Annotated in this window: 51 protein-coding genes and 1 tRNA gene (1 of these 52 running past the window's edge); 15 read left to right on the forward strand and 37 right to left on the reverse strand. The window is 67.8% G+C overall.

Annotation, left to right across the window (positions count from 1 at the left end):
* The 16 genes from hflC to ACS5PN_RS08465 all read right to left on the reverse strand — a co-directional run.
* Window positions 1-685 carry the 5' portion of a protease modulator HflC gene (gene hflC, locus ACS5PN_RS08390; protein WP_439463470.1) on the reverse strand. It extends 212 nt beyond the left edge of the window, so 685 of the gene's 897 nt are visible here — the first part of the coding sequence; its start codon is at window positions 683-685; its stop codon lies off the left edge, out of view.
* A 14-nt stretch (window positions 686-699) separates the two neighbouring features.
* Window positions 700-1,947: an FtsH protease activity modulator HflK gene (gene hflK / locus ACS5PN_RS08395; protein WP_439463471.1), complete on the reverse strand. Its 1,248-nt coding sequence runs from the start codon at window positions 1,945-1,947 to the stop codon at window positions 700-702.
* Complete coding sequence (gene hflX, locus ACS5PN_RS08400) at window positions 1,944-3,197, reverse strand: GTPase HflX (RefSeq protein WP_439463472.1); 1,254 nt, start codon at window positions 3,195-3,197, stop codon at window positions 1,944-1,946. The genes hflK and hflX overlap by 4 nt, the downstream gene beginning before the upstream one ends.
* A gap of 10 nt (window positions 3,198-3,207) precedes the next feature.
* The gene (hfq, locus tag ACS5PN_RS08405; RefSeq protein WP_056198163.1) at window positions 3,208-3,450 is read right to left on the reverse strand and encodes an RNA chaperone Hfq; all 243 of its coding nucleotides are present in this window, start codon (window positions 3,448-3,450) and stop codon (window positions 3,208-3,210) included.
* Window positions 3,451-3,530: 80 nt separating this feature from the next.
* A complete protein-coding gene (der, locus tag ACS5PN_RS08410; RefSeq protein WP_310324662.1) occupies window positions 3,531-4,868 on the reverse strand; it encodes a ribosome biogenesis GTPase Der in 1,338 nt (445 codons plus the stop codon).
* 10 nt (window positions 4,869-4,878) lie between these two features.
* Window positions 4,879-6,015, reverse strand: coding sequence for an outer membrane protein assembly factor BamB (gene bamB, locus ACS5PN_RS08415; protein ID WP_439463473.1), 1,137 nt, complete (start codon window positions 6,013-6,015; stop codon window positions 4,879-4,881).
* The gene (locus ACS5PN_RS08420; protein ID WP_439463474.1) at window positions 6,012-6,683 is read right to left on the reverse strand and encodes a YfgM family protein; all 672 of its coding nucleotides are present in this window, start codon (window positions 6,681-6,683) and stop codon (window positions 6,012-6,014) included. The genes bamB and ACS5PN_RS08420 overlap by 4 nt, the downstream gene beginning before the upstream one ends.
* Before the next feature lie 48 nt (window positions 6,684-6,731).
* Window positions 6,732-8,039: a histidine--tRNA ligase gene (gene hisS, locus ACS5PN_RS08425; RefSeq protein ID WP_439463475.1), complete on the reverse strand. Its 1,308-nt coding sequence runs from the start codon at window positions 8,037-8,039 to the stop codon at window positions 6,732-6,734.
* The gene (gene ispG / locus ACS5PN_RS08430; protein ID WP_439463476.1) at window positions 8,036-9,310 is read right to left on the reverse strand and encodes a flavodoxin-dependent (E)-4-hydroxy-3-methylbut-2-enyl-diphosphate synthase; all 1,275 of its coding nucleotides are present in this window, start codon (window positions 9,308-9,310) and stop codon (window positions 8,036-8,038) included. The genes hisS and ispG overlap by 4 nt, the downstream gene beginning before the upstream one ends.
* On the reverse strand, window positions 9,307-10,245 hold the full coding sequence (locus ACS5PN_RS08435) for a helix-turn-helix domain-containing protein (protein ID WP_439463477.1): 939 nt from the start codon (window positions 10,243-10,245) through the stop codon (window positions 9,307-9,309). Before ACS5PN_RS08435 ends, ispG begins: the two co-directional genes overlap by 4 nt.
* Window positions 10,246-10,254: 9 nt before the next feature.
* Window positions 10,255-11,040 (reverse strand): type IV pilus biogenesis/stability protein PilW, encoded by a 786-nt coding sequence (pilW, locus tag ACS5PN_RS08440; RefSeq protein ID WP_439463478.1) that lies wholly within the window; start codon window positions 11,038-11,040, stop codon window positions 10,255-10,257.
* A gap of 28 nt (window positions 11,041-11,068) precedes the next feature.
* On the reverse strand, window positions 11,069-12,178 hold the full coding sequence (rlmN, locus tag ACS5PN_RS08445) for a 23S rRNA (adenine(2503)-C(2))-methyltransferase RlmN (protein ID WP_439463479.1): 1,110 nt from the start codon (window positions 12,176-12,178) through the stop codon (window positions 11,069-11,071).
* Window positions 12,179-12,218: 40 nt separating this feature from the next.
* Window positions 12,219-12,647 carry a nucleoside-diphosphate kinase gene (gene ndk / locus ACS5PN_RS08450; protein WP_119045420.1) on the reverse strand — a complete coding sequence of 143 codons (429 nt, stop codon included), beginning with the start codon at window positions 12,645-12,647 and terminating at the stop codon, window positions 12,219-12,221.
* Window positions 12,648-12,728: 81 nt separating this feature from the next.
* Window positions 12,729-14,714 carry a pseudouridine synthase gene (locus tag ACS5PN_RS08455; protein WP_439463480.1) on the reverse strand — a complete coding sequence of 662 codons (1,986 nt, stop codon included), beginning with the start codon at window positions 14,712-14,714 and terminating at the stop codon, window positions 12,729-12,731.
* The gene (scpB, locus tag ACS5PN_RS08460; protein ID WP_439463481.1) at window positions 14,711-15,472 is read right to left on the reverse strand and encodes an SMC-Scp complex subunit ScpB; all 762 of its coding nucleotides are present in this window, start codon (window positions 15,470-15,472) and stop codon (window positions 14,711-14,713) included. The genes ACS5PN_RS08455 and scpB overlap by 4 nt, the downstream gene beginning before the upstream one ends.
* A gap of 249 nt (window positions 15,473-15,721) precedes the next feature.
* Window positions 15,722-16,720, reverse strand: a complete 999-nt coding sequence (locus tag ACS5PN_RS08465; protein ID WP_439463708.1) for an RluA family pseudouridine synthase — start codon at window positions 16,718-16,720, stop codon at window positions 15,722-15,724.
* A gap of 43 nt (window positions 16,721-16,763) precedes the next feature.
* Here ACS5PN_RS08465 and ACS5PN_RS08470 point away from each other — a divergent pair, with 43 nt between their 5' ends.
* On the forward strand, window positions 16,764-17,579 hold the full coding sequence (locus ACS5PN_RS08470; protein ID WP_439463482.1) for an outer membrane protein assembly factor BamD: 816 nt from the start codon (window positions 16,764-16,766) through the stop codon (window positions 17,577-17,579).
* Between the two features lie 181 nt (window positions 17,580-17,760).
* On the opposite strand, the gene ACS5PN_RS08475 is transcribed toward ACS5PN_RS08470, so the two are convergent.
* Window positions 17,761-19,812 (reverse strand): ATP-dependent DNA helicase, encoded by a 2,052-nt coding sequence (locus tag ACS5PN_RS08475; RefSeq protein ID WP_439463483.1) that lies wholly within the window; start codon window positions 19,810-19,812, stop codon window positions 17,761-17,763.
* On the reverse strand, window positions 19,799-20,002 hold the full coding sequence (locus ACS5PN_RS08480; protein ID WP_439463484.1) for a YdcH family protein: 204 nt from the start codon (window positions 20,000-20,002) through the stop codon (window positions 19,799-19,801). Before ACS5PN_RS08480 ends, ACS5PN_RS08475 begins: the two co-directional genes overlap by 14 nt.
* Before the next feature lie 61 nt (window positions 20,003-20,063).
* Between ACS5PN_RS08480 and ACS5PN_RS08485 the strand changes: the two genes are divergently transcribed.
* Entirely contained in the window at window positions 20,064-20,837 is a 774-nt protein-coding gene (locus ACS5PN_RS08485) for a PP2C family protein-serine/threonine phosphatase (RefSeq protein ID WP_439463485.1), read from the forward strand.
* A 36-nt stretch (window positions 20,838-20,873) separates the two neighbouring features.
* Here the strand turns inward: ACS5PN_RS08485 and ACS5PN_RS08490 are convergent, their stop codons facing one another.
* The 5 genes from ACS5PN_RS08490 to ACS5PN_RS08510 all read right to left on the reverse strand — a co-directional run bounded on the left by ACS5PN_RS08490 (window position 20,874) and on the right by ACS5PN_RS08510 (window position 28,268).
* Window positions 20,874-21,467: a hypothetical protein gene (locus ACS5PN_RS08490; RefSeq protein ID WP_439463486.1), complete on the reverse strand. Its 594-nt coding sequence runs from the start codon at window positions 21,465-21,467 to the stop codon at window positions 20,874-20,876.
* Window positions 21,464-22,564, reverse strand: a complete 1,101-nt coding sequence (gene zapE / locus ACS5PN_RS08495) for a cell division protein ZapE (protein ID WP_439463487.1) — start codon at window positions 22,562-22,564, stop codon at window positions 21,464-21,466. The genes ACS5PN_RS08490 and zapE overlap by 4 nt, the downstream gene beginning before the upstream one ends.
* Before the next feature lie 52 nt (window positions 22,565-22,616).
* On the reverse strand, window positions 22,617-24,038 hold the full coding sequence (gene lpdA, locus ACS5PN_RS08500; protein WP_439463488.1) for a dihydrolipoyl dehydrogenase: 1,422 nt from the start codon (window positions 24,036-24,038) through the stop codon (window positions 22,617-22,619).
* A gap of 18 nt (window positions 24,039-24,056) precedes the next feature.
* On the reverse strand, window positions 24,057-25,322 hold the full coding sequence (gene odhB / locus ACS5PN_RS08505) for a 2-oxoglutarate dehydrogenase complex dihydrolipoyllysine-residue succinyltransferase (protein ID WP_439463489.1): 1,266 nt from the start codon (window positions 25,320-25,322) through the stop codon (window positions 24,057-24,059).
* Between the two features lie 90 nt (window positions 25,323-25,412).
* Window positions 25,413-28,268, reverse strand: coding sequence for a 2-oxoglutarate dehydrogenase E1 component (locus ACS5PN_RS08510; RefSeq protein ID WP_439463490.1), 2,856 nt, complete (start codon window positions 28,266-28,268; stop codon window positions 25,413-25,415).
* A 370-nt stretch (window positions 28,269-28,638) separates the two neighbouring features.
* Here ACS5PN_RS08510 and ACS5PN_RS08515 point away from each other — a divergent pair, with 370 nt between their 5' ends.
* The gene (locus ACS5PN_RS08515; RefSeq protein ID WP_439463491.1) at window positions 28,639-29,481 is read left to right on the forward strand and encodes an isopenicillin N synthase family dioxygenase; all 843 of its coding nucleotides are present in this window, start codon (window positions 28,639-28,641) and stop codon (window positions 29,479-29,481) included.
* A 45-nt stretch (window positions 29,482-29,526) separates the two neighbouring features.
* Here the strand turns inward: ACS5PN_RS08515 and ACS5PN_RS08520 are convergent, their stop codons facing one another.
* From ACS5PN_RS08520 to ACS5PN_RS08530, 3 genes are all read right to left on the reverse strand, one after another.
* A complete protein-coding gene (locus ACS5PN_RS08520) occupies window positions 29,527-30,111 on the reverse strand; it encodes a 3'-5' exonuclease (protein ID WP_439463492.1) in 585 nt (194 codons plus the stop codon).
* 139 nt (window positions 30,112-30,250) lie between these two features.
* Window positions 30,251-30,481, reverse strand: a complete 231-nt coding sequence (locus ACS5PN_RS08525; protein WP_439463493.1) for a DUF4148 domain-containing protein — start codon at window positions 30,479-30,481, stop codon at window positions 30,251-30,253.
* 84 nt (window positions 30,482-30,565) lie between these two features.
* Window positions 30,566-31,066, reverse strand: a complete 501-nt coding sequence (locus tag ACS5PN_RS08530) for a DUF1579 domain-containing protein (protein WP_439463494.1) — start codon at window positions 31,064-31,066, stop codon at window positions 30,566-30,568.
* Window positions 31,067-31,177: 111 nt separating this feature from the next.
* On the opposite strand from ACS5PN_RS08530, the gene ACS5PN_RS08535 reads away from it, so the two are divergent.
* Window positions 31,178-31,585 (forward strand): winged helix-turn-helix transcriptional regulator, encoded by a 408-nt coding sequence (locus ACS5PN_RS08535; RefSeq protein WP_439463495.1) that lies wholly within the window; start codon window positions 31,178-31,180, stop codon window positions 31,583-31,585.
* Window positions 31,586-31,591: 6 nt separating this feature from the next.
* Here the strand turns inward: ACS5PN_RS08535 and ACS5PN_RS08540 are convergent, their stop codons facing one another.
* Window positions 31,592-33,049 carry a PLP-dependent aminotransferase family protein gene (locus ACS5PN_RS08540; RefSeq protein ID WP_439463496.1) on the reverse strand — a complete coding sequence of 486 codons (1,458 nt, stop codon included), beginning with the start codon at window positions 33,047-33,049 and terminating at the stop codon, window positions 31,592-31,594.
* A 98-nt stretch (window positions 33,050-33,147) separates the two neighbouring features.
* Between ACS5PN_RS08540 and ACS5PN_RS08545 the strand changes: the two genes are divergently transcribed.
* Window positions 33,148-33,786, forward strand: a complete 639-nt coding sequence (locus ACS5PN_RS08545) for an FMN-binding negative transcriptional regulator (RefSeq protein ID WP_439463497.1) — start codon at window positions 33,148-33,150, stop codon at window positions 33,784-33,786.
* 13 nt (window positions 33,787-33,799) lie between these two features.
* On the opposite strand, the gene ACS5PN_RS08550 is transcribed toward ACS5PN_RS08545, so the two are convergent.
* Window positions 33,800-34,264: a hypothetical protein gene (locus tag ACS5PN_RS08550; protein WP_439463498.1), complete on the reverse strand. Its 465-nt coding sequence runs from the start codon at window positions 34,262-34,264 to the stop codon at window positions 33,800-33,802.
* Window positions 34,265-34,431: 167 nt separating this feature from the next.
* On the opposite strand from ACS5PN_RS08550, the gene ACS5PN_RS08555 reads away from it, so the two are divergent.
* The 6 genes from ACS5PN_RS08555 (at window position 34,432) to ACS5PN_RS08580 (ending at window position 41,681) form a co-directional block, all read left to right on the forward strand.
* Window positions 34,432-36,063 (forward strand): FAD-dependent oxidoreductase, encoded by a 1,632-nt coding sequence (locus ACS5PN_RS08555; RefSeq protein ID WP_439463499.1) that lies wholly within the window; start codon window positions 34,432-34,434, stop codon window positions 36,061-36,063.
* A gap of 160 nt (window positions 36,064-36,223) precedes the next feature.
* Entirely contained in the window at window positions 36,224-36,592 is a 369-nt protein-coding gene (locus tag ACS5PN_RS08560) for a YciI family protein (protein WP_439463500.1), read from the forward strand.
* Between the two features lie 26 nt (window positions 36,593-36,618).
* Complete coding sequence (locus tag ACS5PN_RS08565) at window positions 36,619-36,912, forward strand: hypothetical protein (protein WP_439463501.1); 294 nt, start codon at window positions 36,619-36,621, stop codon at window positions 36,910-36,912.
* A 58-nt stretch (window positions 36,913-36,970) separates the two neighbouring features.
* Complete coding sequence (locus ACS5PN_RS08570; RefSeq protein ID WP_439463502.1) at window positions 36,971-38,551, forward strand: ABC transporter substrate-binding protein; 1,581 nt, start codon at window positions 36,971-36,973, stop codon at window positions 38,549-38,551.
* Entirely contained in the window at window positions 38,548-40,110 is a 1,563-nt protein-coding gene (locus ACS5PN_RS08575; protein ID WP_439463503.1) for an ABC transporter substrate-binding protein, read from the forward strand. Before ACS5PN_RS08570 ends, ACS5PN_RS08575 begins: the two co-directional genes overlap by 4 nt.
* 5 nt (window positions 40,111-40,115) lie before the next feature.
* Window positions 40,116-41,681, forward strand: a complete 1,566-nt coding sequence (locus tag ACS5PN_RS08580; RefSeq protein WP_439463504.1) for an ABC transporter substrate-binding protein — start codon at window positions 40,116-40,118, stop codon at window positions 41,679-41,681.
* A gap of 10 nt (window positions 41,682-41,691) precedes the next feature.
* Here ACS5PN_RS08580 and ACS5PN_RS08585 read toward each other — a convergent pair whose 3' ends face one another.
* Window positions 41,692-42,516: an SRPBCC family protein gene (locus tag ACS5PN_RS08585; protein ID WP_439463505.1), complete on the reverse strand. Its 825-nt coding sequence runs from the start codon at window positions 42,514-42,516 to the stop codon at window positions 41,692-41,694.
* Window positions 42,513-43,115: a helix-turn-helix domain-containing protein gene (locus ACS5PN_RS08590; protein WP_439463506.1), complete on the reverse strand. Its 603-nt coding sequence runs from the start codon at window positions 43,113-43,115 to the stop codon at window positions 42,513-42,515. Before ACS5PN_RS08590 ends, ACS5PN_RS08585 begins: the two co-directional genes overlap by 4 nt.
* Before the next feature lie 64 nt (window positions 43,116-43,179).
* Here ACS5PN_RS08590 and ACS5PN_RS08595 point away from each other — a divergent pair, with 64 nt between their 5' ends.
* Together ACS5PN_RS08595 and ACS5PN_RS08600 are read left to right on the forward strand one after the other, a co-directional pair.
* The gene (locus ACS5PN_RS08595; protein WP_439463507.1) at window positions 43,180-43,830 is read left to right on the forward strand and encodes a trimeric intracellular cation channel family protein; all 651 of its coding nucleotides are present in this window, start codon (window positions 43,180-43,182) and stop codon (window positions 43,828-43,830) included.
* A 23-nt stretch (window positions 43,831-43,853) separates the two neighbouring features.
* Complete coding sequence (locus ACS5PN_RS08600) at window positions 43,854-44,168, forward strand: hypothetical protein (protein ID WP_439463508.1); 315 nt, start codon at window positions 43,854-43,856, stop codon at window positions 44,166-44,168.
* A 69-nt stretch (window positions 44,169-44,237) separates the two neighbouring features.
* On the opposite strand, the gene ACS5PN_RS08605 is transcribed toward ACS5PN_RS08600, so the two are convergent.
* Complete coding sequence (locus tag ACS5PN_RS08605) at window positions 44,238-46,016, reverse strand: beta-1,3-glucanase family protein (RefSeq protein WP_439463509.1); 1,779 nt, start codon at window positions 46,014-46,016, stop codon at window positions 44,238-44,240.
* Between the two features lie 299 nt (window positions 46,017-46,315).
* On the reverse strand, window positions 46,316-48,031 hold the full coding sequence (locus ACS5PN_RS08610; protein ID WP_439463510.1) for an ABC transporter substrate-binding protein: 1,716 nt from the start codon (window positions 48,029-48,031) through the stop codon (window positions 46,316-46,318).
* A gap of 100 nt (window positions 48,032-48,131) precedes the next feature.
* On the opposite strand from ACS5PN_RS08610, the gene ACS5PN_RS08615 reads away from it, so the two are divergent.
* Window positions 48,132-49,322 (forward strand): MFS transporter, encoded by a 1,191-nt coding sequence (locus tag ACS5PN_RS08615; RefSeq protein ID WP_439463511.1) that lies wholly within the window; start codon window positions 48,132-48,134, stop codon window positions 49,320-49,322.
* A gap of 46 nt (window positions 49,323-49,368) precedes the next feature.
* Here ACS5PN_RS08615 and ACS5PN_RS08620 read toward each other — a convergent pair whose 3' ends face one another.
* The 4 genes from ACS5PN_RS08620 to ACS5PN_RS08635 form a co-directional block, all read right to left on the reverse strand.
* Entirely contained in the window at window positions 49,369-50,319 is a 951-nt protein-coding gene (locus tag ACS5PN_RS08620) for an NAD(P)H-dependent flavin oxidoreductase (RefSeq protein WP_439463512.1), read from the reverse strand.
* Window positions 50,320-50,389: 70 nt separating this feature from the next.
* Complete coding sequence (locus ACS5PN_RS08625; protein ID WP_439463513.1) at window positions 50,390-52,177, reverse strand: acyl-CoA dehydrogenase; 1,788 nt, start codon at window positions 52,175-52,177, stop codon at window positions 50,390-50,392.
* Window positions 52,178-52,255: 78 nt separating this feature from the next.
* Window positions 52,256-53,188, reverse strand: a complete 933-nt coding sequence (locus tag ACS5PN_RS08630) for an electron transfer flavoprotein subunit alpha/FixB family protein (RefSeq protein WP_439463514.1) — start codon at window positions 53,186-53,188, stop codon at window positions 52,256-52,258.
* Window positions 53,189-53,266: 78 nt separating this feature from the next.
* Window positions 53,267-54,022: an electron transfer flavoprotein subunit beta/FixA family protein gene (locus tag ACS5PN_RS08635; protein ID WP_439463515.1), complete on the reverse strand. Its 756-nt coding sequence runs from the start codon at window positions 54,020-54,022 to the stop codon at window positions 53,267-53,269.
* Between the two features lie 174 nt (window positions 54,023-54,196).
* Between ACS5PN_RS08635 and murI the strand changes: the two genes are divergently transcribed.
* The gene (gene murI, locus ACS5PN_RS08640) at window positions 54,197-55,030 is read left to right on the forward strand and encodes a glutamate racemase (protein WP_439463516.1); all 834 of its coding nucleotides are present in this window, start codon (window positions 54,197-54,199) and stop codon (window positions 55,028-55,030) included.
* Window positions 55,031-55,043: 13 nt separating this feature from the next.
* Here the strand turns inward: murI and ACS5PN_RS08645 are convergent.
* Window positions 55,044-55,132: transfer RNA gene (locus tag ACS5PN_RS08645), tRNA-Leu, on the reverse strand.
* Window positions 55,133-55,181 lie beyond the last annotated feature (49 nt).

Raw genomic sequence — 55,181 nt, forward strand, 5'->3', positions numbered from 1 at the left:
TCTTCTGGGCATCACGGAAGGCCTCGGCGACGATGATTTCGCGCTGGCGGTCGGCATCGGCCTTGATCTTCTCGCCCTCGGCGGTGCCGGTGGAACGCGCCTCGGCGGCCACGCGCTTGCGCTCTGAGTCCATGCGCTTGTAGACCGAGTCCGTGATGCTGGAGGCAAAGTCCACGCGCTTGATGCGCACGTCAACGACCTCGATGCCGAACTGCTTGGCCTCGTCGGCCAGGCGCTTGCGCACGTCCTGCATGATCTTCTCGCGCTCGGTGGCCAGCACGGCGATGACGGTGCGCTTGGTCACTTCCTCGTTGAAGGCGGCCTGCACGACCGGCGCGAGGCGGTTCTCGACATTGCGCACGTCGGCGCCGCTGTTGCGGATGAACTGGCGCGGCTCGGCGATGCGCCACTTGATCAGCCAGTCGATGACCAGGCTCTTCTTCTCGGCCGTGAAGATGGGGCGCGACTCGCTGCTGTCCAGGGTCTGCACGCGGCGGTCCAGCAGCACGACGTTCTGCAGCGGCGGCGGCAGCTTGAACTTCAGGCCCGGCTCGGTGATGACTTCCTTGATCTCGCCCAGCGCGTAGACGGCAGCGAACTGGCGCTGATCGACGATGAAGAGCATCGACGACAGCAGCATCAGGACGACGATGGCGCCGGCGAGGATGGCGGCAATACGGTTCATGAGAGGGTCCTCAATCAGCGGCCGTCGCGGCTGCGCTGGTTGTCACGGCTGCGCAGGTCATTGCTGCTTGGCAATGTCGTGGGCTCGGGCAGGGTCGTGGGCTGCGGCGGCGACACGGTCACCGTGCCGCTGCTGCCCTGCTGGATCAGCTTGTCCAGCGGCAGGTAGAGCAGGTTGGAGCCGGTCCGGCTGTCCACCATGACCTTGCTGACATTGCTGTAGATCTGCTGCATCGTGTCGATGTAGATGCGGTCGCGCGTGACCTGGGGCGCCTTCTGGTACTCGGCCAGCACGCTCTTGAAACGCTCCGCATCACCCTCGGCGCGCGCGATGACGCTGGCCTTGTAGCCCTCGGCCTGCTCGCGCAGCTTGGCGGCGTCGCCGCGGGCACCTGGGATCTTGTCGTTGGCGTAGGCCTGCGCGTCGTTCTTCAACTGCTCGCGGTTGGCATTGGCCTTCTGCACGTCGTCGAAGGCGGCCTGCACCTGCTCGGGCGGCTGCACGCTCTGCACGTTGACGCTCTTGACCTGGATGCCGGCCTTGAGGCGGTCGAGCTGGGCCTGGATGGACTTGACCAGATCGGCAGCGATGGCGTCGCGCTGCTCGTAAAGCACAGAATCCATCGTGCTCTTGCCGACGATCTCGCGCACGGCCGACTCGGCGGCCAGCAACACAGCTTGCTCGGGGTCGCGGTTCTCGAACAGAAAGTCCTTCAGGTCACGGATGGTGAACTGCACCGAGAAACGGATGTCGACGATGTTCTCGTCCTGGGTCAGCATGGACGAGTCGCGCAGGCCCGTGGCCGCGACGACCGAACTGCGGCCCACCTCGACCTGGCGCAGCTGCGAGACCGGCTGGATCTCGTGGGCCTGGAAGGGATAAGGCGCGCGCCACTGGAAGCCCGCCTCGACGGTCTTCTGGTACTTGCCGAAGGACGTGATGACGCCCTGCTGGCCTTCCTGCACGATGAAGAAGCCGCTGGCCAGCCAGCCCAGGGCCACGACGCCGGCGATGAGGCCCACGCCGATGCCTGCGCCCTTCATGTCGGGCGAACCGCCGGAGCCATTCGGACCCGAAGGCCCGCCGGACTTGCCACCGAACATGCCCGACAGCTTGCGATTGAAATCGCGCCAGAGCTCGTCCAGATCGGGCGGGCCGTCATTGCGGCCGTTGTTCAGCAGCCGGCCTGCGGCGCGTGCCACGGGCGTCATCAGACGCTGGGCCCAGCTGCTGCGGGGCGGGGTGTGGGGAGTGCTGCTCATGCCTTGGAAGGGTCTGAGGAAGAGGGGTCGCCGTCATCGGATGACGGCGACGGATCAGCGTCGAAACGTGGGTCCCGCTCGTCGGGAATCAAGGGCTGGGTCTGCATGGCCGTCGCAATCAGCTGGCGCAACTCGGCCAGGCCGCTGCCGTCCAGCGCGCTGACGAAGACGCGTGGCGTCGGCTCGGTGCTGCCGTTGGGGCGCAGCATGGCGTCGACGATCTCGCGCGGGCGCTGGTCGTCGGGCAGCAGGTCCTGCTTGTTGTAGACCAGGATCTGCGGCACGCCGCTGGCGCCGATTTCTTCCAGCACGCGCTCGACCTCGACCATCTGCTCATCCAGCACGGGGCTGGCCGCGTCGATGACATGCAGCAGCAGGTCGGCATCGGCCGCCTCCTGCAGCGTCGCGCGGAAGGCCTCGACGAGCTTGTGCGGCAGGTCGCGGATGAAACCCACCGTGTCGGACAGCGACACGCTGGCTGCCGCCTGCTCGAGGTAGAGGGAGCGGGTCGTCGTGTCCAGGGTCGCGAACAGCTGGTTGGCCGCATAGGCGCGCGCCTTGGTCAGCGCGTTGAACAGCGTGCTCTTGCCCGCGTTCGTGTAGCCGACCAGGGAGACCTTGAAGACGCCATTGCGCGAGCGGGACTTGCGCTGGGTGCTGCGCTGGCGCTGCACCTGCTTCAGCCGCTCCTTGGTCTTCTTAATGCGGTCGTCGATCATGCGACGGTCCAGCTCGATCTGGGCCTCGCCGGGACCGCCGCGCATGCCGATGCCGCCGCTCTGGCGCTCCAGGTGGCTCCAGCGCCGCACCAGGCGCGTGGCCAGGTATTGCAGCCGCGCCAGCTCGACCTGCAACTTGCCCTCGTGGCTTTGCGCGCGGGCGGCAAAGATCTCGAGGATCAGTGCCGTGCGGTCGGCCACGGGCACGCCGAGGACGCGCTCCAGGTTGCGTTGCTGGGCCGGCGAGATGGCCTGATCGAACAGCACCGTGTGAGCTTGGTGGGCCTGCACGAGGAGCTTGATCTCGTCGGCCTTGCCGGAGCCCACGAACAGGGCCGCATCGGGCGCCGGGCGGCGCGCGATGATCTTGGCCACCGGCGTGTCGCCGGCGGATTCGGCCAGCAAGGCCAGTTCGTCCAGGCTCTCGTCGAACCCTTGGGCGGAGCGGTGGCGACCGAAATCGACACCCACAAGAATGGCGCGCGCCGCCTCGGAGGGCGGCGTCGCGTCGTGGGCAGAGGTCGAGGACAAGGGGTGGGGATCAGGCGTCCGCGGGGGCGTCGCCGGCGTGGAAGTTGACGGCGCGGCCCGGCACGACGGTCGAGATCGCGTGCTTGTAGACCATCTGCGTCACGGTGTTGCGCAGCAGGACGACGTACTGGTCAAACGATTCGATGTGGCCTTGGAGCTTGATGCCGTTCACGAGGTAGATCGAAACGGGCACATGCTCTTTGCGAAGCAGGTTCAAAAAGGGGTCCTGCAAAAGTTGGCCTTTGTTGCTCATCGGTATGCTCCGAGTTATCGGGGGGGTGGGGACTACGGGTAAGACCTTAACACACGGTCCCACGGGTGCCGGGCGTCAGCCTAGGTCTTTTCGTCGAAGGGATTCTTCGAAGAACGTAGCTCGATCTTCAGCGGCGTTCCGACCAGCTTGTAGTGGGCGCGGATGCGGCCTTCCAGGTAGCGCTTGTAGACCTCGGTGACGCCGTCCAGCGCATTGCCGTGGATGACGACGATGGGCGGGTTCTGGCCGCCCTGGTGGGCATAGCGCATCTTGGGGCGCGAAACACCCGAGCGCTTGGGCTGCTGGTGCTCCACGGCCTCCTGGATCAGGCGGGTCAGCACCGGCGTGGTCATCTTGCGGTAGGCCGAGGCATAGGCGTCGGCCATCGCGTTCCACAGCGCCGACAGACCCTGGCGCTTCAGCGCAGAGATGTTGTGCATGGGCGCGAACTTCAGGAAGGCCAGGCGCTGCTCGATCTGGCGCTTCAGCGTCTCGCGCTGGTAGCTGTCGACGGCGTCCCACTTGTTGCAGGCCAGCACGACGGCGCGGCCGCTGTCCAGGATGTAGCCGGCGATGTGGGCATCCTGGTCGGTCACGCCTTGCGTGGCATCCAGCAGCAGCAGCACGACGTGGGCGTCGGCAATCGCCTGCAGGGTCTTGACGACCGAGAACTTCTCGATGGCCTCGAAGACCTTGCCCTTGCGGCGCAGACCGGCCGTATCGATGAGCTTGAACTTCTGGCCGTTGCGCTCGAAGTCCACGGCAATCGCGTCGCGCGTCGTGCCCGGCATGTCGAAGGCGACCAGCCGCTCCTCGCCCAGCCAGGTGTTGATCAGCGTGCTCTTGCCGACATTCGGGCGGCCGGCCACGGCCAGGCGGATGACGCCATCCTGCTGCGGGCCGGCGCCGAACTCCTCGCTGGTGTCCTCGAAGGGCTCCAGCACGGCGTCCAGCAGGCTGCGGATGCCCTGGCCGTGGGCTGACGAGATCGGGTGGGGCTCGCCCATGCCCAGCTCGTGGAACTCGGCCAGCAGCGGCGACTCGCTCATGCCCTCGGCCTTGTTGACGGCCAGGTGCACGCGCTTGTTGACGCTGCGCAGGTAGCGGGCGATGTCGCTGTCGTGGGCCGACAGACCCAGGCGGATGTCGACGACGAAGATGACCGCGTCGGCCTCGGCGACGGCCTGCTTGGTCTGCTTGGCCATCTCCTTGACGATGCCGGTGCTGCTGTCGGGTTCGAAGCCGCCGGTGTCGATGCAGATGAACTCGCGATCGCCGAGGCGGCCGTCACCGTAGTGGCGGTCGCGCGTCAGGCCGGCGAAGTCGGCCACGATGGCGTCGCGCGACTTCGTCAGGCGGTTGAACAGCGTCGACTTGCCCACATTGGGGCGGCCGACCAGGGCAATGACCGGTTTCATTTCGCGGGTTTCATTCAGCCTTGATGGCGAACAGGCCACCATTCTTTGTGGCGACCAGGGCCGTCTCGCCCAGCACGGTGATGGTGACCACGGCCGAGCCATCGGTCGCCAGGCGCGAGCGGGTCTTGCCGGTGTCGCGGTCGATCAGATGCAACTGGCCCTCGAAGTCGCCGACGAGGATCTGCTTGCCGATGACGACGGGCTCGGAGAGCTTGCGGCGCTGGAACTGGTCGGCCGACCAAGCCAGGTCGCCGTTGGCCAGCTTCCAGGCCGACAGGCGATCCGAGGCATCGCCAGCGACGACGATTTGCGAGTCGGCGCCGATGCCGTTGGTGCCGCCGACAACGCGGTTCCACAGCGCGCTGCCGCGCTCGGCGTTGATGCAGCCGACCGAGGACTGAAAGGCGCGGGCGCAGATCAGCTCGCCCTGGCGCTGGGCCGGGCCCACCAGGTCGGCCAGGCGCTCGACTTCATTGGTGCCGCGCGGCGTGGCCACGCTGGCCTCCCAGCGCAGCTGGCCCTTGACCGGGTCGATGCCCGCCAGACGCGGCCCCTGGCCAACGACCAGGGTGTCCTTGTAGGCCAGCAGCACGCCGGCCTTGGCCAGCGTCAGCGGCTCGCCGGGACGCTTCAGTTCCCAGATCTTGCGGCCGTCCAGCGCGTCGAAGGCCAGCACCTGGCGGTCCAGGGTCAGCGCGAAGACGCGCTCACCGGCGACCAGCGGGGCCGCGACGACGGGCGTCGGCAGGGCCTTTTTCCAGGTCACCTTGCCGGCGTCCAGCACGACGAGCTCGTTGTCGCGGTTGACGACGGCGGCGAAGCGGCCGTCGCTGCCCACGCCGGCCAACAGCTTGTTGCCCACGTCGCCACGCCACAGCTCACTGCCGTCGGCAGCCGACAGGGCACGCACCTGGCCGTCGATGCTGGCGACGACGAAGCGGTCGGCCGGCGTCGCGATGCTCAGCGGGAAGGTGATGTCACCGCCCTTGGCGCTCCAGACGATGCGGCCCGTGGCGGGGCCCGACAGGGCCTCCAGCGGCGCCGGCTTGCTCTTCTCATCGCCGAACCAGTTGTTCCAGGTCGAGCTGATCGACGAGCAGCCACTCAGCGAGGCTGCGAGCAGCGAAATCAGGACGACGCGCCTCATTGCGCGGCTCCGGCAGCCTCGACGGCGGTGGGCACGCCCAGCGTGGCCAGCTTGGCCTCGACGATGCGGCGGTAGTCCTGGGTCTTTTCCAGCCCGGCCAGGGCCTTCTGGTATTCGGCCTTGGCGGCGTCGCGCTTGTCCTGCAGCAGCAGCAGGTCGCCACGGCGGTCGGCCACCAGGGCGGCAAATTCGGTCGACTTGACCGCGTCCAGGGTCTTGGCGGCCTCGTCGTAGGCCTTGGCGTCGAGCTGCAGGCCAGCCAGGCGCAGACGGGCGACGTCGCGGTAGGCACCGCCCTCGGCACCCTGCTCGGCCACCCAGTTCAGGCTCTGCTTGGCGTCGTCGAGCTTGCCCTTGTCCTGCTGCAGCTTGGCAACCTGCAGACCGGCCTGGGCCGCATAACCGGTACCGGCATAGCGGGCCTTCAGGTCGCCCGCGGCGATGGCGGCCTTGTCGAGGTCCTGGGCGGTCAGGGCGCGGTCGAACTCGTCGTACATCGCGGAAGCCTTGGCGGCCTGGTCACGCTGATACCAGTTCCAACCCTGCCAGGCAGCGAAGGCGGCCAGCACGGCGGTCAGCACCCAGGTGATGAGGTTGCCCCAGCGCTTCCAGAACGCTTTGAGTTGTTCAAGTTGTTCTTGTTCTTCGAGGTCGAGATGGGCAGCCATGGGGAAAACTTCGAGAAAAGGGGAAAAACGGGCGCGGGAGGCCCGGGATTATGCGGGGAGCAGATCGGCGGCCCAGGCGGCCACGTCGGCAAGTGGCCGGCTGACCTGTTCGCCGCCTTCACGCAGGGGTTTGACAGCCACTTCGCCGCGCGCCAGTTCGTCGGCACCGAAGACGAGGGCGAAACGCGCACCGGAGCCATCGGCCTTCTTGAACTGCGACTTGAAGGAGCCTCCACCGGCGTGCATCTGCACGCGGACGCCGGCTTCGCGCAGGGCCTCCAGCGCCAGCATGGCCTGGGGCAGCGCGGTCGCGTCGGGCAGGATGGCGTAGGCGTGCGGCGCGGCGGACGGCACCGGCAGGCCAAGTTCGTCGATCAGCAGCAGCAGGCGCTCGATGCCCAGGCCGAAGCCCACGGCCGGCGTCGGCTTGCCGCCGAGTTGCTCGAACAGGCCGTCATAACGGCCACCGCCGCAGACCGTGCCCTGGGAGCCGAGCTGATCGGTCACCCATTCGAAGACGGTCAGGTTGTAGTAGTCCATGCCCCGCACCAGGCGGGTGTTGACGCGGTACTCCAGGCCGGCGGCGTCGAGGATGGCACGCACGGCATTGAAGTGGGCCAGCGTGTCTGTGCCGAGGAAGTCCATCAGCTTGGGAGCCGCCTCGATGACGGGCTGCATCGCCGGGTTCTTGCTGTCCAGGATGCGCAGCGGGTTGCTGTGCAGGCGCTTCTTGCCGTCCTCGTCCAGCTTGTCGGCGTGGGCCTCGAAGTGGGCGATCAACGCGGCGCGGTGGGCGTTGCGCTCGGCCGGCTGGCCCAGGGAGTTCAGCTCCAGGCGCACATGCTGGCCGACGACCAGTCCCAGGGCCTGCAGCAGGCGGCGCGCCATCAGGATGACTTCGGCGTCCACATCCGGGCCGTTGAATCCCAGGGCCTCGACGTCAAGCTGGTTGAACTGGCGGTAGCGGCCCTTCTGCGGGCGCTCGTGGCGGAACATCGGGCCCATGGTCCACAGTCGCAGCGGACCGTTGTAGAGGGCGTTGTGCTCGACCATGGCGCGCACGATGCCGGCCGTCGCCTCGGGGCGCAGCGTCAGCTGGTCGCCGTTCATGCTGTCGGTGAAGGAATACATCTCCTTCTCGACAATGTCGGTCACCTCGCCCAGGCCGCGCACGAAGAGCGCCGTGGGCTCGACGATGGGCGTCAGCATGTACTGATAGCCGTAGCTCGACAGCACCTTGCGCAGCGTGGTCTCGAACCAGCTCCACAGTTCGCTGCTCGGCAGCTTGTCCTTGCGGGTGACGCTGGCCGGGAGGATGTCGTTCATCCCCTTCACGGCCTGGATGGTTTTGCTCATGCAGTAGCTGACTCGGTAGCGGTCGCGCCGAAGCGCTTGTCGATGTAGTTCTCGACCAGGGCGTGGAACTCGGCCGCGATGTTGTCGCCGCGCAGGGTCACGGCCTTTTCGCCGTCGATGAAGACGGGGGCGGCCGGCGCCTCGCCGGTGCCGGGCAGGCTGATGCCGATGTCGGCATGCTTGCTCTCGCCGGGGCCGTTGACGATGCAGCCCATGACGGCCACTTTCATCTCTTCGACGCCGGGGTACTTGTTGCGCCAGACCGGCATCTGCAGGCGCAGGAAGTCGTCGATCTGCTTGGCCAGCTCCTGGAAGGTGGTGCTGGTGGTGCGACCGCAACCCGGGCAGGCCGTCACGCTGGGGTTGAAGTGACGCAGACCCAGGGCCTGCAGGATCTCGAGGGCCACGACGACCTCTTGCGTGCGCGACTCGCCCGGCTGGGGTGTCAGGCTGACACGGATGGTGTCGCCGATGCCTTCCTGGGCCAGGATGCCCAGGGCCACCGACGAGGCCACCGTGCCCTTGGTGCCCATGCCGGCTTCGGTCAGGCCCAGGTGCAGCGCATAGTCGCAGCGACGGGCCAGCTCGCGGTAGACCGAGATCAGGTCCTGCACGCCGCTGACCTTGCAGCTGATGATGATGTTGTCGGGGTTGAGGCCCAGCTCGGCGGCATAGGTGGCGGAGGTCAGCGCCGACTCGACCAGGGCCTGGTACATGACGGGCTTGGCGTCCCAGGGCTGGGCGCGACGGGCGTTCTCGTCCATGAACTGGGCGAGCAGCTCCTGGTCGAGGCTGCCCCAGTTGACGCCGATGCGCACGACCTTGTCGTACCTGGCCGCGGCCTCGACCATCATCGCGAACTGCTTGTCCTTCTTGTCGCCCTTGCCGACGTTGCCGGGGTTGATGCGGTACTTGGACAGGGCCTGGGCCATGGCCGGGTATTCGGTCAACAGGCGGTGACCGTTGTAGTGGAAGTCGCCCACCAGGGGCACGTCGATGCCCATGCGATCCAGCTGCTCGCGGATATAGGGCACCTGTTCGGCGGCCTCGGGCGTGTTGACGGTGATGCGCACCAGCTCCGAGCCGGCGATGGCCAGTTCCTTGATCTGGATGGCCGTGCCGATGGCGTCCACCGTGTCGGTGTTGGTCATGGACTGCACGCGCACCGGCGCGTCACCGCCGATGGTGACGACGCGCTGGCCCCAGACGACGCGGGCCTGGCGGCTCCTGCGCGGCGCCGGCTTGGCTTCGGGAATGATCCATTCGCTCATTTCAACTCCAGTCGAGCGACGTTGTCCTTGGCGAGCGCCGCGAGATCAATGGCGCCACCGCGCCATTCGATCCGGGTGCCGCGCACATTGCCGACGCGCACCTTGTAGGGCGCTGCGCCGGTGAATTCCTGCTGTTCGCCCGAGCGCAGCACGCGCGACAGCAGCATCTGGCCCTGGGCGTCGGTGACCTCGACCCAGGTGTCGGCCGTGGCCGTCAGGCGCAGCGCACTGCCCGTCGCCGCGGTGACCGTGGCCTTCACGGCCGGCGCAGAGGCCGGCAAGGCGGCCGGCGGCGGCGCGACGTCGCGCACCTGCAAAGGCGCGGAGGCGACAGGCAAAGAGACGGGCGCCACTGCTGGCACCGTCACCACGGGCTCCGAGGCCGCGGGCGCCGGCACGAACTCGACGACAGGCGCGCTGGCCGCGGCAGCGACGACGGTACCGGACGAGGCCGACGACGACGCCGTGCTGTCACGCTCGGGCAGCCAGCCGGCCGGAATCCAGTAGACGGCGGCGGCGGCGACCAGCAGCAGCACCGGGCCCCAGACGACGGGCTTGAGCAGCAGGGCCAGAACGCCACCGTCGATGGGACCGGCGCTGCGCTCGCGAAAGGGCTGGTTGAGCCCGGGGCGAACATCGAACTCGCGGTCGCGCGTGCGCGGCAGCAGGGCCAGCACGGGCGCCGGATCGACCTTGAGGGCACGGCACATGGCCGTGGCCAGGGCCCGTGCAAAGGTGGCGTCGGGCAACTGGTCGAAGCGGTCGGCCTCCAGGGCCTCCAGCTTGGCCTGTGGCACCTTGAGCATGACGGCCAAGGCGGCGATGTGCAGGCCGCGCTGCTGGCGCGCGCTCCTGAGCCAGGCACCCGCAGTGGTGGCCTGGCTGGCGGGTCCCTCGGAGATGGGTTCCATCGTCTCGTTCTTGTTGTGGGCCACGATCACGGCTTATTCGTCGTAGCGGCCAGCGTCCAGGGCCTGGGTCTCGGGGGCCTGGGGGTATTTGCGGCGCAGCTGCATGGCCAGATCGTCGACCGTGCCGCTGTTGTTCATCTTGCGTTCGATGCGCAGTTGCAGCCACAGGCTCTGCGCATTGGTCTGCTCGGGCTGGGCATTGACGCGCTTGGCATAGAAGCGGGCCCGCTCCAGCTCACGGTTGCGGTAGAGCACCTCGGCCAGGTTGACGGCGATGGCCGGATTGCCGGGGTCGAGCTCGAAGGCGCGCTGCAGCGTCTTCTCGGCCACCAGCATGCGGCCGGCGCGCGCCTCGCAGACACCCTTGGCCAGCAGGGTGCGGGCCGGCGCGCGGTAGGTGGACACCGCCAGCGCCTGGTCGAACAGCGAATCCGCCGTGGGCCAGCGCTGTTGCTGGCACATGAACCAGCCGTAGTTGTGCAGGGTGTCGGGGTCGTTGGGGTAGACGGCCAGCGCACGACGGAAAGTGTCTTCAGCCAGTTGAGTCTCACCCATGGCGCCGTAGATCAGGGCACGCAGATTGACGGCCTCGCGCATGTCCGGCTTGGCCTGCAGGGCCAGCTTGAGCTCGTCCAGGGCGGTGTTGAACTGGCCCCGCGAGAAATAGCCCTGAGCCAGCTCGAGCCGGATGCCGGCGCGGCGATCGGCGTCGGTCTGGTCGGAGTCGGTCTTGATCTCGCGGTCGCCGCTGGGGGCGGTACCGGTGCCGGCGCAGGCGGCAAGCAAGGCAGTGGTCAGAACGATCAGCAGTCGCTTCATCGAATCCTCTAAGGTGGGCACCAGGGCATCAGGTGGATTTGGCCACCGTGACGGGTGCCCTGACCATGCGGATATGCGCGCGGGTGCGGTCCTGGACCTCACCGGCCAGCTGACCGCAGGCGGCGTCGATGTCGTCACCGCGCGTCTTGCGCACGGTCGTGACGATGCCGGCCTGGATCAGCACCTCGGCAAAGGCCTGCACGCGCGCATTCGTGCTGCGCGTCAGGCCCGAAGCCGGGAAGGGATTGAAGGGGATCAGGTTGATCTTGCAGCCGATCTTGTTCTTCAGCAGCCTGACCAGTTCGCGGGCCTGCTCGGGCGAGTCGTTCACCTCCTGCAACATGCAGTACTCGAAGGTGATGAAGTCGCGCGGCGCCTTCTCGAGGTAGCGGTTGCAGGCGTCCAGCAGCTCGGCGATGGGGTATTTCTTGTTCAGCGGCACGAGCTGGTCGCGCAGCGGATCGGTCGGCGCATGCAGGCTGACGGCCAGGGCGACCGGGCAATCCTCGCGCAGGCGGTCGATCATGGGCACGACGCCCGAGGTCGACACCGTCACGCGGCGACGGCTCAGGCCATAGCCATGGTCGTCCAGCATGGTCTTGAGCGAAGGCACCAGCTGGTCATAGTTCTGCAGCGGCTCGCCCATGCCCATCATCACCACGTTGGAGATGACGCGTTCATCGGTGTTCTGGCGCTTGCGCAGGCTGTGCTCGGCGAACCAGAGCTGGGCCGTGATCTCGGCCGTCGTCAGGTTGCGGCTGAAACCCTGGTGGCCCGTCGAACAGAAACGGCAGCCCACGGCGCAGCCGGCCTGGCTGGAGATGCACAGGGTGCCGCGGTCGTCTTCAGGGATGAACACTGCCTCGACGGCATTGCCGGCACCGACGTCGAACAGCCATTTGATGGTGCCGTCGGCCGATACATGTTCGGAGATCACCGGCAAGGCGGTGATGTGGGCACGGCCCTTGAGCTTGTCGCGCAGGGATTTGGCGAGATCGGACATCTGGTCGAAGTCCGACGCGCCCTTCTGGTGGACCCAGCGGAACAGCTGGGTCGCACGGAATTTCTTTTCGCCCAGTTGCTCGCAGTAGGCGGCCAGGCCTGGCAGATCAAAACCGAGCAGGTTGACCGCGTCCATACGAACTTTCTGGGCCGGGGTCACCGACCCCGTTGGGGGTTTAACGACCCGAGTAGACGTTCATGCCGGGGAAGAAGAAGGCCACTTCGACGGCGGCCGTTTCGGCGGCGTCGGAACCGTGCACGGCGTTGGCGTCGATGCTGTCGGCGAAGTCGGCACGGATGGTGCCCTTTTCGGCCTTCTTGGGATCGGTGGCGCCCATCAGGTCACGGTTCTTCAGGATGGCGCCTTCGCCTTGCAGGGCCTGGATCATCACGGGGCCGCTGATCATGAAGTTGACCAGGTCGTTGAAGAAGGGGCGGGCCTTGTGGACGGCGTAGAACTGTTCGGCCTCAACGCGCGACAGGTGCACCATCTTGGCGGCCACGACCTTCAGGCCGGCGCCTTCGAAGCGGGCGTAGATCTGGCCGATGACGTTCTTTGCCACGGCATCGGGCTTGATGATGGACAGGGTGGTTTCGATCGCCATGGGGTTCTCCTGATGGGGCGTATTGGACAAAGCCTGTGATTGTAGCGGGCAGGGATGACCCTAGTCAGGTCATCCCAGGTTTCAGCGCCGGCCGCCGTAGCCGCCGCCGGAGCGTCCACCGCCACCACCACCACCACCGCCGCCACCCTTGCCGCCACGGCCACCACCGCCGCCACGACGCAGGAAAGCGTCGCCGCCGATATAGCCCACCGAGGTCTGCATCGGATCGGGTTCACGCGGGCCGTTGCCTTTGTTACCACCGCCCTTGGGCCTGTCGTGCTGCTGGCTGCCGCCGGCGCCGAAGCCCTGCGGCAGGCCACGCTTGCCACTGGTCGCGTGACGGCGGTCGAAGGTCTGCTCCAGCGGATTGACGTGGTGAGGGATGAAGCCATCGTCTTCATCGTCGTCGTCACGGCGCTGGGCGCGCTCCTCGCGGGGCGGGCGCGGCTGCTGCGGCTCGGGCGGACGGCTGGGGCGCGGACCGACGCCGGCATGGCGGTCATCGTTGCGGCGCTTGTTGCGGTCGTTCTTGTTGCCTTGCGGCTGCTGCTGGCCCTTGCCCTGGCCTTGTTGATGACCCTGGCCATGGCCCTGCTGCTGCTGGCCCTGGCCGCTGTTGTTCGTGTGGCCCGCCAGGCGGCGGATGACGCGCACGTCATCGTCGCCCAGCTCCACCCAGACACCACGCTTGAGGCCGCGCGGCAGCACGACGGTGCCATAGCGGATGCGGATCAGGCGGCTGACCACCATGCCGACCGCCTCGAAGAGCTTGCGCACCTCGCGGTTGCGGCCTTCGGTGATCGTGACGCGGTACCAGCGGTTGGCGCCTTCGCCGCCGCCGTCCTCGATGTTCATGAAAGCTGCCGTCTGGCCATCGACATTGACGCCTTCCAGCAGCTTGGCGCGCTGCTCGTCGCTCAGCGAGCCCAGCACGCGGGCCGCGTACTCGCGCTCCACGCCAAAGCGCGGGTGCATCAGCTGGTTGGCCAGTTCACCGGAGTTGGTGAACAGCAGCAGGCCTTCGGTGTTGATGTCCAGGCGGCCGACGGACTGCCACTTCTGGCCCTGCACACGCGGCAGGGAGCGGAACACGGTGGGTCGGCCTTCGGGATCGTTGAAGGTCGAGACCTCGCCGGTGGGCTTGTGATAGGCCAGGATGCGCGGGTTCGGCGGCGAGATGCGCACGCGCACGTCCTTGCCGTTGACGCGCACGCGGTCGCCGAAGGAGATGCGCTGGCCGACATGGGCCACTTCGCCGTTCACCTCGATCTTGCCTTCGGAGATCCAGTCCTCGATGTCGCGACGCGAACCGATGCCGGCCTGGGCCAGCACCTTCTGCAGCTTGGGCGCGTCGGCATCGGGCGCCAGCACGCGCTTGGTCTCGCCCTCGCCGCCCTCCTCGGCCGCCTCTTCAGGCTCGGGGCGCAACTGCGGCGGCTCGCCGATCGGGCCCTCCGATTCCGCGTCCAGATTGCCCGACAGCACATCGGCGAAGCGCGCCCCCGCGGCCTCGACGAGCTCAGGCGCTAGGACGACGCCTGCCGGTTCACCGCCTGCCGCCGCCTGCGCGGCCTGGCGCTCGGCGCGCTCCTTGCGGTTGCGGCGACGGTTGCGGCTGCGTCCACCCCGCTCGCCGTCCTCACCGCCCTCGCCTTCGCCATCGCCTTCTTCGTCCGCATCGTCATCGCCTTGCGGCGCAGCGGTCGACGGTTGATCGGCCAGCGTGAAGACGGGCGCGGGCGCAGGCGCCTCGACGACCGGCGCGGGCGCTTCAACGACCGCCTCAGCGGCGGCTGCCGTCTTGCGCGGCGCGCGCTTGCGGGCCGGGGCCGGCGCCTCCTCGGCGGGTGCGGCCTCAGGAGCCGGCGCGGCCTCTTCCGCCACCGTCTCGGCAGCCTTGCGGCGCGTTCGCTTCACCGGCACGGGCGTTTCGGCGACCTCGGCAGCAGCTTCGGGAGCGGCCTCGGCGGCCGCCTTGGCCGTCGTGCGGCGGCGCTTGGGCGCGGCAGGCGCCTCGGCATCAGCGGCGGGGGACAGGGGCTTGTCTTGATCGGCAGCGTCGTTCATGCGGATTCGGGCTGGGTTTGCGGGGGCGGATCTTCGGGATCGGGATTGGGGAGGGCCGGCGTGCCGTCGTCGCCAAACAGGCTCAGGGACGGCGCGGGCGCCTCGGCGGGGGCTGGTTCGTCAGCGGCGGGTTCTTCAGCAACCGGCTCGTCAGCAGCCGGCTCTTCTGCAGCAGGTGATTCGGGCGGCGCCTCTTCGGCGGCGTCCAGCAACTGGCCCTGCAAGGCCTCGAAGGCCGGCGGCTCGCTGCCGACGTCCAGGGCCGGCAGTTGTTCCAGGCTGGCCAGGCCCAGGTCGTCGAGGAAGGCCTTGGTCGTCGCGTACAGCGCCGGGCGACCCGGCGTCTCGCGGTGGCCGATGGCCTCGATCCAGCCACGGTCCTCGAGCTGCTTGACGATCTGGCTCGCGACGACGACGCCGCGGATGTCCTCGATGTCGCCGCGCGTGACCGGCTGGCGGTAGGCAATGATGGCCAGCGTCTCGAGCACCGCGCGCGAGTAGCGCGGCGGCTTCTCGGGGTGCAGCCGGTCGAGATATTCGCGCAGCTCGGGGCGGCTTTGGAAGCGCCAGCCCGAGGCCAGCGCCACCAATTCGACGCCCTTGCCCTCCCAGTCGCGGCTCAGCTCGTCGAGCAGGCTGCGCACGGTATCGGCGCCGAGTTCGTCGGCGAACAGGCTGCGCATCTCGCGCAGCGTCAGCGGCTGCGAGGCACAGATCAGCGCGGTCTCGAGGACGCGCTTGGCATCCTGGGTATTCATGAACGCAAATGCGCCCTCAATCAGGCCAAGTCTGGCAATCCGTCCGGGCCTGCGCGCTCTCAGCGTTCGTCAGGCGAAGCGGACGGGGTCTGTCCGGGCGTCAGCTTGGGGCTCAGCAGCCTTCCAGCGGGACGCGATCGGGGTGGTTGACCGGCGGGCGGATGGACTGCAAACCGCGCGGGCCGCGCCCCGTGTGTCGAATTCGGGGCGCGCTGGCTGCCACGACAACCGGAGTGCATTGTAGCGGTCTCAGGCCGGCAGGTCGGCGGCACCGATTTCGGACCAGGCCGCGGCCATGTCGGCGGGCAGCGGCGCGGTCAGCACCAGGGCCTCACCGGTGATCGGATGCGTGAAGGACAGGCGCGCGGCATGCAGGGCCTGCCGCGCCAGGCCCAGGGCCGGCGTACCGCCGTAAAGGATGTCGGCCAGCATGGGGTGGCCACTGTGCATCAGATGCACGCGGATCTGGTGGGTGCGCCCGGTATGGAGCACGCAGTGCACCGCGCTGATCGGCCGACCATGGACCTCCCCCACGCCCAGCGGGAAGAAATCCGTGTGCGCCGGCTTGCCCAGATTGGCGGGGGCGATGGCCATCTTCACGCGCGACACCGGGTCGCGGCGCATGGCCTGGTTGACGACGAAAGCCTCTTCGATGCGCCCCCAGGCCAGGGCCAGGTACTCGCGATGCACCTCCCGTGCCGCAATCATGCGGCTCAGTGCGGTCACACCTTCCAGGGTCTTGCCCACCACCATCAGGCCGCTGGTGTCCTTGTCCAGCCGGTGCACGATGCCGCCACGCGGCAGACCGGCCGCGGCGGAATGGTGGGCCAGCAGGCCGTTCATCAAGGTGCCCGACCAGTTGCCGGCAGCCGGGTGCACGACCAGGCCGGCCGGCTTGTTGACGACCGCCAGGTGCTCGTCCTCGTGGATGAAGTCCAGCGCCATCGCCTCGGCGCGGAAGGCGCGGCTCTCATCGGTGGGCTGCAGTTCGACCTCGACGCGCTGGCCGGCGCGCAGCTTGTGGGCGGCCTTGGTCAGCACCTTGCCGTCCAGCGTCACGCAGCCGCGCTCGATGAGGGACTGCAGATGGTTGCGAGAGAACTCCGGGGCCTGCGTCGTCAACCAGCGGTCCAGGCGCTCGCCATGGCCCGCGGCATCGACTTCCGCGGCGCGCCGCTCCGCCTCGCCTGCATCCTCGGCGTCCTGCTCGAAGTCCTGTTGACCCCCCACCCTATACTCCGCGTCCATCGTTCTCCGTGACCAGCCGGCAGCACCGCCGTCGACTTCAGACATGTTTGTTGAGAAATTCAAGGCCGGCCGCTTCGCCGCCGGCGCTGTGCTGATGGCCCTTGCGCTGGGCCTGAGCGGTTGCAGCTCCACGCCCAAGGAGGATCCGAACTCCCAGGCGGCACTGGACAAATTGTATGCAGACGCCAAGGACGACCTGAACGCCGGCAGCTACGACCGCGCCATCAAGTCGCTGGAGAAGATCGAAGGCCGCGCCGCCGGCACGACCATGGGCCAGCAAGCCACGCTGGACCTGGCCTGGGCCTACTACCGCACGGCCGAACGCGCCCAGGCCATCACGACGCTGGACCGCTTCATCAAGCTCAACCCCTCCAGCCCGGCGATGGACTATGCCCTGTACATGAAGGGCATCGTCAACTTCAACGAGGACTTGGGCCTGTTTGGCCGCCTGGCCAACCAGGACGTGGCCGAGCGCGACCAGCAGGCCTCGCGCGAGGCCCTGCTGGCTTTCCGCCAGCTCGTCGAGCAGTTCCCCGACTCCAAGTACTCGGCCGAAGCGACGACGCGCATCAACTTCATCACCAACACGCTGGCGGCCTACGAAATCCACGTCGCCCGCTACTACTTCAACCGCAAGGCCTATGTGGCCGCGGCGAATCGCGCCCAGGCCGCCGTGGCCGAGTTCCAGTACGCGCCCGGCATCGAGGAAGGCCTGTTCATCATGGGCGAGAGCTACGACAAGCTCGGCCTGACCCAGCTGCGCGACGACGCCCGCCGCGTGCTGGACAAGAACTTCCCCGACAGCCAGTACGCCAGCAATGGCGCCAACCGCAAGAAGCCCTGGTGGCAGTTGTGGTGACGTGAATTAACGGGCCGCTCAGGCCCGTTTTCTTTTCCGGGCCGAGCGCCGGGCCGCTCCCTAGCCGGCCCGCGCTGGCGATGTGCTCGCGGCTCGATGCAGCGAGCATCGCCGTCCCCTCGGGGGACCGACCGGACTCGCTCGCGTTCAGCGATGCGAGACTGGGCGAGGGGCAGCCACTTCAGGCCCGTTCTTCATTGAGCAGCTGCAGCCAGGCGATGGCCTCGGCCTCATTGGCCACCGGCGTCATCGGCGGCAGGGCCGCGCGCAGGCGGCGGCCGTAGTTCATGCCGGCCATGCGCGGGTCGCACACCACCAGCAGGCCGCGGTCGCTTTCGGTGCGGATCAGTCGGCCGGCGCCCTGCTTCAACGCGATCGCGGCTTCAGCGACGAAATAGTCCGAGAAGGCATTGCGCCCCTGGGCCTCCAGGCGCTGCACCCGCGCCTCGACCAAAGGATCGTTGGGCGGCGGGAAGGGCAGCTTGTCGATGACCACGCATTGCAGTGCATCGCCGGGCACATCGATGCCTTCCCAGAAGCTGGCCGAGCCCACCAGCACGGCGGCCGGGTTGTCCAGGAAGCGCTGCAGCAGCATGCGTTTGGGCATGGCGCCCTGCTGCAGCACGGCGATGGCGTCGCCCGCGGCCTCGAAGCGCTCGCGCAGGGCGTCAGCCACGGTCTGCAGATTGCGCAGCGTCGTCGTCAGCACAAAGGTGCGCCCGCCCAGCGCCCGCGCCAGCCGGGAGGCCAGCAGGGCGACGCTGGGCGGATGGCTGGGCTCGCTGGGCTTGGGAAAGCCGCGCGGCACATACAGACGCGCATGGGCCGGGTAGTCGAAGGGGCTGCCGACACGCAGCACCTCGGCATCGGTGAGGCCAGCCGGCTCCGTGAACCAGGTCAGGCCTTCGTCGTCCCCCAGCGTGGCCGAGGTGAAGACCCAGGCCTTGGGCGGACCCTCAAGCTGCTGTTGCATCGCATCGCGGATGTCCAGCGGCGACTCGACCAGGCGGGCCGAATGCGGGCTGATGTCGATCCAGCGCACATCGCCGGGGTCGGGCTCGGCCGCGAAAGCCTTGGCCAGGTCGCGCAACTCCTGGGCGCGCTCGCAAAGACGTGCAAAGTCGGGCGCCGCCTCGCGCACGGCGGTCAGGGCCTCGAGGGCGGCCGCCGTGGCCTGCTCGACGCCTGCCAGGGCCGCGGCAAAGCCCGGCTGCGCCGCCCTCTCCTTCCAGCCCAGCTTCAGCGTGCCGCGCAGCTCGCGGCCGGCCGTGGCCAGCGGCCCGGCTGCGGCCAGGCGCAGCTCGCGCGCCGCCTTCTCGACGCCGGCATGCAGGGCCTGCCAGTCGTGCACGCCGCGGGCGTGGGCCAGGCCCTGGGCCAGGGTGTCACGGGCGAAGTCGATCAGCGAGGCCGTGCCCAGCAGCGTGCCGAGGAATTGCACGCCCGCCTCGGCGAGCTGGTGGGCCTCGTCGAAGATGGCGATCTCGACGCTGGGCAGCAACTCGGCCACGCCGGTGTCGCGCAGCGTCATGTCGGCGAAGAAGAGGTGATGGTTGACGACGACGACGTCGGCGTCCATGGCCTCGCGCCGCGCCTTGACGACGTAGCAGGCCTTCCAGTCGGGGCATTCCTGGCCCAGGCAGTTCTCGCGGCTGGAGCTGACGATAGGGATGATGGGCGAGCGCTCGTCCAGGCCGTCGATCTCGGCGAAGTCGCCGGTCGTTGTGCCCAGGGCCCAGCGTTCGATGCGGGCCAGCGACAAGGCCGTGCGGCGGTCCGGGAATTCACCCGAGACGCGCGCCTCCTTCATGCGATGCAGGCAGAGATAGCTGCTGCGGCCCTTCAGCAGGGCCAGGCGCACCGGCGTGTTCAGCGCCTTCGTCAGCCGCGGCAGGTCGCGCATGAAGAGCTGGTCCTGCAGGCTCTTGGTGGCGGTGCTGATCAGCGCGCGGCTGCCGGCCAGCAGGGCGGGCACGAGGTAGGCAAAGGTTTTGCCCACGCCGGTGCCGGCCTCGACCACCAGGGCCTGGCGGCGGCTGAGGGCCCGGGACACCGCCCGGGTCATCTCAAGCTGGGGCTGGCGCGGCTTGTAGCCCTTGTCCAGGCGTGCCAGCGGGCCATCCACGTCGAAGGCGGCCAGCACGGCCTGTTCGAGTTCGTCGGCGGCGGGCGGAGCAGGAGGGGTGGCCTGGTCGAGCTGATCCAGCCATTCGTCCAGGTCAGGCGAGGTCATCGGGCTCGGTCGTGGCCTCAAGCCGGGCAATCATGTCCTTCAGGGCCAGCCGGCGCTTTTTCAGCCGCTGCAACGCCAATTCGTCCACGGGTGGTTGTTCGACCAGACGGTCGATCATGGCATCCAGGTCGGCGTGCTCGATCCGCAACTCGATGAGCCGCCGCGACAACGAGTGAAGTTCTTCATCCATCCGGGGTTTACGAGGGCAGGCTGCAGCGGGGCGGGAGCGGTCATCCCAGTATAGTTTTCGCATGCCGTCCTCCCCCACCGCCGTCGGATTCCGACTCACCGCCGCCACCGGCACCCACCGCGGGGACCGCGCCTATCAGCAGGATCAGGTGGCCGTCATCGCTCACCCGCGCATCGCGGGCTGCGTGATGGGCATCGTGGCCGACGGCATGGGCGGCAAGAGCGGCGGACGCAAGGCCGCCGACCAGGTCATCCTGACGGCGCGCCAGCTGTTCGAGCGCTTCTCCCCGGAGGACGAGCTGCCGACGGAGCTGCTGAACCAGATCCTGGCCGAGGCGCATCTGATGATCAAGCTGACGGCCATCTCCGCCGAGGAGGAGCCGCACAGCACCATCGCCGGTTTCGTCGTCACCGCCGACCGTTGCGCGCACTGGATCCACTCCGGCGACTCGCGCATCTACTGGTTCCGCGGCGCCCGCCTCGTCAAGCGCTCCATGGACCACTCCTATGTGCAGCGCCTCGTCGACGAGGGCCAGTTGACCGAGGCCGAGGCCAGTTCGCACCCACAAAGCAATCTGCTGACGGCCTGCCTCGGCACGGTACAGGACCCGACGTCGACGTCCGAGCGCTTCGAGGCCCTGGAAGTCGGCGACACCCTGATGTGCTGCAGCGACGGCCTGTGGCACTACTTCACCGCCCAGGAGCTGGGCAGCGTGCTCTACAGCCTGCCGCCGCGCGAAGCAGCCGAACTGCTGGTGAGCAAGGCGCGCCAACGCGCCCGCGGCGGCGGCGACAACCTGTCCCTCGCCATCGTCAAGCTCGAGAACCTGGACTAGGGCCTGTTAACGCTACGGCAATGGGCCGCGCAGGCCCTAATTCGCCGCCTTTGATGCTGCGGACGCGCCCGGCAGGGGCAGCGGCGCGGCCGCCGGCTTGGTGCGGCTCTTCTGGCGAGCCTCATGCTCGGCCTGCACCCGCTGCTGATGCAGCTGGCGCGCCTCGGCCTGCTCGCGGCGCTTCGCGGCCTCGGCATCGGCCTTCTGGGCGGCCTTCAGCCGGTTGTGCTCGGCAGCCTCCGGGCTGAGGGCCTTGGGCGTACGCGCAGCCGGTGACACCGACGACGCAGGTGGCGATGCCGTCAGCAGCCGCTCGCGTTTCTGGCCTTCGTCCTGGGCCGCGGCGAGCTCGCGTTCGCGCACGCGCTGGGTCTGGGCCGAGGCCCGCTCGCTGCGCTCCTCGGCGGCCAGTTCGTGTTCACGCTTGACGAGGGGCGCCATAGCGTCGTGGCGGCGCTGGCGCACGTCGTCGAGGCAACTCGCCACCGAAAAGCGCGACTGGCAGTCGAGCTTCTCCTGCGCGAAGCGCTGCTCGATGGCGGCGCGCTGGGCGGCGACTTCGGCACGGGTGGCGGGCTGGGCTGCCGCGGCAGTGGCAACCAGGGCAAGGATCAGGGGGCGCAGGCTCATGTCAGCGAAGTATCGACTTCGCGGCGCGCCAGGGCCAGGTATTCGGCCGAGCGCATCTCCTGCAGACGTGACACGGTGCGCGGGAACTCGTGGGCCAGCGGGCCTTCGGTGTAGAGCTGCTCCGCCGGCACGGCGGCCGAGATGATGAGCTTGACGCGGCGGTCGTAGAGCACGTCCACCAGCCAGGTGAAGCGGCGCGCCTCGCTGGCCAGGCGCACCGGCATCTCCGGCACCTCGGACAGGATGACGGTGTGGAACTGGCTGGCCAGCTCCAGGTAGTCGTTCTGCGAGCGCGGGCCGCCACAAAGGGTTGCGAAATCGAACCAGACGACACCGCCGGCACGGCGCCGCGCGTAAAGGGCGCGGTGCTCGATCATCAGCTTGCGGTCCTCGTCCTTGGCCTCGGCGAGGGCCTCGAAGGCGTTGGTCAGCGCGGCCTCGGTGCCCTCGTTCAGCGGGGTCAGATAGAGGTTCATGTCCTCCAGCGAACGGCGACGGTAGTCGGTACCGGCGTCGACGTTGATGACCTCGAGGTTGGCCTTCAGCAGCTCGATGGCCGGCAGGATGCGGTCGCGGTGCAGGCCGTTGGGGTAGAGCTCGTCGGGGTGGAAGTTGGACGTCGTGACGATGGACACGCGGTTGCGGAACAGTGCGTCCAGCAGGCGGTGCAGGATCATCGCGTCGGTCACGTCGGCGACGTGGAATTCGTCGAAGCAGATCAGGCGGAAGCGCCGCGAGATGCGCTTGCCGAGCTCCTCCAGCGGGTCGGCGATGCCCTTGAGCTCCTGCAGCTCGCGGTGCACCTCACGCATGAACTCGTGGAAGTGCAGCCGTGTCTTGCGCTGCAGCGGCACGGCCTGGAAAAAGCAGTCCATCAGGAAGCTCTTGCCCCGGCCCACGCCGCCGTACATGTAGACGCCGCGCGGAATGGGCGGGCGCACCAGCAGCTTGGTCACCGCATTGGCACGGCGGGCCTTGTAGCTGGCCCATTCGTCCTGGCAGCGCTGCAGCGAGCGAACAGCGCGCAGCTGCGCCTCGTCGGCGCTGAAGCCGCGCTCGGCGAGGGTTTGCTGGTAAAGCTCGGTGACAGAGGTCATGGCAAAAAAAGGGGCGACTGAATGGCCGCCCCTTGCTGCTTTCGCTTCTCGATCAGAAGTTCAGCGTGCGCTTGTCGACCGCCAGGGCGGCTTCCTTGGTCGCCTCGCTCAACGACGGATGCGCGTGGCAGATGCGCGCGATGTCCTCGGCCGAGGCCTTGAACTCCATCGCCACCACGGCCTCGGAGATCAGCTCCGAAGCGAACGGGCCGATGATGTGCACGCCCAGGATCTCGTCGGTCTTGGCGTCGGCCAGGAACTTGACGAAGCCGGTGGTGTCGCCCAGGGCCCGCGCGCGGCCGTTGGCCAGGAAGGGGAACTGGCCGGCCTTGTAGGCCACGCCTTCAGCCTTGAGCTGCTGCTCGGTCTTGCCGACCCAGGCGATCTCTGGGCTGGTGTAGATGACCCAGGGGATGGTGTTGAAGTTGACGTGGCCGTGTTGGCCGGCCATGCGTTCGGCCACCGCCACGCCCTCTTCCTCGGCCTTGTGCGCCAGCATGGGGCCGCGCACGACATCGCCGATGGCCCAGACACCGGGCAGATTGGTCTTGCACTCGTCGTCGACGACGATGGCGCCGCGTTCGTCGAGCTTCAGACCCACCACGTCGGCGCCCAGGCCGATGGTGTTGGGCACGCGTCCGATGGAGACGATGAGCTTGTCGACTTCCAGCGTATTGGCCTCGCCCTTGGCATCGGTATAGGCCACGCTGACGCCCTTCTTGGAGCTCTTCACCTCGCCGACCTTCACGCCGAGCTGGATGTCCAGGCCCTGCTTCTTGAAGACCTTGGCGGCTTCCTTGGCCACGCTCTCGTCCACCGCGCCGAGGAAGGCCGGCAGGCCTTCCAGCACGGTGACTTCGGCACCCAGGCGGCGCCAGACCGAGCCCATCTCCAGGCCGATGACGCCGGCGCCGATCAGGCCCAGCTTCTTGGGCGTCGTGCCGACGCGCAGCGCACCGTCGTTGGACAGGATGTTCTCTTCGTCGAAGGGCACCCCGGGCAGCGCGCGGGCGTTGGAGCCGGTGGCGACGATGACCTGCTTGGCGGCGATGGCTTCCTCGCCGACCTTGAGTTCATAACCGCCATCCTTGGCGGCCGCGAAGGAACCGCGGCCGTGGAAGAACGTGACCTTGTTCTTCTTGAACAGGTAGACGATGCCGTCGTTGTTCTGCTTCACGACCTGGTCCTTGCGGGCCAGCATCTTGGCGACATCGATCTTGACGTTGTCGGCCGTGATGCCATGGTCGGCGAAGTGATGGTTCAGCTGCTCGTAGTGCTCGCTGGACTGCAGCAGGGCCTTGGACGGGATGCAGCCGACATTGGTGCAGGTGCCGCCGAGGGCGGGGCCGCCCTTGTCGTTCTTCCACTCGTCGATGCAGGCCACGTTCATGCCCAGCTGGGCCGCGCGGATGGCCGCGATGTAGCCGCCGGGGCCGCCGCCGATGACGACGACGTCGAATTGCTTGGTGCTCATGCTGATCTTGTCCTTGGCTTAGATGTCGAACAGCAGGCGGGCCGGGTCTTCCAGCGCTTCCTTCATGGTCACCAGACCCAGCACGGCTTCGCGGCCGTCGATGATGCGGTGGTCATAGGACATGGCGAGGTAGTTGATGGGGCGCACCACGACCTGGCCGTTCTCCACGACGGCGCGATCCTTGGTGGCGTGAACGCCCAGGATGGCCGACTGGGGCGGGTTGATGATGGGCGTGGACAGCATGGAGCCGAAGGTACCGCCGTTGGAGATGGAGAAGGTGCCGCCGGTCAGCTCGTCGATGGACAGCTTGCCGTCCTTGGCCTTGGCGCCGAACTCGGCGATCTTCTTCTCGATGTCGGCGAAGCTCATCTGGTCGACATTGCGCAGCACCGGCACGACGAGGCCGCGCGGCGAGCCGACGGCGATGCCGATGTCGAAGTAGCCGTGGTAGACGATGTCATTGCCATCGACCGAGGCGTTGATGATGGGGTACTTCTTCAGCGCCGCGACGGCCGCCTTGACGAAGAAGCTCATGAAGCCGAGCTTGACGCCATGTTCCTTCTCGAACTTCTCCTGGAACTTCTTGCGCATCTCCATGACCGGGGCCATGTTGACTTCGTTGAAGGTGGTCAGGATGGCGTTGGTCGACTGCGACTGCACCAGGCGCTCGGCGATGCGGGCGCGCAGGCGGGTCATGGGCACGCGCTGCTCGGGGCGGTCGCCGAGGTTGGGCTGCACAGGTGCTGCCACGGCGGGCAGCAGCTTGGCGGCGGGCGCGGCCACGGCCATCGGCGTCACGGCCGGTGCTGCGGGCTTGGCGCCGGCGGCCAGGGCGTCGCCCTTGGTCACGCGGCCGTCCTTGCCGGAGCCGGCGACGTCGGTCGCGGCCAGGCCCTTCTCGGCCAGGATCTTCGCGGCGGCGGGCATGGCCACGTCGCCCTTGTTGCCGCCGGTGGCGGCGGGAGCAGCGGCGGGCGCTGCAGCGGCAGCAGCCGGCGCGGCAACCGAAGCCGTCGTGGCGGGCGCAGCGACGCCGGCCTTGCCTTCGGTGTCGATCTTGGCCAGCAGCTGCTGGCTGGTGACGGTGCTGCCGTCGGCGACGCCGATCTCGGCCAGCACGCCGGAGGCGGGTGCGGGCACTTCGAGCACGACCTTGTCGGTCTCGATCTCGACGAGGGTCTCGTCGATGGTGACGGCTTCACCGGGCTTCTTCTTCCAGGTCAGCAGCGTGCCCTCGGAAACGGATTCGGAAAACTGGGGAACTTGGACGTCAACGATGGCCATGGTGTGAGGCTCCGTGTTCTTTATTCGGTGTGATGCGGTACAGGCGCAAGCGAGCGCAGCGCCGTTGATGTGGCGCTGCGCGGTGCGGTCTTATTTGGTCAGGATGAAGCCCTTGAGCTTGGCGAAGGCCTGATCCAGCAGCGCCTTCTGCTGCTCCTGGTGCAGGTGGGCATAGCCGCAGGCGGGGCTGGCGCTGGCCGGACGGCCGGCGTAGCCGAGCTTCTGGCCTTCCGTCATGTTCTCGTGCACATAGTGCTGCACGAAGAACCAGGCGCCCTGGTTCTGCGGCTCGTCCTGGCACCAAACGATGTCGGTGGCGTTCGGATACTTCTTGAGCTCGGCCGCGAAAGCCTTGTGCGGGAAGGGGTAGAGCTGTTCGACGCGCACGATGGCCACGTCGTTGGACTTCTTCTCGGCACGCGCCTTGACGAGGTCGTAATAGACCTTGCCCGAGCAGACGATGACGCGCTTGACCTTGTCGCCCACGATGGCGGCGTCCTGCTCACCGATGACGGTCTTGAACTCGCCCTTGGTGAAGTCGGACAGCGGCGAGGTCGCATCCTTGGCGCGCAGCAGGCTCTTGGGGGTCATGATGACCAGCGGCTTGCGGAACATGCGCAGCATCTGGCGGCGCAGCACGTGGAAGATCTGCGCGGCGTTGGTCGGCTGCACGATCTGCATGTTGTTGTCGGCAGCCAGCTGCATGAAGCGCTCCAGGCGGGCCGAGCTGTGCTCGGGGCCTTGGCCTTCGTAGCCGTGCGGCAGCATCATGGTCAGGCCGTTGGAACGGCCCCACTTCACTTCGCCGGAGGCGATGAACTGGTCGATGACGACCTGGGCGCCGTTGACGAAGTCGCCAAACTGGGCTTCCCAGATGGTCAGCGTGTTGGGTTCGGCGGCGGCGTAGCCGTACTCGAAGCCCAGCACCGCCTCTTCCGACAGGATGGAGTCGATGACGGTGAACGGGGCCTGGCCGTCGGCGACGTTCTGCAGCGGGATGTAGGTGCCGTCGTCCCAGTTGGCGCGGTTCTGGTCGTGCAGCACCGCGTGGCGGTGGGTGAAGGTGCCGCGGCCGCTGTCCTCGCCGGACAGGCGCACGGGATAGCCCGAGGCCACCAGCGATGCGAAGGCCATGGACTCACCCATGCCCCAGTCGATATTGGTCTCGCCCCGACCCATGGTGGCGCGGTCGGCGTAGAGCTTGGCGACGAGATTGTGCGGCGCGAAGTCCTTGGGGATGGTCGTCAGCTTCTCAGCCAGGCGCTTCCACTCGGCCACGGGAATGGCGGTGTCGCAGTTGTCCGTCCACTTCTTGCCGAGGAAGGGCGACCAGTCGGTGGCGAACTTGCTCTTGAAGTTGGTCAGCACCGGGTCGACGGTGTGGCGGCCCTCGTCCATGGCGGCGCGGTAGGCCTTGACCATGTCGTCCGGACCTTCGGCCGGCAGCACGTTCTGCGCCACCAGCTTGTCGCCGTAGACCTTGCGCGTGCCGGGGTGCTGGGCAATCTTCTTGTACATCATCGGCTGGGTCAGCGCCGGCGTGTCCTGCTCGTTGTGGCCCAGCTTGCGGAAGCAGACGATGTCCAGGACGACGTCTTTCTTGAACTCGACGCGGTAGTCCATGCACAGCTGCGTGGCCCACACGACGGCTTCGGGGTCGTCGCCGTTCACGTGCAGCACCGGTGCCTCGATCATCTTGACGACGTCGGAGCAGTACCAGGTCGAGCGCAGGTCGCGCGGGTCGCTGGTGGTAAAGCCGATCTGGTTGTTGATGACGATGTGGACCGTGCCGCCCGTGCGATAGCCACGGGTCTGGGCCATGGCCAGGGTTTCCTGCACGACGCCCTGGCCACCGAAGGCCGCGTCTCCGTGCACCAGCACCGGCAGCACCTGGGCGCCGACGGTGTCGCCACGGCGGTCCTGGCGGGCGCGCACGCTGCCTTCGACGACCGGGTTGACGATTTCCAGGTGGGAGGGGTTGAAGGCCAGCGACAGGTGGACCGGGCCGCCCTGCGTCGACACGTCGGAGCTGAAGCCCTGGTGGTACTTCACGTCACCGGCGGGCAGGTCTTCCGCAGCCTTGTGCTCGAACTCGGCGAACAGGTCGGCGGGCATCTTGCCCAGGGTGTTGACGAGCACGTTCAGGCGGCCACGGTGGGCCATGCCGATGACGATTTCCTGCACACCGCGTTCGCCGGCGCGCTGGATGACTTCGTCCATGGCGGCGATGAAGCTTTCGCCACCTTCCAGCGAGAAGCGCTTCTGGCCGACGTACTTGGTGTGGAGGAAGCGCTCCAGGCCTTCGGCTGCCGTCAGGCGGTCGAGGATGTGCTTCTTCTCTTCAGCGGTGAAGGTAGGCTTGCCGCGCGCCTTCTCCAGGCGCTCCTGCCACCAGCGCTTCTCGGCCGGGTCGGAGCCGTGCATGAACTCGGAACCGATGCTGCCGCAGTAGGTCTCGCGCAGGGCCTGCACGATCTGGCGCAGCGTCATCGTCTCGCCGCCGAAATAGCTGTTCACGGCGCTGAACGAGATGTCCATGTCGGACTCGGTCAGGTCGTAGAACGCGGGGTCGAGTTCGGGAATCTTGGGGCGCTCGGCGCGCTTGAGGGGGTCCAGCTCCGCCCAGCGATTGCCGAGGAAGCGGTAGGCCGCGATCAGCGACTGCACGTGCACCTGCTTGCGGGCGACGGCCAGATCGGCGCTGGAGGCCTTGGCGGCGAAGGCATTGGCCTTGGCGCGCTGGGCGAATGATTCGACCACCGGGGCGTGGGCCACGTCGCGGGCCTCGCTGCCGTCAACCGCCGGCACATGCTGGAGGGCGTCGAAATACGCGCGCCAGTTGTCGGGGACGGAGCCCGGGTTGTCGAGGTAAGCCTCGTACATCTCCTCGACGTACGGGGCATTGCCGCCGAACAGATAAGAGTTCGACTGGTATTGCTGCATCATCTTTCGCTCACCTCATGCCCCGGTTTCCAGGGAGTTGGCTGGTTGAAGAACCTTCCGCGACACGGCTCGACCGGTTGGCGGATTGCGACCCACCTTTGCCGTTGCCAGTGACAACGGTAAAAGGGACGGGAAGGACCAGGAATCCATCCACTGCTCGAAAGGCCAGCTCATTTCGGTGCAGGCCTTCTGAGTAACAGACGGGTTCCATCAGGGGCCGAACTCTAGCACTCCGGGTTTGCCCGACAAGGTGGGTGGGTTGCGACAAAGTTCACGCACCGGCATGCGGCAAAGTTGACTGCCCCGTAAACTTGCAGTCGCTTCAGCCCCGAGATTGAATGGCTGTTCGCAAGGGACATTCAGGAGATCCCAGATGCAAGTCCAGGTCGTTGACTACCGCGCGCCCGACGCCGCCGAGAAGTTCACCCGCTCCCTGCACGAAACCGGCTTCGGCGTGCTGACCAACCACCCCATCCGCCAGGCCCTGGTCGAGAAGATCTACGCCGACTGGCTGGCCTTCTTCAACGGCGATGGCAAGGACGCCTTCGCTTTCTCCAAGGAAACGCAGGACGGCTGGTTCTCCACCGCCATCTCCGAGACCGCCAAGGGCTCGACGCAGAAGGATCTGAAGGAGTACTTCCACATCTACCCCTGGGGCCGCATCCCGCCCCAGCTGAAGGAAGACGCCCTCACCTACTACCGCGAGGCCAATGCCCTGGCCGAGGAGCTGCTGGGCTGGGTTGAGAAGTACACGCCGCCCGACATCGCGGCCCGCTACCGCGAGCCCCTGTCCAACATGATCAAGGGCAGCACCAAGACCCTGCTGCGCGTGCTGCGCTACCCACCGCTGAGAGGCGACGAGCCGCTGGGCTCCATCCGCGCCGCGGCCCATGGCGACATCAACCTGCTGACCATCCTGCCCGCCGCCAACGAACCGGGCCTGCAGGTGCTGGGCACCGACGGCGCCTGGCACGACGTGCCCTGCGACTTCGGCACCCTGACCATCAACATCGGCGACATGCTGCAGGAAGCCTCCGAGGGCTATTACCCGTCGACCCAGCACCGCGTGGTGAACCCGACCGGTGAAGGCGCCAAGAAGAGCCGCGTGTCCCTGCCGCTGTTCCTGCATCCGCGCGACAACGTGGTGCTGAGCGACCGCTACACGGCGGACAGCTATCTGAACGAGAGGCTGCGCGAGCTGGGTGTGAAGACCTGAGGCGAAGCCTGGCTTCACAGCGAAAGGGCGCCGCGGGCGCCCTTTTCATTGCGCGTTGAGCTTCAGATAGACCAGCAGCGACGCATGCGCATCATTGGCCGCGTACTGCAGCTGCTGGGGACTGAGCCTGGGCGCCGCCCAGTTCGAGGTGGTGACCTTCTTGGACTTGGGCATGCGCTGCCCCAGCACGATGGCCACCGCGGTCTTGAGGCCCACGGCCTGCTTGAAACCCAGCCGCCTCACCATGAATGACACGTCGATGCCGCCGGCCAGCTTCACGCCGAGCTTGCGGTGCAGAGGCGCCTTGTCGGAGGCGATGCCGAAGCCGACCTTGTGGAGGGTTTCCGACTCCAGCATGGCGCGCAGAAAGGCCTCGGTCTCCGGCAGCTCCGTGTGCACGATGAAGGCCCGCTCGACAGTCGCGAACTGCACGATGTGCGGCCCGGTGGGCACGCCGCCAGCTACAAACATCGGCTTGCTCTCGGTGTCGAAGCCCACCTCCCCCGCCAGGCGCAGCTCGCGTTCTGCGAACTCGCACTGCGCCACGTCGCGCAGCACGTGGATGCGGTCCGGCGGCAGCGCGGGGTAAAGGGGCAATGCCGCGATCTGCTCGCTGGTGGGTCTCTCCATCGCCCCAGTATGCATGCGCCTATCGCGCCAACGCGGCATCCCCCGAGCGGGCCGTCGCCTGCACCTCGCCACGCTCGCGGGCGATACGCGCCACCAACTGCGCGAAGTCGGGCGAGGCGCGCAGCGCCTGGTAGCGCGCCTAGGCCTCGGCATAGGCCTTGCTGAACACGTCGAGCGACTCGCTGGTATCCAACGCGGCCAGGCCCGAGCGCCGGTAGATCTCGAGATCCGCAATGACCTCGGCGCGGCTGCGCGGCATGGGCAGGTAGGCGCGGACCTCCACGTCCGCGGGCATGCCGTTCGAAGGCGCCGCGCAGGCGGCGAGAGAGCAGGAAGCGACGAGGGTGGCGATGAGAAGCTTGAAAGGCATGGCAGTACTCCGGTGTTGCGAGGGACAACAGGCGTTCAAGCCGCCTGCCCCTGGGAATACAAGCCCGGCCCCGGCTTTATTCCCTCACGCGGCCCGGGTGTCGGTCGCAATCCAATTGACCTCCCAGGTGCCGCCGCCGTCGGCCGAGAACGCCTGCTCGAAGCGGCAACGCGCGGCACTCTCGGATTCGATGACGAAGCGCACCCAGATGGGCCGGCCGTTGAAGTCTTCGGCGCTGTAGAACAGGCCGCGCGGGCTGCCGGCAAAGCCCCCTGCCATGGGCGCCGCCAGCGTGCCTGAAGCCGCGTTGGAGAAGTTCAGCGTCCAGCGCTGCGCTGCGGTTTCGAAGAGCCGCAGCGACAGCGCCTGGATGCGGCCCTGCGGACCGGTGACGTCGAGCTCGACCAGATTGGCAAGGCCGCCCAGCAGAGGCCGCACGAGCGTGGTCCCGGTGTACTCGACCCAGGTGTCGGAGCCGCTCGAAGGGCGCAGGCGGCGCCGCAGCGAGGTGTGCCAACTGCCATGCTCGAAGTCGAAGTCCCGCGGCGTGCCCACCGGTGCAGTGGGCAACGAGGGCGAAGCCATGGCGCTCGAAGCGGCGGCAGCGAGTGCGGCAACGGCAGTGCGGCGGGTGGGTCTGGAGGGCATGGGCTTGGACAGATGACTAGACTGGTCCGATCCACTCTAAGCAGACCCATGTCGACCGCCAAGAAGGCACCTGCAGGTAACCGCCCTCGCACGGCCCGCAACAACGCCATCCCGGGCTGCGCGCTGACGGCCGCGCTGGCAGCCATCGGCGGGCGCTGGAAGCTCTTCATCGTCTACCGCCTGGCCGACGGCCCGCTGCATTTCGCCGCGCTGCGGCGCAGCCTGCCCGACATGTCGGCCAAGGTGCTGGCCGAGCAGTTGCGCGAGCTGCAGGCCGATGGCCTGGTGAGCCGCGAAAGCAGCGGGCCCGTGCCTGCCACTGTCCACTACGCGCTGACGCCGCATGGGCTGTCAGTGCTGCCGGTGGCCGAGACCATCCGGCGCTGGGGCCTGGCCCATCAGGGGGCGCTGGAAGCCCCGGTTGACCCTCGTGCGACCTGCGTCACGGCCTGCTGAACCTCGTCACCGAACCAGGCCGGGCATGGCATCCAGCACGGCCACCAGCTTGCGTACCCCCCGCGTGATCTCGTCGACGCCCAGCAGCGCATACCCCATGACCAGCCCCGCCACGCGTTCCCGCTCGGCCGGGGCTGGCGCCAGATAGAGCGGCCCGAGCGGATAGACCCAAACCCCGGCCCGCTTAGCGGCCTCGACCAGCGCTGCCTCATGCGCCGCCGGCACCTCGTCCAGCCATGCGACGACATGCAGACCGCTGGCGCTGCCCTGCACCCTCACCCGCCCGGGCAGATGGCGCGCCAGCGCGTCCAGCAGCGCCACGCGCCGGGTCTGTTGCGCCCTGCGGATGCGGCGCACATGGCGCTCGTAGCCCCCGTCGGCAATGAGGCGCGCGAGGGCTCGCTGCGGGCCGGTCGGGGCATGGCGGTCGGCCAGTTGGCGGACCTGGGCGAACGGCCCGGCCAGGCCGGCCGGCAGCACGGCATAGCCCAGGCGCAACTCGGGTGACAAGGTCTTGGAAAAGGTGCCCACGTAGATGACGCGGTCGTGCGGGTCCAGCGAGCGCAGCGTCAGCTCCGGGCGCAGGGCGTGGCGGTATTCCGCGTCGTAGTCATCCTCGATGACCCAGGCGCCCTGGGCATGGGCCCAGGCCAGCAGCGCGTGGCGGCGCGCCATGGGCAGAAAGCCGCCGAGCGGGAACTGGTGGGTCGGCGTCACATAGGCCAGGCGAGTCGCCGCGCGCGGCAAGGCATCGGTGACGAGACCATGGTCATCCACCGGCACGCCCACGAGGCGCGCACCGGCGGCCTCGAAGGCGCGATTGGCCATGCCGTAGCCGGGGTCCTCCACGGCGACCGCATCGCCCGGGTCCAGCAGCAGCCGTGCGCACAGGTCCAGCACCTGCTGCGAGCCGTTCGCCACCACCAGCTGCTCCACGCTGCAGGCGATGCCGCGCGAGCGCGCCAGATAGCCCTGCAGGGCACGGCGCAGGCTCAGGTCGCCCAGGGGCTCGCGGTAGGTCAGACTCGCGTCGGGCGCTTTCTCGGTCGCACGCACCGCCTTGCGCCACGCCAACGCGGGAAAGTCGCCAGCCGAGAGCGGCCCGTAGGCAAAGTCGATGGCGCGAGCCGGAGGGTTGCCGAAGTCGAACACCGGGCGTTGCTGCAAGCGTTCGCCCAGTGCCGACAGTCGGGGTGCGGTCGCCTTGCTGGATGCCAGCGACGCTGCCCTGGCCGGGCTGCCCGCACCGGCAGCCACCCGGCTCGCGGCGCCTGGCCGCGTTTCGATGAATCCCTCGGCCGCCAGTTGCTCGTAGACGGCACTGACCGTCGTGCGCGACAGGCCGCGCTCTGCCGCGCAGGCGCGTGTGGACGGCAGCACCTGCCCCGGCGCGTGCGTGCCGTCGCGGATGCGGGCCTTCAGTTCCTCGTAGAGCGCCCGGGACCGGCTCTCGGCTGCAAGCATCAACTGGCCCAGTGAATTTGACGAAAACTGGAGCTTCTCACAAGGCCAGGCGCCGCGCATAGTGAGGCCACCCAGCAACCCGCCAGCCGCCGCCCGTCATGTACATCCCCGAGCACTTCGCCGAGACCCGCCCCGACGTCCTTCACGCCCTGATGCGCGCCCACCCGCTGGGCACGCTGGTGACGCACACGGCCGAGGGCGGGCTGGACGCCAACCACATTCCCTTCGAGCTGGCCGCGGACGAGGGAGCGCACGGCGTGCTGCGCGCCCACGTGGCCCGCAACAACCCGGTGTGGCGCGAGGTGGCCAACGGCTCCCCCGTGATGGTCGTCTTCCGCGGTCCCGAGGCCTATATCTCGCCGAGCTGGTACCCCAGCAAGCACGAGGCGCACAAGCAGGTGCCGACGTGGAACTACGAGGTCGTGCACGCCCACGGGCGGCTGCAGGTGATGGACGACGAACGCTTCGTGCGCGGCCTGGTGGCCCGCCTCACCCGCGAGCACGAGGCCGGCGAGCCCCTGCCCTGGAAGATGGGCAACGCGCCGCAGGACTTCATCGCCCATCTGCTGACCCTCATTGTCGGCATCGAGGTGCCCATCGACCGCCTGGAGGGCAAACGCAAGCTCAGTCAGAACCGGGAGGCGCGCGATATCCAGGGCGCCGCCGACGCCCTGCGTGAACGCCATGGCGCGGGCGGCGTGTCAGCTGCGATGGCGGGAGTCCTGCAGGCACGCTGAAGCGCGTCGGCCCTCAGCCGCACTGCACCGGCAGCGGCGCCGTGTAGCGGACGAACTCGTCCAGCTTGCCCGTGGCGTTCACGAACTGCATGCGCTCGCCGTTCATGCGCACGGGAATGCTCTCGTCGAAGTTCTGGTTGCCGATGGTGGTCTGCAGGCGCAAGCGGCCGTCCTTGCCGAGGCTCCAGCTGCCCGGGATGAACAGGGACTCTCCCCGCGACTGCAGCTCATCCCGCCTGGATCCGCAGGGGGCGTGCAGCCTGAGCGTGTGATCGCCCTGGAATTCGAGGATGGAGTCGTTGGGCTTGGGCTCCACGGCCTCCCTGCCCCCCAGGCCTTTGGGGATGACGGCAACGGCCTGCCAGGCGCCCATCAGCTTGAGCTCGCTGGGTGCAGACCCCACCGGGTCGGCGGCGAGGCAGGACAGGGAAGAAACAGCCAGCAGGCCGGCGGCGGCGAGGCGATGGATGGGCTTCATCATGGGCAGCGAGAGGGGGTTTCGAGTCTATGCCGCCAGAGCTGCGCCCCTGCGGCCGGCCAAGGTAAGGCTGAGGTAAAACAGCGACGCCCACGGTGGGCGACTGGGGTTGGCAAGGCATGGGTGAGACGCGCGTAGACACATTGCCGCCAGACCAGCGCAGCCGCATGCTGCCACCGCCCCTGTCGGCCGATGACATGGCCCGCATCGCGCGCTTCGCCCGGCCGCGCCTGTACCGCCGTGGCGAGCTGCTGAAGACGGCAGGCCAGCCGTCCGAAGGCGTCTTCGTGCTGCTGGGCGGCCGCGTGGTCATCCGCCGGCGCGTCGGCGTGGTGCCCGGGGAGCGCCTGGCGGAGTACGGCGCGGGCGAATACCTGGGCGAGCTGGGCCAGCTGGCCAACACCGCATCGCTGATCGACGCCGAGGCCCTGGAAGACACCGAGGTGCTGCTCGTGCCCACCGAGGGCCTGCGCGCCCTCATCATCGGCGAGGCCGACCTGGGCGCGCGCATCATGCAGACGCTGATGCACCGCCGCGCGCTGCTGGTGGAGGCCGGCCTGATCGGGCCGCTGCTGGTGGGGCGGCCCGGCGCGCCGCAGCTGGTGAGGCTGCAGGGCTTTCTGCGCCGCAATGCCCAGCCCCACCAGCACATGGCCCCGGGCGACTGCGACGCCACCTGGACGCTGGTGGAGCAATACGGCGGCGGCGATGACGACGCCCTCGTCGTCTGCCCCGACGGCTGCGTGCTGCTCAATCCTTCGGAGACGGAGCTGGCGCGCGCCATGGGCATGCTGGACACGCGCGACCGCAGCGAGGTGTTCGACGCCCTCATCGTCGGCGCCGGCCCCTCGGGCCTGGCCGCGGCCGTCTATGCGGCGTCCGAAGGCCTCAAGGTCGTCGTGCTGGACAGCCGCCACCTTGGCGGCCAGGCCGGCGCCAGCGCCCGCATCGAGAACTACCTGGGCTTCCCGGCCGGCATCTCGGGCGAGCAGCTCGCCAGCCTGGCCTGCGCCCAGGCGCAGAAGTTCGGCGCCGAGGTGCTGGTGCCCGTCGAGGCCCGCGCGCTGGACTGCACCCGCGCCAACCCGCAACAGGCCCTGCGCGTGCAGCTTGCCGACAGCCGGTGGCTGCAGGGCCGCGCCATCATCATCGCCAGCGGCGCCCGCTACCGCCGCCCGCCCCTGGCCGGCCTGCGCGAGCTGGAGGGCCGCAGCGTCTGGTACTGGGCCTCGGCCAGCGAGGCCGCGCTGTGTACAGGCCAAGAGGTGGCCTTGGTCGGCGGCGGCAATTCAGCCGGCCAGGCCGCCGTGTATCTCTCGCAGTTCGCCTCGCGCGTGCGCATGCTGGTGCGCGGCGAGGGTCTGGCCGCCACCATGTCGCAATACCTCATCACCCGCATCGCCAACCAGCCCAACATCGAGGTGCTGGCGCACACCGAACTCACCGAGCTGCACACCGACGACAGCGGCTGCCTCGCCGCAGGCAGCCTGCGCGACCGCCGCACCGGTCAAATCAATACCACTGGGCGCAACTGCCCGATGCGTCACATCTTTCTCTTCGTCGGCGCCGACCCGGAGACCGCCTGGCTGGAAGGCTGCGGCGTGCGGCTGGACGACAAGGGCTTTGTACTGACCGGCACCGAGGCCGGCGGCGAAGCGCTCGCGATGGAAACCAGCGTGCCGGGTGTGTTTGCCGTGGGCGACGTGCGCTCGGGGTCGGTCAAACGGGTGGGCGGCGCGATTGGCGAAGGCGCAGCGGTCGTCGCCACGCTGCATCGCTACCTGACGAAGGACGTCTGATCCGCCTGACGTGAAGGCACTCGGCCAGCGCCTGCCGACGCCGGCTGTCGATGTGTGCGGCACGGATTGAATCCTGCAAGCTCACGGCACCCTGGCTGACGGCGGTCGCGGCAGGTGCCGCTGAGGATCGACCCATACGTGCAAAGCCTGGAGATCCGCCATGAAGTTCATGATCCTGGTCAAGTCCAATCCCGGCCTGGAGCGCCGCTTGGCTGAGATGAGCGATGCTGACATGAAGGCTTCGATGACCGAGATGGAGGCCTTCAACGACGAGCTGCGCAAGGCCGGCGTCATGAAGGATTGCGACGGCCTGCGCCCCAGCCGCGATGGCAAGCGCGTGCGCTTCGCCGGTGCTCAGCGCAGCGCCGTGGACGGCCCCTTCGAGGGCGACCTGGTCGCGGGCTACTGGATCTGGGAGCTGCCGAACATGGCGGACGCCGTCGCCTGGGTGAAGCGTTGCCCCAATCCCATGCCCGAGCCGTCGGAGATCGAGATCCGGCCGTTCTGGGTCATGGACGCCGGAGGCTGACGGGCAAGGCATCATCGTGGGGACGCATGACCAAGCCCCCACGGATCATCGAAATCCACCTCGACGCCCCGCCGAAGCCGGCCGTCGGCGAGCCCTGCAACGGCTGCGGCGTCTGTTGCCTGGCCGAGCCCTGCCCGTTGGGCGTGCTGCTGAGCCGGCGCCTGAAAGGTGCATGCGTCGCCCTGCGCCGGGACGGCGCACGCTATGTGTGCGGCGCGCTAGCGGCACAGCCGAGCGGGCTGCGTGGCTGGCTGGTGAAACGCTGGATCGCCGCCGGCGTCGGTTGCGATTGCTCACTCGAACCCGCGGGCAAGCCCTAGACGACACCTCGGAGGGCGCCGCTACATTTTTCGGCTTCTGACGTACCGAGGAAGCCGCATGAAATCCGCCGTCCTTTCCAGCCTTCGCCTCCTGCCTCTGCTGGCCGCGCTGACCCTGGGCGCCGCCACCGCCGCGCCGCTGCGCTGGGCCGCCCAGAACGACATCCTGACGCTGGACCCGCATTCGCAGGACCACAACACTTCCAACGCCATCGGCACCCACATCTACGAGGGCCTGACGCGGCTGGGCCAGAACTACCGACCCGAGCCGTCGCTGGCCACCAAGTGGACCTACATCTCCCAGACCCAGGTGCGCTTCGACCTGCGCAAGGGCGTCAAGTTCCATGACGGCTCGCCCTTCACGGCCGATGACGTGGTCTTCAGCTTCGGCCGCATCACCCAGCCGCAGGGCACCAAGCAGACCTATGTGTCGGGCATCAAGGAGGTCAAGAAGATCGACGACAACACCGTCGACTTCATCCTCGAGGCACCGACGCCGATGCTGCTGCAGAACATCATCAGCTTCCCCATCATGAGCAAGGTCTGGTCGACCAAGAACAACACGACCAACACCCAGGACTACAAGGCCAAGGAAGAGAACTACGCCTCGCGCAACGCCAACGGCACCGGGCCCTACAAGCTGGTCAGCTGGCAGCCCGACCAGGCCGTCAAGATGGTGGCCAACACGGGCTGGTGGGACAAGAACCCGGGCAACGTGACCGAGCTGAGCTATCTGCCGATCAAGAGCGCGCCCACGCGCGTTGCGGCGCTGCTGTCGGGTGACGTCGACATCGTCACCGACCTGCCGCCCCAGGACTTCTTCAAGCTCAAGGAGGAAGGCAAGGTCAGGCTGCTGGAAGGCTCGGAGATCCGCACCGTCTTCTTCGTCATGGACCAGGGCAGCGAGGAACTGCGCGAATCGAATGTGAAGGGCAAGAACCCCTTCAAGGACAAGCGCGTGCGCGAGGCGCTGAACCTGGCCCTGGACCGCGAGGCCATCAAGCGCAGCATCATGCGCGGCCTGTCGGTGCCGGCGGCCTTGATGATCGCGCCGGGCGTCAACGGCTATGACGCGGCCCTGGACGCCCCGCTCAAGCCCGACCTCGACAAGGCCCGCAAGCTGCTGGCCGAGGCCGGCTACCCGCAGGGCTTCGAGGTGCCGCTGAACTGCCCCAACAACCGCTATGTCAACGACGAGCAGGTCTGCCAGGCGGCGGTGTCGATGTGGGCCAAGATCGGCGTCAAGGTGCGCCTCATCGCCCAGCCTTTCTCCACGCACAGCCAGACCTTCCAGCGCGGCGAGTCGCCCTTCTACATGCTGGGCTGGGGCGTCTCCACCTACGACGCCCTCTACGGCATGCAGGCCTGGGGCCACACGCGCACCAATGGCGCCGACGGCAACTTCAACTTCGGCAAGGTCAGCGATGCACCGCTGGACGCGCTGATCCAGAAGATCAAGTTCGAGCCCGACGTGCCCAAGCGCAACGCCCTCATCAAGGAGGCCCTGCTGCGCATCCGCGACGAATACCTCTTCGTGCCCATCCACCACCAGATCCGGCCCTGGGCCATGAAGCCGACGGTCGAGACCATCCACCGCTCGAACGACTATTTCGAGGCGCGCTACACCAGCATCAAGTGAAGCTGCTCGCCGCCCTGGCCTTCGGGCTGTTCGCAGCCCTGTCCGCCAGCGCGGCCCCTTTGCGATGGGCCGCGCAGAACGACATCCTGACGCTGGATCCCCATTCGCAGAACCACACCACCTCGCTGACCATCGCTGCCCAGGTCTACGAAGGCCTGGTGCGGCGCGGCGAGAACTATCAGCCCGAGCCGTCGCTGGCGACGAAATGGACCTATGTCTCGCCGACCCAGGTGCGTTTCGAACTGCGCCGCGGCGTGAAGTTTCACGACGGCAGCCCCTTCACGGCCGACGACGTGCTGTTCAGCTTCGCGCGCATCCGCGAACCCCAGGGCGCCATGCAGGCCTATGTCTCGGGCATCCGCGAGATCCGCAAGGTCAGCGACTACAGCGTCGACCTGATGCTGGAGGCGCCGACGCCGCTGCTGCTGCAGAACCTCGTCAGCTTCTGCATCATGAGCCGCGGCTGGGCGCTGAAGAACAAGGCCGACCATGTCGAGGACTTCAAGGCCAAGGAAGAGAACTATGCCTCGCGCAATGCCAACGGCACCGGGCCCTACAAGCTGGTCAGCTGGCAACCCGACCAGGCCGTGCAGATGGTCATCAACAAGGACTGGTGGGACAGCAACAAGGGCAACATCACCGAGCTGAGCTATCTGCCCATCAAATCGGCACCCACGCGCGTGGCCGCCCTGCTGTCGGGCGACGTCGACCTCGTCACCGATGTACCGCCGGCAGACTACCAGCGCCTGAAGGCCGATGCCCGGCTCAAGCTGATGGAAGGCACCGAGGTGCGCACCGTGTTCTTCGCGATGGACCAGACCAGCGACGAACTGCGCGACGCCAGCGTCAAGGGCAAGAACCCCTTCAAGGACAAGCGCGTGCGCGAGGCGCTCAATCTGGCCCTGGACCGCGAGGCCATCAAGCGCAGCATCATGCGCGGGCTGTCAGTACCGGCGGCGCTGATGGTGTCGCCTGGTGTCAGTGGCTACGACGCAGCCCTGGATGCGCCCTTGAAGGCCGATCCCGACAAGGCCCGCAAGCTGCTCGCCGAGGCGGGCTACCCCCAGGGCTTCGACGTGCCATTGCGCTGCCCCAACAACCGCTACGTCAACGACGAGCAGATCTGCCAGGCGGCCGTGGCCATGTGGGCGCGCATCGGCGTGCGCGCGCGTCTCAACGCCCAACCGATGACCCTGCATGTCCAGGCCCTGGAGCGCTACGAGTCACCCTTCTATCTGATCGGCATCTCCATGCCCACCTACGACGCCCACCAGGGCCTGCAGGGCTGGGGCCACAGCCGCGATGCGCGCGGCAACGGCGGCCAGAACTTCAGCCGCCTGGCCGACCCGACGCTGGACGCCCTGGTCGAGCGCATCCAGTTCGAACCCGACGTCACGGCGCGCAACGCGCTGATCCGCGAGGCGCTGCTGCGCGTGCGTGATGAAGCCTTCTTCATTCCCGTGCATCATCAGATCCGGCCCTGGGCCATGAAACCCGGCGTCCAGACCCTGCACCGCTCGAACGACACGTTTGAGGCCCGCTTCACCTCCATCCACTGAGGCTTATGAAACTGACCACCCTTTGGGCCGCCGCCTGGCTGGCCACCGCGCTGACCGCCACGGCCAACCCGCTGCGCTGGGCGGCCCAGAACGACATCCAGACCCTGGACCCGCATTCGCAGAACCACTCGGCCACGTCCACCATCACCGGCTACGCCTACGAAGGCCTGACCCGCTACACCGAGAAGTTCGACGTCGAGCCGGCCCTGGCCACCAAATGGACCTATGTGACGCCGACCCAGCTGCGCTTCGACCTGCGCCGCGGCGTCAAGTTCCATGACGGCACGCCATTCACGGCCGACGACGTCGTGTTCAGCCTGCAGCGCATCAAGCACCCGGCCAGCAACATGATCATCTACGCCTCCGGCATCAAGGAGGTGAAGAAGATCGACGACTACACAGTGGACTTCATGCTCGAAGGCCCCAACCCGGTGATCACGCGCAACCTAACCTATGTGCGCATCCTGAGCAAGGCGTGGGCCGCCAAGAACCGCTCCGAGAACCCGCAGGACTTCAAGGCCAAGGAGGACACCTATGCCTCGCGCAATGCGATGGGCACGGGGCCGTTCAAGATCGTCAGCTGGACGCCAGACCAGAAGATCAGCATGGTGGCCAACAAGGACTGGTGGGACAAGCCCAAGGGCAACGTCAGCGAGGTCAGCTACCTGCCCATCAAGTCCGACGCGACGCGCGTGGCCGCCCTGCTGTCGGGCGACCTCGACCTGCTGACCGACCTGCCGCCCCAGGACGTGGCCAAGCTCAAGGCCGACCCCCGCCTCAAGGTCATCGACGGCCCCGAGAACCGCACCATCTTCTTTGCGCTGGACCAGGGCAGCGACGAGATCAGGGGCTCCAACATCAAGGGCAAGAACCCCTTCAAGGACAGGCGCGTGCGCGAGGCCATGTCGCTGGCCATCGACCGCGAGGCCATCAAGCGCAGCCTGATGCGCGGCCTGTCCATCCCGGCCGGCATCATGGTGGCGCCGGTGGCCTATGGCTGGTCGCAGGAGCTGGACACCGTGGCCAAGCCGGATGTGACGCGAGCCAAGCAGCTGATGGCCGAGGCGGGCTATGCCGAAGGCTTCGACGTGCCGCTGGCCTGCCCCAACGACCGCTATGTCAACGACGAGGAGATCTGCCAGGCCGTGGTGTCGATGTGGACGCGCATCGGCGTGCGCGCCAAGCTGCAGACCCAACCCATGACACAGCACTCGGCTGCCATGCAGCGTTTCGAGCTGCCGCTCTATATGTACGGCTGGGGCGTGACGACCTTCGATGCGCAGTACACGCTGCAGGACATCGTTCACACCAAAACGGCCGGCGTGGACGGCAAGGGCAACTTCGCCAAGGTCAGCGACGCCAAGGTCGACGCCCTGGTCGCGCAGATGAAGATCGAGACCGACGTGCCCAAGCGCCTGGCCCTGATGCAGGAGGCGCTGAAGCGCACGCGCGACGAGTTCCTCTTCATCCCCATCCACCACCAGGTGCGCCCCTGGGCGATGAAGGCGGGCGTGACCCTCCCGCACTCGGCCAACGATGCCCCGCAGGCCAAGTGGGCGACGGTGAAGTAGTGCGTCCCGCTCAGCCTCCTTGGCTGGGCTCCTCCAGGATGGGCAGGTGTTGCCGCGCCCACGCCTGCCACAACGGCGCCTGGCGGGTGGCGAGCGCCGCGCCCTGCTCTCCGTAGCAATAGAGGTTCATGCCCACCATGCTAGGGCCACCCATGTCGACCGAGCCGAAGGCGGCGATGGCCGGGCCGGGCTGATCGACACGTACCAGGATGTCGTTGGGCGCCTCGCTGGCGTACTCCACCACACCGCTGAGTTGCGGCGCACCTGCTGGCGCCGTCCAGCGCTGGCCTGCCTTCACGCGCTGCAGGCCCAACGCGGTGGCCAGCGCGGCCCACGCCTCGGCCTCCGTACCCGCAACAGGCAGCATCCACTTCGTCAGCGTCGAGGACTGGCCGCGGAAGTGCTGCAGATAGAGCTGCAGGGCGCGCAGGAAGCCGGACCAGCCGGATTCGATCTCGCCCAGTTGGTCGTCCCAGTCGTCGGTGCTCGCAAACAGGCTGTGCACCAGGCGGATGACGCAAGTGCCGCCGGCCTGGGCCTCGATATGCCATTCGGCCGCGATGGGTGGCGAACCCGGCATCAGGCCCTCGCTCTGGCCGGCATACATGCGCGGCGGGTCCCAGGCCGTCACCTCGGAGCGAGCCTCGCCGCCGGGGCCGAAGCTCAGCTTCAGCGCCACGGGCTTGCCATGGCTCTCCTCGAACTCGGCCGGCATCAGCCAGGAGGAAATGCCGGGGCCGGTGGCGATAGCCTGCCACACCTCTTCGGGCGTGCCGGGCACCTCGAACCGGATCTCGACCGAACGGCGCCCGGAGGCTTCCTTCTTCACACTCATGAGGGCTCCTTGGCGTCTGATGCCTGAGTCAAAGGGTGGGCCACGACGACGAGGCGATGGGCGCGGCCGCCGGGGGCGGATTCGTCGTGGTACTTCGAGGCCAGCAATGCGATGGCCTCGGTGAGTTCCTGGGTGAAGGCGGCGCGTTCCACCGCCGAACGGAAACGGATCTCGGTATCCACGCCCAGCGTGGCCAGGCGCTTGCCCGTGTCGCTGGCGCGGCGGACCAGCTCGCCGACCTCGCGCACGAGGCGCGCACCGAGCGCGATGAGGTAGTTCGCGGAGAGCTTGTCGACTTCGCGGCCCGGGTCGGCCGCCACCGGTCCGAGCGCACCCGGCGAGACGACATAGGACGCCGCCGTCGCGACCAGCAGCCTTTCGGTCAACCCGCCCCATTTGCGCTCCTCGGCCAGCTGCACCAGCCCATGCGACTCCAGCGCATTGAGGTGGTAGTTGACCTTCTGCCGCGTCAGGCCGACGCGGGACGCCAGCGTCGCCGCGGAGATGGGCGCCGCAAGTTCCGCCAGCAGGCGGCTGCGCATGGGGCCGAGCGCGACGGCCGCCGCCACGGGATCCTCGATGACCTGGATGTCGAGCATGCGCAGATCCTAGGTTTGACAAATTAATTTGTCAATGACTTGGAGCGGCGATGATTCGCCCCACATGAAACCGCCCGTCATCAACTTCTCGACCATCCAGGCCGTCGTCGAGATCACCGCCACCCTAGCCTTCGCGCTGTCGGGCCTGCTGGCCGGCGCGCGCAAGCATCTCGATGTCGTCGGCCTGTGCATCGTCGCGGGCCTGTCGGCCTTTGGCGGGGGCACGCTGCGCGATGTGCTGCTGGATCGGCGGCCCTTCTTCTGGGTCGAGCATGCCGACTGGCTGTGGGCGCTGATGGCCCTGTCCTTCGCCGCCATGCTCCTCCTGCGCCGCCGCCACCTGGCGCTGACCGAAAAGGCCATCCAGTGGCCTGATGCGTTAGGCCTGGGCCTGTTCACGGCCAACGGCGCGTTGATCGCCCTGGACATGGGCCAGCCCGCCATCGTCGCCGTGCTGATGGGCGTCATCACGGCCACCTTCGGCGGCGTGCTGCGCGACATCGTCTGCAACGAGATCCCGGCCGCCTTCCACGACCACCGGCCCTACGCCCTGTGCAGCTTTGTCGGCGGCTGGGTGTTGGTCGGCGCGGTACAGATGCAGGCGCCGCAATGGGCCGTCATCAGCGCGGCCGCCGGCACGGCCGTGCTGCTGCGCGGCCTGGCCTTGTGGACGGGCTGGACGCTGCCGGCCTGGCGCATCGGCGCGAAGCGTTGAAACCCAACCGACGGACAGCCAACATGGACATCGAAGCCGAACTGCTGAAGCTCGACCGCGCACGGGCGCTGCGCATCATCGCGAACACGTTGCACCACCTTTCCGACAAGCAGCACACGCTGGCGCTGTCATTTGCCTACACACGTTCCGTTGAACTCGGCCAGCCACTGGACGTGCACTTCATCAGCCTTCCGCCGGATGACGTGGATGCGGAGTTCCAGCAAGAGGTCGACGAGGGCTGCGACGTCGGTGGCTGCCCGCAGTGCGGCATCAACCTGTCGTCCACCTTCAAGCGCGTGAACTGCCCGTTCTGCGGCCAAGAAGCGCACCTCACCTAGAGTCACCACCGGCGCCAATGGAAAAGGCCCCGCACCGCGGGGCCTTGCTCGTTTGGGGAAGCCGTTGTCTTACCAGCCGATGGTGTAAGTCACCGTCGTCGGGGCCTGCGTGTGCAGCGACGGGCTGAAGTCACCCACGTCGTCATACGCGAAGCCATAGGCCTTCTTGTTGATGCTGTGGTCATGCCAGAACTTGGCGTACCAGTTGCCCAGCGTGCCCGACGGGTAGTGGGCCGATTGGACGTACCAGTTGGCCGGCGTCTCGATGACGTGGCGGTTCAGCGCCGCGCACACCTGGGCCTGGATCTGCAGTTGCGTGCCGATGTTGGTCGGGTTGCCGCTGGCATCGGCCAGCAGGCCCGCGCCCAGCAGCACGCTGGCGGTGTCGGGCTTGCCGTTGATGTAGAAGGTGCCGGCCGGCGAGCCGCCCGTGAAGGTCCAGCGGTCGCCGCTGATACGGCCGCGGAAGGTGCCCAGGTTCTGCAGCGTGAAGACCAGGTCTTCGTTGCGGTAGCGGGCCCAGACGGCGTCGATATAGGGCTGCAGATAGTTGGCGTTGGCTGCACCCGGCTTGAAGGTGCCATGGGCCGGCGCCATGATGCGATACGGCGAGTAGGGCGCCTGGGCCAGCGGCTTGAACTGGGCCGGCACTTCGGCGACGAACTTGCTGAAGAGCTGGTCACGCGTCTCGGTCAGGGCTTCGCCCACGGTCTGGTCGTAGCCATTCAGGCCCTGCACGCGCAGCTTCAGCGGGAAGCCGAAGTGGTCAACGCGCGTCGTGTTGATGAAGATGCCGGGGTCGGCCTGGCCCTGCGGGATGATGGCCATCTCGCCGAAGTCGAAGTAGACGTCGATGTTGGGGTCGGTCGGGTTCTCGATGTTGGCGCCGGCGTAGCCGATGTTGCCGTTGCCATCGACGACGACGCGGATGTACATCGGCGAGCCCACCGACATCAGCACGCGGGCCGAGTTCAGCGCCGGGATGGTGATGGAGCGCGTGGTGCTGAGCTTGTGGAAGTAGTTGGTGTAGGTGACACCGTTCTTGGTCAGCGCGCCGTTGTCGCTGGTGGACATGGGGATGAAGTTGCCCGCGGCATCCACGCGCACGAACTTGCCGGTGCTCCAGTCCTTGCCGATGATGGCAAAGTAGACCTGATCGTCGGTCCAGCGGCCGCCCGTCTGGTTGACGATATTGAAGGTGGTGCGGCCGTTCCAGGTGCCGGTGTTGGTGGTGGTGCCGACGCGGTAGGACGAAGCCAGGTCGTTGAAGCCGCGGTTGACCAGGTTGGGCTCGTTGGCCGTCAGCACCAGCGAGGAGCCGCCGTAGTTGATGTCGTTGTACAGCGTGACCTGGTAGCCGGACTGCACCTTGACGGAGGAGACTCGGTCGTTCCAGGCCGTGCCGATCCAGCTCGAGTCGGCGCTGGCGCAGAAGCTGTCGCCGGTGTAGTTGATGTCGGCGTAGAAGCAGACCGGGCCACTGGCCACGGGCGGCGTGCCGACGGTGTAGCTGAACTTCGGCGTGTCATAGGCCGGCGTGCCGTTGTTGTAGGTGAACCAGTAGCCGATGACGTTGCCGGTGGCGACGGTCACCTTCTGCTCATAGCGGCCGTTGGCGGCCGTCATGCGGATGTTCTGCTGGGGGCCGTTGTTGACGGTGTAGTGGGCGTCGACCCAAGTCGTCGACACATTGGACTTGAACCAGATCGTGGCCGTGGAGCCGCTGACCTCGACGCCCTGGGTGTAGTACTGGGCCAGGGCCGATGTGCTGCCGAGCAGGCCAATGCCTGAAATCGCCAGCAACCAGCAGGCGCCAAGCAGGCGCAAGCAACGCAAAACAAGATTCACCTTTGTCTCCTTTGCCCGCTCGTCGTCAAGGATCGGCGGGTCGTTCGGGTCCCAACGTGGAGAGGGCGGCATGGCCTTCCCCGGCCGGCATCGCGACTGCGAAGACCTACTGCTCTCCCCGGCATGCAGCCGCTGCCGGGATCAGGTCGCCATCGGAAATCACGCATGAAAGCGCTTTCAAATTTTCAGAGCATCCTCCTGGGAGAAGCGCGAAAGCGGTTTCATGGAAAACCCGTGCGAGACGTTTTCATGCGTCGCCAGCTTCAGGGACAGTCGATCCCTGATCGCCTCGGTGACGCTCAGCCCGGCAGCCAGAGCTTGCGGAAGTCCATCCAACCGCAACGCGCCAGCGACACGCCGCCGAGATGGGGCGCGTGCTCCAGTTGCTGCATCAGGTGGCGCATGGGCAGCAGCGCCCCGGCACGTGTGACCTGGGCGAAGCCAGCCTCCATCGCCGCCTGCCGGCGCGCCGGCGAAGGATCGGCGGCAATGGCCTGGCAGTGCCTGGCCAGCGTGCGCTTCAAGCCCTCGGGCAACCAGGCATGGAAGCTCGAGCCGTTGGACAGGTGCTCGAACATGCCGAACTCCATGTCGTCGGACAGCACCTCGCCCGACACCGCCATGTCAGCGTGCCGGTGCCAGCGGCGCGTCGCGAACTGCGGCGCGGGCTGCACCTCCAGCTGTACGCGCGTGCCCACCGCCTCCCAGGCGGCCGCCACGCTGCGCGCCAGCGCGATGAGATCGGCCAGTTCATAGGTCACCAGCAGCAGTTGCCTGGGCGGCGCCAGCGCGCGCAGGCTGCCGGGCTCAGGAACGGGCGCGTGATCCCAGCCGGGCCGCCAGCCGGTCGCGATGCGAAAGCGTTCGCCGAGAGCCGTGCGGGCCACATGGCTGCGCAGCCAGTGGCCGATGGCGCAGCGCGCTGCGCTGGTCGCGAACGTGGCTCGCGCGGGGTTGAGCAGCAGAAACTCGCAGCCCTGCTCGGCCTGCTCCATGGTCCGCCAGGCCGGCGCCTCGGGCGTCGCGCGGGCCAGTTGACCGATCTTGAGGTCCACCGCCGGCAGCTCGCTGCCCGCAGCCACCACCCAGAGGTCAATCTCATCGATCAGCGGACGCACACCCCAGTAGCCCTCGAAGGCCACCAGGGTGGCTCGGTGCTCGTTGTTGCGCACCAGGCGGAAGGCGCCGGCACCGATGGGCAGCGTGGCGAAGTCGGCGCGATGCCAGTCGCCTTCCGGCAGGATGACGCCGCTGTGGTGGGCCAGGCGGTGGGGCATCAGGTGATCGGGCGCGCTCAGCTGCATCTCGATGCACTGGCCGGCGGTGTTCACGGTCAGCAGATGCGCCATCAGCGCGCGATGCGGCCCGGGCGCGTCGCGCAGCCTCAGCAGCGTGGCCGCCACGTCCTGCGCTCGCAGCGGCCGCCCATCCTGGAATCGCAGGCCGGGCCTCAGCCAGAAGCGCCACTGCCGGCCGTCGTCGCTGGCCTCCCAGTGGTGGGCCAACGCGGGGCGGATGGACTCCGCCTCGCGGTCATACATCGTCAGCCCATCGCAGAGCTGGCTGACGATGTGGGACTCGGTGCGTCGCGTCACACCCTGCGGGTCCAGGGCATGCAGCGGCCGGTAGAAGGGGATGCGCAACCCACCACCCGGCGTCGCGCCGAGGAAGGCCGGCAGCGCCTGGCGGATGCGCGAGCGCGCGGCCACCGGCAGGCCGCTGAAGGCCGCTTCCACGCGCCCTTCTTCGAGCAGGCGCTGCAGCTGCTGCACGCGCAGCACGGCCGGGTCCTGGCGCAGGCTCAGCTCCGACAGCTGGCCGCGCCCCCGCCCCGGCTTCCACGCCAGCCAGCCCAGCGCCTGCATGCGGGACAGCAACAGCCGCGCATTGCGCTCACCGCAGCACAGGCGCTCGGCCACCGTGGCCAGCGGCAGCTGCGAACGCTCGGGCAGGCCTTCGGCCAGGCGGATGTACTGCTCCACCAGCTGGGTGGGGCGCTGAGAGTCTGGCGGCATGCATCGAGGAAGAAAAGCGGAAATCGAGGCGCCATTCTGTCCTCTTATGTTTTCCGCCTTGCGTGGACACTCGCGCCGCTTCCCGGCTTGGCTCCTCGCAATGACCGCGTCTTCGCTCTGGCAACACCTCGGCTTTCGCCGCCTCTACCTCTCCTCGGCCAGCTTCGTGCTCGGCACGCAGATCTACCAGCTGGCCCTGCCGCTGATCTTCTACGAGCTGACCCGCTCCGCCGCGGTCATGACCAGCGTGCGCGCCGTCGAGCTGCTGCCCAATCTGCTGCTGGCCATGTTCATCGGCGTCTGGGTGGATCGCATCGACCGCGGCCGCTGGGCGCGCCGCGCGATGACGGGCATGGTGGCGTTGATGGGCCTGCAGGCCCTGCTGCTGCCGCAGGGTGCGCAGATGCTGCCCCTCATGCTGCCCTGCACCTTCGTGCTGATGGCGCTGAACTACCTCTATGGCATCTGCCGCATGGGGCTGGTGAAGGAGATGCTGCCCGAGACCCTGCTGCTGCCGGCCACTGGCCAGCTGACCGTGCTGTCCCAGGTGGCGGCCGTCATCGGCCCGGCCATTGCCGGCGCCTTGGTGGGCTGGCAGCTGTCGCTGGGGCTGTGGGTGCCCATGGCCGCCCTGCTGCTGGCCGCGGCCCTGTTGCGGGGGCTGGACCTGCCCGAGCGGCCTTTCGTCGCTGCGGGCTTCTGGCAGGACTGGCGCGCGGGCGTGCGCGTATTGCGCAGCAACCGGCCGCTGTGGCATCTGACCTGGCTGGTGGTGCTGATCAACGGCAGCACCGGCGTCGTGGAAGTGCTGTTCCTTTTCCGCGCCCGCGATGAACTGGGGCTGCCGCCCGCGACGCTCGGCCTGCTCTACGCGATGGCGGGTCTGGGCGGGATTGCCGGCGGCCTGTGCTGCAGCCGCTTGCGCGTCCGCTTCGGCCTGGGGCGGCTGATGGTGCTCGGCCTCGCGCTGGAGGCGGTCAGCATGCTGATGCTGGCCTGGGCCAGTGCCCTGCCCGCCCTGGTCGGCGCACTCACCCTCAACAGCTTTGCCATCGTGACCGGCAACGTGTGTGTCTGGGGCTTCCGGCAGGAAAGCACACCCGGCCCCTTCATCGGCCGCATCTCAGGACTGACGGGCTCGATCTTCAAGCTGGTCATGCCGCTGACCCTGCTGCTGTCCGGCCAGCTCGCCGCGGACCAAAGGCTGGGCGGCCTGCTCAGCGCCTGTGCCGCAGCACAGCTGCTGACGATGCTGGCCATGCGCTTTTCGGCCGTCTACCCGGTGCGCTGAAAAGCAAACGGCCGCCCGAGGGCGCCGCCCTGTGCGTTGCGTCAGCTCAAAGAGCCAGACGCGCACGCGCTGCCGCGTATTCGCGCTTGAGGCGGCCGATCAGCTGCGCCGCCGGCACGACTTCCTTGACCGCGCCGATGCCCTGGCCGCTGCCCCAGATGTCCTTCCAGGCCTTGGCCGCGCCGCCGCCGAAGTTCATCTTGCTGGGATCGCTCTCCGGCAGGTTCTCGGGGTCCAGGCCAGCAGCCACCACGGAGCCGCGCAGGTAGTTGCCATGCACGCCGGTGAAGAGGTTGCTGTAGACGATGTCGTCGCTGTTGCTGGCGACGATCATCTGCTTGTACTCGTCGCTGGCGCGCGCTTCTTCGGTCGCGATGAAGGCCGAGCCGATATAGGCCAGGTCGGCGCCCATGGCCTGGGCGGCCAGGATGGCATCACCCGTGCCCATGGAGCCCGACAGAGCCACCGGGCCGTCAAACCATTCGCGGATCTCGTGGATAAGCGCAAACGGGCTCTTCACACCCGCGTGGCCGCCCGCACCCGCTGCAACCGCGATGAGGCCGTCGGCGCCCTTCTCGATGGCCTTCCTGGCGAATTTGTTGTTGATGATGTCGTGCAGCACGATGCCACCCCAGGCGTGCACGGCCGCGTTGACGTCCTCGCGCGCACCCAGGCTCGTGATGACGATGGGCACCTTGTACTTGGCGCAGACCTGCATGTCGTGCTCGAGCCGCTCATTGCTCTTGTGCACGATCTGGTTGATGGCGAAAGGTGCGGCCGGCTTGTCCGGGTTGGCGCGGTTGTAGGCGGCCAGGGTCTCGGTGATCTCGGCCAGCCACTCGTCGAGCAGCTCGGCGGGCCGGGCGTTCAGCGCCGGCATGGAGCCGACGACGCCGGCCTTGCACTGCTCGATGACGAGCTTGGGGTTGCTGATGATGAACAGCGGCGAGCCGATGGCCGGCAGTGGCAGGTTCTTCAGGATTGCGGGCAAAGCCAAGTCAGTCTCTCCTAGTCTGTTGAGGTCGGAGCACGCGCGCAGTGCGCGCATGGTCCAACCCGCAAGGTCATCAGAATGCTTCGAGCGACAGTTCGGTGACGCTGTCCGCGCCGTCCACGATGGCGGCACGCAGCGAGGCCGTGCGCGGCAGGATGTGCTCGGCATAGAAGCGCGCCGTCGTGATCTTGGCGGCCATGAATTCCTTGTCAGTCGCCAAGGCGTCTTCGGCAGCCATCAGGGCACGCGCGAGTTGCCAGCCGGCGACGAGATTGCCCGCCAGCATCAGATAGGGGACCGAACCGGCGTACGCGGCGTTGGGGTTGGCCTTGGCCGAGCCGGCGATGAAGTCGACCACGGCGAGGAAGTCCTCGCGCGAAGCGCGCAGGGCCTTGAGCACCGCGCGGGCGGCGACGCTGTCGCGCTTGGCAAGAGCCGCCTCCGTCACTTCGATCTGGCCCGCGATGCCTCGTGCCAGCTGGCCGCCGTCGCGCGAGGTCTTGCGGCCAACGAGGTCATTGGCCTGGATGGCTGTCGTGCCTTCGTAGATGGTCAGGATCTTGGCGTCGCGGTAGTACTGGGCCGCGCCGGTCTCCTCGATGAAGCCCATGCCGCCATGCACCTGCACGCCCAGCGAGGTGACTTCCAGGCTCATCTCGGTGCTGTAGCCCTTCACCAGCGGCACCATGAAGTCGTAGAAGGCCTGGTTCTGCTTGCGCGCTTCGGCGTCGGGGTGGTGATGGGCGGCGTCGAAGGCGGCGGCGGCGGTACTGGCCATCGCGCGGCAGCCTTCGGTCAGTGAGCGCATCGTCATCAGCATGCGGCGCACATCCGGGTGATGAATGATGGCGGCGCTGCCGGCCACCGAGCCGTCCACCGGGCGCGACTGCACGCGGTCCTTGGCGTAGGCCACGGCCTTTTGATAGGCGCGGTCGGCGATGGCGATGCCCTGCAGGCCCACGCCGTAGCGGGCCGCGTTCATCATGATGAACATGTACTCCAGGCCGCGGTTCTCCTGGCCGATCAGCGTGCCGATGGCGCCGCCGTGGTCGCCGAACTGCAGCACCGCCGTCGGGCTGGCCTTGATGCCCATCTTGTGCTCGATGGACACGCAGTGGGCGTCGTTGCGGGCGCCCAGGCTGCCATCGGCGTTGACCATGAACTTCGGCACCAGGAACAGGCTGATGCCCTTCACGCCCTCCGGCGCGCCGGCCACGCGGGCCAGCACGAGGTGCACGATGTTCTCGGCCATGTCGTGCTCACCATAGGTGATGAAAATCTTGGTGCCGAAGATCTTGTAGGTGCCGTCACCCTGAGGCTCGGCGCGCGTGCGCACCAGGGCCAGGTCCGAGCCGGCCTGCGGCTCGGTCAGGTTCATCGTGCCCGTCCACGAGCCGTCCAGCAGCTTGGGGATGTAGGTGGCGCGTTGCTCGTCACTGCCCGCGGTCAGCAGCGCCTCGACGGCACCGTCGGTCAGCAGCGGGCACAACGCGAAGCTCATGTTGGCCGACTGCAGCATCTCGTTGCAGGCCGCGGCGATGGTCTTGGGCGCGCCCTGGCCACCGAACTCGGGCGGGTGCACCAGGCCCTGCCAGCCGCCCTCGGCATAGGCGCGGAAGGCCTGCTTGAAGCCCGGCGTGGTGGTGACGACGCCGTCCTTCCAGCTGGAGGGGTTCTTGTCACCCTCGAAGTTCAGCGGCGCGATGACGTCCTGGGTCAGCTTGGCGCATTCGTCCAGCACCGCAGCGGCGGTGTCCAGGCCGAAATCGGCGAAGGCGGGGATCTGTTGGGTCAACGTCTCCAGGCCAGCGAGGTGCTGGATGTTGAAGAGCATGTCCTTGACGGGGGCTTGGTAACTCATTTGTTCCTCCAGGCGGAGACAAAAAGGGCGCCGCGACAGACGAAGTCGGGGCGCCCGAGGTGCGGTTGGCGCTTGGGTTTACAGCGCGTTGACGAGTTCCGGCACGGCCGTGAACAGGTCGGCTTCCAGGCCGTAGTCGGCCACCGAGAAGATCGGGGCTTCCGGATCCTTGTTGATGGCGACGATGACCTTGGAGTCCTTCATGCCGGCCAGATGCTGGATGGCGCCGGAGATGCCGCAGGCCACATACAGCTGGGGCGCGACGATCTTGCCGGTCTGGCCGACCTGCCAGTCGTTGGGGGCGTAGCCCGCGTCCACGGCGGCGCGCGAGGCGCCCAGGGCGGCACCCAGCTTGTCGGCCAGCGGCGTCAGCACTTCCATGAACTTGTCGTTCGAACCCAGGGCACGGCCGCCGGACACGATGATCTTGGCGGCGGTCAGCTCGGGGCGGTCGCTCTTGGTGACTTCACGGCCCACAAAGCTGCTCTTGCCCGAATCGGCAGCGGCGGCAGCGGACTCGACAGCGGCGGAGCCACCGGTGGACGCTGCCGGGTCGAAACCGGTCGTGCGCACGGTGATGACCTTGGTGGCATCGGCGCTCTGCACGGTGGCGATGGCGTTGCCGGCGTAGATCGGGCGCTCGAAGGTGTCGGCGCTGACGACCTTGGTGATGTCGCTGATCTGGCCCACGTCCAGCAACGCGGCGACGCGCGGAGCGACGTTCTTGCCCGCGGCGGTGGCCGGGAACAGGATGTGGCTGTAGCCCGAGGCCAGCGCGATGACCTGCGCGGCGACGTTCTCGGCCAGGCCTTCGGCCAGGGCGGCGGAGTCGGCGTGCAGGACCTTGGCGACGCCGGCAATCTGCGCGGCGGCCGCAGCGGCAGCACCAGCATTGTGGCCGGCCACCAGCACATGCACATCGCCGCCCAGGGCAGCAGCGGCGGTGACGGTGTTCAGGGTGGCGGCCTTCAGGGTGCCGTGGTCGTGTTCGGCAATGACGAGTGCAGTCATCTCAATATTTCCTAGTCAGTTGAGGACAGAGCTGGCGGCTGCGCCGCTGCGGTCTGTCCCGCAAAGTTCTCAGATGGCTTAGATGACCTTGGCTTCGGTCTTGAGCTTGGTGACGAGGGTGGCGACATCGGGCACCTTGACGCCAGCCCCGCGCTTGGGCGGCTCGCTGACCTTCAGCGTCTTGATGCGCGGAGCGACGTCCACACCCAGGTCGGCCGGCTTGACGATGTCGAGCTGCTTCTTCTTGGCCTTCATGATGTTGGGCAGCGTCACGTAGCGCGGCTCGTTCAGGCGCAGGTCGGTCGTCACCACGGCCGGCAGGCTCAGGGACACGGTCTCGAGGCCGCCGTCCACTTCACGCGTGACGGAGACCTTGTCGCCGGCCACTTCCACCTTGGAGGCAAAAGTGCCCTGCGGCATGCCCGTCAGCGCGGCCAGCATCTGGCCGGTCTGGTTGCAATCGTCATCGATGGCCTGCTTGCCCAGGATGACCAGCGAAGGGCCTTCCTTGTCGACCAGGGCCTTCAGCAGCTTGGCGACGGCCAGGGGCTGCAGCTCGAGGTCGGCGGGGGTTTCGACCAGGATGGCGCGGTCGGCGCCGATGGCCATGGCGGTGCGCAGGGTTTCCTGGCACTGGGTGACGCCGCAGGACACGGCGATCACCTCGGTGACGGCGCCCTTCTCCTTCAGGCGCACAGCCTCTTCGACGGCGATCTCGTCGAAGGGGTTCATCGACATCTTCACATTGGCGATATCAACGCCCGTGCCGTCGCTCTTCACGCGCACCTTGACGTTGTAGTCGACGACGCGTTTGACAGGGACCAAGACCTTCATCGAAAACTCCAGCTCGAATTGACGTAAACGTTAATCAGATTCTAAGGGGCGCTCCTCGCGGGAGCCGGGCCTAAAAAAGCACGATCGTTCGATTCTAGCCAGACCCAACTTGGCCGCGGACGAAGCTTTTCTGGAGAGGCCTCTCGAATTCGTGAAGCTAGACTGCTTTTGCCCATGCAGATTGATTCCTCCCCGAGCCGAGAGATCGGCGTCTTCGACTCCGGTGTCGGTGGCTTCACCGTGCTGCGCGAACTGCGCACGCTACTGCCCTCCGCGCGTCTGCGCTACCTCGCCGACACGGCCTATGCCCCCTATGGCAATCGCAGCCCCGATGAGATCCGGGCGCGCAGCATCGCCATCAGCGAGCACCTGATCGAACGGGGTGCCGAACTCATCGTCGTCGCCTGCAACACGGCCACGGCCCATGCCATCGAGGCCTTGCGCGAGCGCTGGCCCGCCCTGCCCTTCGTCGGTACCGAGCCGGGCATCAAGCCCGCGGTCGCGGCGACGCGCAATGGCCGCATCGGCCTGTTGGCCACGCCTTCCACCGCCGCCAGCGCCCGGCTGCGCGCGCTGATCGAAAGGCATATCGGCGACCGGCAGGTCGTTGTGCAGGTCGTTGTGCAGGGCTGCGCCGGCGTCGTCGACCGCATCGAGGCCGGCGACCTGGGCAGCGCCGAGTTGCAGGCCCTCGTCGACCGCTATTGCGAGCCCCTGCGCGCCGCCGGCGTGGACACAGCCTTGCTGGGCTGCACCCACTATCCCTTCATCGAACCGCTGTGGCAGGCTGCGCTGGGTCCTGAGGTCGAGTTGCTGCGCATCGAGACCGCCGTCGCGCGTCGGGCGCTCAGCCTGTGGACACCCACCGAAGGTGACATCCCCGCACTGGACATCGAGACCAGCGGCGATCCTGTTGCCCTGCAGCGCTGGATAGGCCGCGTGCTGGGCTGGCAGGACACCGCCGTACAGGCCTGGCAGCCGCAAAGCAAAACGGCCAGCAGTTGCTGACCGTTGAGAGGATTGGTGCGCGGGACGGGACTTGAACCCGTACGTCCCTTTCGAGACGGCGGATTTTAAGTCCGCTGCGTTTACCGATTTCGCCACCCGCGCGGCGGGCTGGATTATCCGGGCCGCGCAAAAGAAAACGGGAGACTCGATT

This window comes from Roseateles sp. NT4 (assembly GCF_051857475.1).
In the GTDB taxonomy this organism is placed as follows: domain Bacteria; phylum Pseudomonadota; class Gammaproteobacteria; order Burkholderiales; family Burkholderiaceae_C; genus Pelomonas.

What these genes read in the sequence shown, in the direction of transcription:
- der (WP_310324662.1), bottom strand. Translation starts at nt 4,868, where the DNA reads ATGAAACCGGTCATTGCCCTGGTCGGCCGCCCCAATGTGGGCAAGTCG.
- ACS5PN_RS08420 (WP_439463474.1), bottom strand. Translation starts at nt 6,683, where the DNA reads ATGGCTGCCCATCTCGACCTCGAAGAACAAGAACAACTTGAACAACTC.
- bamB (WP_439463473.1), bottom strand. Translation starts at nt 6,015, where the DNA reads ATGAGGCGCGTCGTCCTGATTTCGCTGCTCGCAGCCTCGCTGAGTGGC.
- murI (WP_439463516.1), top strand. Translation starts at nt 54,197, where the DNA reads ATGCAGATTGATTCCTCCCCGAGCCGAGAGATCGGCGTCTTCGACTCC.
- ACS5PN_RS08600 (WP_439463508.1), top strand. Translation starts at nt 43,854, where the DNA reads ATGGACATCGAAGCCGAACTGCTGAAGCTCGACCGCGCACGGGCGCTG.
- hisS (WP_439463475.1), bottom strand. Translation starts at nt 8,039, where the DNA reads ATGAGCAAAACCATCCAGGCCGTGAAGGGGATGAACGACATCCTCCCG.
- ACS5PN_RS08540 (WP_439463496.1), bottom strand. Translation starts at nt 33,049, where the DNA reads ATGCTTGCAGCCGAGAGCCGGTCCCGGGCGCTCTACGAGGAACTGAAG.
- ACS5PN_RS08475 (WP_439463483.1), bottom strand. Translation starts at nt 19,812, where the DNA reads ATGACCTCGCCTGACCTGGACGAATGGCTGGATCAGCTCGACCAGGCC.
- ACS5PN_RS08560 (WP_439463500.1), top strand. Translation starts at nt 36,224, where the DNA reads ATGAAGTTCATGATCCTGGTCAAGTCCAATCCCGGCCTGGAGCGCCGC.
- ACS5PN_RS08570 (WP_439463502.1), top strand. Translation starts at nt 36,971, where the DNA reads ATGAAATCCGCCGTCCTTTCCAGCCTTCGCCTCCTGCCTCTGCTGGCC.
- ACS5PN_RS08510 (WP_439463490.1), bottom strand. Translation starts at nt 28,268, where the DNA reads ATGATGCAGCAATACCAGTCGAACTCTTATCTGTTCGGCGGCAATGCC.
- ACS5PN_RS08525 (WP_439463493.1), bottom strand. Translation starts at nt 30,481, where the DNA reads ATGCCTTTCAAGCTTCTCATCGCCACCCTCGTCGCTTCCTGCTCTCTC.
- ACS5PN_RS08535 (WP_439463495.1), top strand. Translation starts at nt 31,178, where the DNA reads ATGTCGACCGCCAAGAAGGCACCTGCAGGTAACCGCCCTCGCACGGCC.
- ACS5PN_RS08585 (WP_439463505.1), bottom strand. Translation starts at nt 42,516, where the DNA reads ATGAGTGTGAAGAAGGAAGCCTCCGGGCGCCGTTCGGTCGAGATCCGG.
- odhB (WP_439463489.1), bottom strand. Translation starts at nt 25,322, where the DNA reads ATGGCCATCGTTGACGTCCAAGTTCCCCAGTTTTCCGAATCCGTTTCC.
- ACS5PN_RS08635 (WP_439463515.1), bottom strand. Translation starts at nt 54,022, where the DNA reads ATGAAGGTCTTGGTCCCTGTCAAACGCGTCGTCGACTACAACGTCAAG.
- ispG (WP_439463476.1), bottom strand. Translation starts at nt 9,310, where the DNA reads ATGAGCGAATGGATCATTCCCGAAGCCAAGCCGGCGCCGCGCAGGAGC.
- ACS5PN_RS08545 (WP_439463497.1), top strand. Translation starts at nt 33,148, where the DNA reads ATGTACATCCCCGAGCACTTCGCCGAGACCCGCCCCGACGTCCTTCAC.
- ACS5PN_RS08590 (WP_439463506.1), bottom strand. Translation starts at nt 43,115, where the DNA reads ATGCTCGACATCCAGGTCATCGAGGATCCCGTGGCGGCGGCCGTCGCG.
- ACS5PN_RS08490 (WP_439463486.1), bottom strand. Translation starts at nt 21,467, where the DNA reads ATGAGCCTGCGCCCCCTGATCCTTGCCCTGGTTGCCACTGCCGCGGCA.
- ACS5PN_RS08580 (WP_439463504.1), top strand. Translation starts at nt 40,116, where the DNA reads ATGAAACTGACCACCCTTTGGGCCGCCGCCTGGCTGGCCACCGCGCTG.
- hflK (WP_439463471.1), bottom strand. Translation starts at nt 1,947, where the DNA reads ATGAGCAGCACTCCCCACACCCCGCCCCGCAGCAGCTGGGCCCAGCGT.
- lpdA (WP_439463488.1), bottom strand. Translation starts at nt 24,038, where the DNA reads ATGAGCACCAAGCAATTCGACGTCGTCGTCATCGGCGGCGGCCCCGGC.
- ndk (WP_119045420.1), bottom strand. Translation starts at nt 12,647, where the DNA reads ATGGCGATCGAAACCACCCTGTCCATCATCAAGCCCGATGCCGTGGCA.
- ACS5PN_RS08615 (WP_439463511.1), top strand. Translation starts at nt 48,132, where the DNA reads ATGACCGCGTCTTCGCTCTGGCAACACCTCGGCTTTCGCCGCCTCTAC.
- ACS5PN_RS08625 (WP_439463513.1), bottom strand. Translation starts at nt 52,177, where the DNA reads ATGAGTTACCAAGCCCCCGTCAAGGACATGCTCTTCAACATCCAGCAC.
- ACS5PN_RS08610 (WP_439463510.1), bottom strand. Translation starts at nt 48,031, where the DNA reads ATGCCGCCAGACTCTCAGCGCCCCACCCAGCTGGTGGAGCAGTACATC.
- scpB (WP_439463481.1), bottom strand. Translation starts at nt 15,472, where the DNA reads ATGAATACCCAGGATGCCAAGCGCGTCCTCGAGACCGCGCTGATCTGT.
- ACS5PN_RS08550 (WP_439463498.1), bottom strand. Translation starts at nt 34,264, where the DNA reads ATGAAGCCCATCCATCGCCTCGCCGCCGCCGGCCTGCTGGCTGTTTCT.
- ACS5PN_RS08630 (WP_439463514.1), bottom strand. Translation starts at nt 53,188, where the DNA reads ATGACTGCACTCGTCATTGCCGAACACGACCACGGCACCCTGAAGGCC.
- ACS5PN_RS08455 (WP_439463480.1), bottom strand. Translation starts at nt 14,714, where the DNA reads ATGAACGACGCTGCCGATCAAGACAAGCCCCTGTCCCCCGCCGCTGAT.
- rlmN (WP_439463479.1), bottom strand. Translation starts at nt 12,178, where the DNA reads ATGGACGCGGTCAACCTGCTCGGTTTTGATCTGCCAGGCCTGGCCGCC.
- ACS5PN_RS08465 (WP_439463708.1), bottom strand. Translation starts at nt 16,720, where the DNA reads ATGGACGCGGAGTATAGGGTGGGGGGTCAACAGGACTTCGAGCAGGAC.
- pilW (WP_439463478.1), bottom strand. Translation starts at nt 11,040, where the DNA reads ATGAAGCGACTGCTGATCGTTCTGACCACTGCCTTGCTTGCCGCCTGC.
- ACS5PN_RS08530 (WP_439463494.1), bottom strand. Translation starts at nt 31,066, where the DNA reads ATGGCTTCGCCCTCGTTGCCCACTGCACCGGTGGGCACGCCGCGGGAC.
- hfq (WP_056198163.1), bottom strand. Translation starts at nt 3,450, where the DNA reads ATGAGCAACAAAGGCCAACTTTTGCAGGACCCCTTTTTGAACCTGCTT.
- ACS5PN_RS08565 (WP_439463501.1), top strand. Translation starts at nt 36,619, where the DNA reads ATGACCAAGCCCCCACGGATCATCGAAATCCACCTCGACGCCCCGCCG.
- ACS5PN_RS08480 (WP_439463484.1), bottom strand. Translation starts at nt 20,002, where the DNA reads ATGGATGAAGAACTTCACTCGTTGTCGCGGCGGCTCATCGAGTTGCGG.
- ACS5PN_RS08485 (WP_439463485.1), top strand. Translation starts at nt 20,064, where the DNA reads ATGCCGTCCTCCCCCACCGCCGTCGGATTCCGACTCACCGCCGCCACC.
- ACS5PN_RS08595 (WP_439463507.1), top strand. Translation starts at nt 43,180, where the DNA reads ATGAAACCGCCCGTCATCAACTTCTCGACCATCCAGGCCGTCGTCGAG.
- ACS5PN_RS08515 (WP_439463491.1), top strand. Translation starts at nt 28,639, where the DNA reads ATGCAAGTCCAGGTCGTTGACTACCGCGCGCCCGACGCCGCCGAGAAG.
- ACS5PN_RS08520 (WP_439463492.1), bottom strand. Translation starts at nt 30,111, where the DNA reads ATGGAGAGACCCACCAGCGAGCAGATCGCGGCATTGCCCCTTTACCCC.
- ACS5PN_RS08555 (WP_439463499.1), top strand. Translation starts at nt 34,432, where the DNA reads ATGCTGCCACCGCCCCTGTCGGCCGATGACATGGCCCGCATCGCGCGC.
- zapE (WP_439463487.1), bottom strand. Translation starts at nt 22,564, where the DNA reads ATGACCTCTGTCACCGAGCTTTACCAGCAAACCCTCGCCGAGCGCGGC.
- ACS5PN_RS08470 (WP_439463482.1), top strand. Translation starts at nt 16,764, where the DNA reads ATGTTTGTTGAGAAATTCAAGGCCGGCCGCTTCGCCGCCGGCGCTGTG.